The following is a 55,997-nucleotide window of genomic DNA, read 5'->3' on the forward strand; positions in this document are numbered from 1 at the left end:
GCAGCGTCGTGCCTCTGCGTACCGCCAGCGCTTCGAATGCGGCCGACAATGATGTGTTGCCGAAGCCGAGCCCGAGCGTGCCGGCGGGGATCGTCGCATAGATCGTGCGAAGATCGAGGTAGATGTTGGGGACATCGGGCTTTGCAGGCGCGTCGTCCTCATCGTCGGCAGCGAAGGCAGTGCCTGCCGAGATCGTCAGACAAAGCAGTCCCATCGCGACAGCACGCGAAGCCTGGCGATGCGATGGGCTGTGATGGGCCACGTGACAATCCGACGCGTGGCGATTTGATGACGGAACCGTTGTTGGATGGAACGTGATCGCTCGGGTGGTCAAGCGGTATCCGTAAGCGATGGACGGCACGGATGTGCGCGGCTACCCTGCCGTGATCGCACTGACAGACGCGCCGGCCGGAGTGCGGGCCGGACATTGGAAGGACACAGCCATGAACACGTCACGCCGCATCCTGCTCACTGGTCTGGCGGGCCTCGCTGTCGCTCCGACCGCGGCGGCGGCTAGCGTACCGTCGGCCGAGCCTGGCGACGTGACGGTCGCCGAAGAGCGATTCGCGCGCACGATTGCCGCCGCCCATGCCCCTGACGTCAGCTGCGCACGGCAGGCCGAACGCTATGCGGATGCGCATTGGCTGGAATATGTCGTGGCGGCGCGGGCCGTGCTCGGCGCGCGCGCGTGATGCTTTCTTCCCTTCTCCCCTTGCGGGAGAAGGTGGCGCGAAGCGCCGCTACGCGGCGATCCACCCTCTCCCACAGGGGGAGAGGGTAAGAAAGCGCCTCATTTCTCCACCGCCCGCCGAACCTGTTCGCCGATCTGCGACAGCACGAGCTGCGCCTGCGGCAGGATCGCGCCCATGGCATGGAAATTGTGGACCATGCCGTCATGGCAGACGTGCTCGACCGCGACGCCCGCGGCGAGCAGCTTGCGCGCATAGGCATTGCCCTCGTCGCGCATCGGATCGAATTCGGCGGTGTGGATGATCGCGGTCGGCAGGCCCGCAAGCCGCGTCGCGCGCAAGGGCGAGATACGAGGATCGGCGGTGTCGATGCCATCAGGCAGATAATCGGCGAGATCAGCTTCGATGGTGGCGCGATCGATCAGATGGCCTTCGGCGAATGCCTCGCGCGAAGGCGAGATCTCCTCGAAATCCAGCACCGGGCAGATCAGGCATTGCGCGACGATCGAGAGGCCGGCGGTCTGCATCGCTTCCTGGCACACGATCGCAGCGAGCGTGGCGCCGGCGGAATCGCCACCGACCACCAGACGTTCGGCGTCGATGCCCAACGACGAGGCTTGCCGCGCGACCCACTCCGTGGCCGCGATCGCATCAATGACCGCAGCAGGAAATTTGTGCTCGGGTGCGAGCCGGTAATCGACCGAGACGAGGCGACAGCCGGTCACATGCGCCAGCGCCGCCGCGATGCGGTCATGCGTCGCAATGCTGCCGGCCACGAGCCCGCCGCCATGAAAGAACACGAAGCCCGGCGCGCGGTCGCCGGCAGACGCGGGCGAATAAAGGCGATAGGGCAGCTCGCCGCCGGGACCCGGAAGCGTGCCGTCGGCGGTGGTCACATCCGGCGCATCAGTGCGCGCAAACTGCATCAGCTTGGCCAGCGACTGCCGCCGCGCCTCCACGCTCGGCCGGCTCCGCCCCTGCGGAACGGTCGCAGCCATCATGGTCAACAAACGCCTTGCAAGCGGATCGAGCGGCATGGATCCTTCCTCTTGTCGGAGAGGGTAACGCACCATATCCCAGCAGGGAATCATTTAGTGTCTGTTCCAAAACATGTTGAGTCGAATGAATTGAGCGGCCTGATTCGATGGGGACGCGCCGCCAATGTGGACTACCGAGAACCGTGCACGCTACGACCGCAGCCGCCTGCGCTATCCGAGCGACTTGACCGACGAGGAGTGGGCGCTGATCGCGCCTCGCATCCCGCCGGCCAAGCGCGGCGGCAACAAGCGTACGGTGGACCTGCGCGAGATTGCCAACGGGCTGATGTACATCCTGAGCACAGGTTGCCAGTGGCGCGCGATCCCCAAGGACCTGCCGCCGCGCTCGACGCTGTATGGCTACTTCGATCTGTGGAGCTGGAACGGCACGCTCGATAAAATTCATCACGCCCTCTATGTCGAATGTCGCGAAAGGGCCGAGCGCGAGGCTTCTCCCACCGCCGCCATCATCGATAGCCAGAGCGTGAAAAGCGCTGAAAAAGGGGGCCTCATGATCTCCATGGCTACGACGCGGGCAAGAAGATCAAGGGCAAGAAGCGGCACATTCTCGTCGACACGCAAGGCCTCTTGATGCACGCCATCGTGCATGCGGCGGACATCCAGGATCGCGACGGCGGCGTGCTCCTGATGGCAACGTTGTTCGGCCTCTATCCCTTTCTTCTGAAGCTCTACGCCGACGGCGGATATCAAGGGCCACATTTCCAGAAGGGGCTGCGTAGCGCTCTGAAGCGCGTGAACCTCGAAATCGTCAAACGCTCCGATCAGGCTCACCGTTTCGTCGTCTTGCCCAAACGCTGGATCGTCGAGCGTGCCTTTGCCTGGCTCGGGCGATGCCGAAGACTGTCCAAAGATTGGGAATGCTTCAATCACAGGGCGCTCGCCTTTCTCAAGCTGGCCTCCATCCGACTCATGCTGCGAAAGCTATGCAATCCAAGGTAATCTTTCCGGACAGACTCTTAGTCTTACTGCGTCACAAACGGTGGTCTGTGAAATGGGCGAACTTGATTGCACAACAAGGACATCTCGACAACGTTCGGACCAGCCCTTGTTCGAGTCGCCGTCGCATCGTCGTGATCGAATTTGGAATGTGACGTTGGGTCCGTAGCGGCAGAACCGCGGGGTCTGTAATCCGCGGAAACGCGAGCGAGCGGGATCGGCCGGGCGCGCCGAGCGCCTGAGGGGGGAAACGCCTCCCGCTCGGAGATCAGGAATCCGAAGGCTGCAATGCACATCGTTGCGTGATGATGAAAGCCGCGCCAGCCGCGTCCCTCGAAGTGGCCAAGCCCGACCTCCTGCTTGAGTTCCTGATAGTCGCGTTCGATGCGCCAGCGCAATTTAGCCGTCTCTACGAGAGTCCGGAATGCCACATCCTCCGGCAATGTCGAGAGCCAGTATTTGGTAGGCTGGTCCTCGCCTTTCGGCCATTCGATCAGCAACCATTCCTCCAACCGCTGGGTGGTTTGCCAATAATCACGGTGCGCGGCACGGACCCGCACGCGGGCAAAGCGCGAGCTCAGCTTTTCGTTCGTTCCTTGCCGCCACGTGATGGTGCGCCAAGCTTTGGCCGGCAGGCCGATCGCGAGCGCTTTAACGGCGGCCGGCCGACGCTGACGGTTGCGGCGCATCAGTTTCGGGGGACGGCCGCGGCCCGACCATGGCTTCGGCGGCAAGGGACCGGTGCCGGGCGCCCATACCGTTGTGCTCGACAGAAGACCCGCCACATAGGTCAATCCCAGCGCCGTGATCTCCGTGCGCAGATCGCTGTTGTTGCCATAGCCCGCGTCCATCAGCACGACACCACGCGGAAGGCCGGTCGCACAGGCCCACCGCAACTGCTCCAGCGCGATCTCCGGCTTGGTCCGGAAGCCGACTTCGGCAGGAATGCCCACCTTGCGCCGCCGATCGCAATCCTCAGTCCATTCCTTCGGAAGATAAAGGCGGTAGGCAACAGGCAGGCTGGCGTGGTGATTGGCAATCGATAATGACACCGCCACCTGGCAATTATCCTGCTTGCCGAGCTGCCCGCAATATTGCCGTGCAACTCCAACCGAATGTCGCCCCTGCTTGGGAAATCCGGTGTCATCGATGATCCAAGCTTCGATCGGGCCCTGGCGTTCGATCGCCGGCAGGACCATCTCTCGTACCTTGCCCAGCACCTTCTCATCCGACCAGGCGCCGCTGCCGACGAAATGCAGCAGCGATTGATGTTGGGCGGCCGTCCGTTCCGGAGCCGTCATCGCCGCCATTGGCTCCACGCTCTTACGACCGCCACAGGCCATGAGGCCGACGCAATAGTCGCGCAGCGGTGCCTTCCGATCAGCATGACCGATGACGCTGGCAAGCCCTTCCAAATACGTCGCAAATCGCATCTCACTGGTCTTGGTGCCACGCCCGCTCATGTAGCCTCCTCGGCTGATGGTCCATGCTTCAACCATCGCTGATTCCGGCCGGATAAAGCCTGCGGTTTTGTGACTCAGTCGTATTAGTGTCCGACCGAAAAATAAGTTGAGTGATATCAGCGAGTTCTGATTCCATCGGTGTTGCGAAGCATCAAAGGGATCGAGAATGTGGACTGATATCACCCGGGCACAGTTTGCCCGAGAGGAGCTGCGTTTGCCAAGCGACTTGACGGATGCGGAATGGGGCGTGCTGGAGAGGTTGCTTCCTGTGCGGGCCAAGCGCGGGCGGCGCCCGAAATGGAGCTATCGCGACATCGTCGAGGCAGTACTCTATCTGCTGCGCGGCGGATTGCCGTGGCGCATGCTGCCGCCCACTCTGTTTCCACCAATGACCACGGTGCAGTACTATTTCTACCAATGGCGCGACAGCGGATTGTGGCAATCGATCAACCACGCACTCCTGATGCTGGCGCGCGAGGCGATCGGCCGGGAGGCCTCGCCGACGGCCGGCGTGATCGACAGCCAATCGGTCAAGACCACGGAAAGTGGCGGCCCTCGCGGCTACGACGCGGGAAAGAAGATCAAGGGTCGAAAGCGCCACATCGTCACCGACACCCAAGGGCTCCTGGTCGGAGCGATCGTTCACGCTGCCGACGTCCAGGATCGTGACGGCACGCCAGATGTCCTGTGCAGCATTCGCTACCGCTTCCCCTGGCTGCGCCATATCTTCGCCGATGGCGGCTATGCCGGCGAAAAGCTCAAGGCGGTGCTGGAAAAGATCGGCCGGTGGACTGTCGAGATCATCAAGCGCTCCGATGCCGCACAGGGCTTCGAGGTGCTTCCGCGCCGCTGGGTGGTCGAACGAACCTTCGCCTGGCTCGGCCGCAACCGCAGATTGGCCAAGGACTTCGAGCGAACCATCGAAAGCGCAACTGCCTGGCTCTTCCTCGCCTCTGTCCAACTCATGACAAGGCGCATCGCAGCGATAAAAACAGCAATGCAATTTTGAGTCAGGCTCTTAGTGTCTGTTCCAAAACATGTTGAGTCGAATGAATCGGTTGTGATTCAAGGTGAGCGGCCTGATTCGATGGGGACGCGCCGCCAATGTGGACTACCGAGAACCGTGCACGCTACGACCGCAGCCGCCTGCGCTATCCGAGCGACTTGACCGACGAGGAGTGGGCGCTGATCGCGCCTCGCATCCCGCCGGCCAAGCGCGGCGGCAACAAGCGTACGGTGGACCTGCGCGAGATTGCCAACGGGCTGATGTACATCCTGAGCACAGGTTGCCAGTGGCGCGCGATCCCCAAGGACCTGCCGCCGCGCTCGACGCTGTATGGCTACTTCGATCTGTGGAGCTGGAACGGCACGCTCGATAAAATTCATCACGCCCTCTATGTCGAATGTCGCGAAAGGGCCGAGCGCGAGGCTTCTCCCACCGCCGCCATCATCGATAGCCAGAGCGTGAAAAGCGCTGAAAAAGGGGGCCTCATGATCTCCATGGCTACGACGCGGGCAAGAAGATCAAGGGCAAGAAGCGGCACATTCTCGTCGACACGCAAGGCCTCTTGATGCACGCCATCGTGCATGCGGCGGACATCCAGGATCGCGACGGCGGCGTGCTCCTGATGGCAACGTTGTTCGGCCTCTATCCCTTTCTTCTGAAGCTCTACGCCGACGGCGGATATCAAGGGCCACATTTCCAGAAGGGGCTGCGTAGCGCTCTGAAGCGCGTGAACCTCGAAATCGTCAAACGCTCCGATCAGGCTCACCGTTTCGTCGTCTTGCCCAAACGCTGGATCGTCGAGCGTACCTTTGCCTGGCTCGGGCGATGCCGAAGACTGTCCAAAGATTGGGAATGCTTCAATCACAGGGCGCTCGCCTTTCTCAAGCTGGCCTCCATCCGACTCATGCTGCGAAAGCTATGCAATCCAAGGTAATCGTTCCGGACAGACTCTTAGACATTGGGACAATAGTGCCCGGGTATGTCCAAGGGAGGCCGGTTATGGCCGAGATCAAGAAACCGATCGAATATTCGCCGAGCTGGACCTTCTTCGAGGGCAAATGGCACGACGGTAACGTGCCGATCATGGGCCCGCGCACGCATGCGGCCTGGCTCGGCTCGGTCGTGTTCGACGGTGCGCGCGCGTTCGAGGGCGTCGCGCCCGACCTCGACCGTCACGTCGCCCGCGCCAACCAGTCCGCGATCAATTTTGGCCTGAAGCCGGTGGTCGATACCGGCACCTGGCTTTCGCTCGCACACGAAGGCATCGCGCGCTTCGCCGCGAATGCCGAGCTGTACGTCCGCCCGATGTACTGGGCGCAGAACGGTTCGGGCGGCGGCGTGCTGTTCGACCCCGAGACGACCAATTGGTGCCTGTGCATCTACGAGGCGCCGATGCCGAAACCCGTCGGCAACGCCATCACGCTGTCGCCGTTCCGCAGGCCTACGGCCGAATGTGCGCCGGTCGAGGCCAAGGCCGCCTGTCTCTATCCGAACAATTCGCGGGCGCTCGCGGAAGCCGCCGGGCGCGGCTTCCAGAACGCGCTGATGCTCGACATGCTCGGCAATGTCGCGGAGTTCGGCAATTCCAACGTGTTCATGGCTAAGGACGGCGTGGTCTACACGCCGGTCCCGAACGGCACGTTCCTGAACGGCATCACGCGCCAGCGCGTCATCAGCCTGCTGCGCGGCGACGGCGTTACCGTGGTCGAGAAGACGCTGCGCTATGCCGACTTTCTCGCTGCCGACGAGATTTTCTCGACCGGCAATTTCGCCAAGGTCGCCCCCGTCATCCGCATCGACGATCGCGAGCTGAAGCCGGGCCCGCTCTACACCAAAGCGCGCAAGCTCTATTGGGACTTTGCGCATGCGGTGAAGCTGGCGGCTTGATCCGCGCTTTCCGGCGTCCTAGCCGCGTCGCTTAAACCGGCTGAACTGAAACGCCTGGGTCGACTTCCACGGCGTGTGATGCGTCTCGCTCCGCGTCTCGACCAGTTCGAACTCCGGCCCAAGCTCCGCAGCAAGGCTCGCGCTGTCGTGCCGCTGCACCGGCAGGCCGCTGCATTTCTCCGGGCCATCAAGCGCAAATGTCGCGATGACGACGTGGCCGCCGGGCGCAATTGCCGACCGCAGGCGCTCGACGTAAGCGGCCCTGTCGCGCGGATCGGTCAGGAAGTGAAATGCCGCGCGATCGTGCCAGAGGTTGTAGCTGCGCCCCGGCCGCCATGTCGTGGCGTCGGCAACGATCCAGTCGACTGCTGAAGCGGCGCGGCCGATTCGTTTCTTCGCTGCTTCAAGCGCGTTGGCGGAGAGATCGAGCACGGCGAGGTCGCGGTATCCGTCCCGCAGGAGAGCGTCCACCAGCCGCGAAGCACCGCCGCCGATGTCGATGATGGCGGCGCCATGGTCAGGACAGGCCGAGCCGATCATCTCCAGCGAGATCGCCGGGCTGTCCTGAAACCAGCTTACCTCGGCCTCGCCCTTGGTGGCGTAGACGTTGTCCCAGTGGGTGCTGCGGTCGGACATGGCGGCTCCGGCCTGGCCGGGACGACAGCGCGCAAGTCGCGCTGCTATGAACCGGCGGCCCGCGCGCCCGCCGCAGGTGGACGCGCCGGCGCGAACGAAATCCCTACTCGTCCTTCTTCGACATCCGCTCGAGGCGTTCCTGCATGTCCTTCATCTGCTGACGCAGGTCGTCGATGTTGCTGCTGTCCGTCGGCGCCGCGGCGCTTGCGTCGGCCTCCGGTTCGGGGCTGGTCGCCGGACGGCCCGCGTTGGGGGCAAACGGCTTGAACATCGAGAAGGTCTGCTGGAACAGCTCCATGTTGCGGCGGACCTGTTCTTCCAACGGAGCAAAAGGAGTGCCGGAGAGCGAGTTGGCGATCTGCTTGCGGAACTTCTCCTGCTCCTGGGTCAGCGTCGCGATCGACTGCTCCAGATATTTCGGCACCACCATCTGCATGCTGTCGCCGTAGAAGCGGATGAGCTGGCGCAGGAAGGTGGTCGGCAGCAGGTTCTGGCCGGCCTTGTTCTCCTGCTCGAAGATGATCTGGGCGAGCACGGAGCGGGTGATGTCGTCGCCGGTCTTGGCGTCGTAGACCAGGAAATCCTCTCCGTCCTTGACCATGGCGGCGAGGTCTTCGAGCGTCACGTAGGTGCTCGTTCCGGTGTTATAGAGCCGGCGGTTCGCGTATTTCTTGATGGTGGTGGGTTGGTCTGATTTCGCCATGGGCTCTCACTTGCAAGCGCGGAGAACGGGAACCCGGCGGATAATGCCGCAGGGCGGGAAGAGTACGCAACGCAACAAAATAAGCATTTTCAAAGGGGTCACGCTACCGTTTTGTGCGCCACGGTTAATCGGGCAGCAAAAACGTGCTTGCGAAAGCGCCAAGAACGCTATTTTGAATGCGTTGCGGCATGAATTCGGTCGCCGGCCGATTGACATGCCTCAACGACGTTAACAGGATGCCATTCGAGACTGGCGAGCCGTTTCCCCAGCCCCGCCTGCCCCCTTTCAACACCAGGAGATGCCCATGTCAGACGATGTCGTCATCGTCAGCGCCGCCCGCACCCCGGTCGGAAGCTTCAACGGAGCGTTCGCGACCCTTCCCGCCCATGACCTCGGCGCCATCGCCATCAAGGCCGCGCTGGAGCGTGGTGGCATCGAGCCTGGCCGGGTCTCCGAAGTCATCATGGGTCAGATCCTGACCGCGGCTCAGGGTCAGAACCCGGCCCGCCAGGCCTCGATTGCCGCCGGCATTCCGGTGGAGAGCCCGGCCTGGGGCGTCAACCAGCTTTGCGGCTCGGGCCTGCGCACCGTCGCGTTGGGCTACCAGGCGCTGCTCAACGGCGATTCCGAGATCGTGGTCGCCGGCGGCCAGGAATCCATGAGCATGGCTCCGCACGCCCAGTATCTGCGCGGCGGCGTCAAGATGGGCCCGGTCGAGTTCGTCGACACCATGATCAAGGACGGCCTGTGGGATGCCTTCAACGGCTATCACATGGGGAATACGGCCGAGAACGTCGCGCGCCAGTGGCAGATTACCCGCGCCCAGCAGGACGAGTTCGCGGTCCACTCGCAGCAGAAGGCCGAGGCGGCGCAGAAGGCCGGCAAGTTCAACGACGAGATCGTTCCCGTCACCATCAAAACCCGCAAGGGCGACATCGTCGTCAGCGCCGACGAATATCCGCGTCATGGCGCAACGCTCGACGGGATGGCGAAGCTCAAGCCCGCCTTCGAGAAGGAAGGCACGGTCACCGCGGGTTCGGCCTCCGGCATCAACGACGGCGCCGCTGCCGTTGTGCTGATGACCGCCAAGCAGGCGGCCAAGGAAGGCAAGAAGCCGCTCGCGCGCATCGTGTCCTGGGCGCAGGCCGGCGTCGATCCGAAGATCATGGGCTCGGGCCCGATCCCGGCCTCGCGCGCCGCGCTGAAGAAGGCCGGCTGGAGCGTCGGCGATCTCGACCTGATCGAGGCCAACGAGGCCTTCGCGGCGCAGGCCTGCGCCGTCAACAAGGACCTCGGCTGGGATACCTCCAGGGTCAACGTCAACGGCGGTGCGATCGCGATCGGCCATCCGGTCGGCGCTTCCGGCGCACGCGTGCTGGTGACGCTGCTGCACGAAATGCAGAAGCGCGACTCGAAGAAGGGTCTCGCCACGCTGTGCATCGGCGGCGGCATGGGTATCGCGATGTGCCTGGCGCGCGACTGAAGCTGACATCTAACTTACGTGTCACTAGCGCGTGCGCTGCACACATAGATGAGTGCATCGCACGCGACTAAAAAGGCGGCGGTTGCAAATCAAATATTCTTCGCAACAGCGCCAGCCTCGACTAAATACAAACGCCCGGCTCGACGCCGGGCGTTTTGTTCTTGATGTCCGTCAAACCAACCGCATAATCCGCATCTAAAACGATCACTCAGAAACGTCCGCAGAGTCCAAGGGAAGGAATACGATATGGCACGTGTTGCACTGGTGACGGGTGGTACGCGGGGCATCGGAGCTGCGATCAGCAAGGCGCTGAAGGCGGCCGGCTACAAGGTCGCGGCGAGCTATGCCGGCAATGATGCGGCGGCGGAGAAGTTCAAGGCCGAGACCGGCATCGCCGTCTACAAATGGGACGTCAGCAATTTCGATGCCTGCGCCGAAGGCGTGAAGAAGGTCGAGGCCGAGCTCGGCCCCGTCGACGTGCTCGTCAACAACGCCGGCATCACCCGGGACACCGCCTTCCACAAGATGACGCTTGAGCAGTGGAACGCCGTGATCAACACCAATCTTGGGTCGCTGTTCAACATGACGCGCCAGGTGATCGAAGGCATGCGGGCGCGCAAGTTCGGCCGCGTCATCTCGATCTCGTCGATCAACGGCCAGAAGGGGCAATTCGGCCAGGTCAACTATTCCGCAGCAAAGGCCGGCGACATCGGCTTCACCAAGGCGCTCGCGATCGAGAACGCCAAGGGCGGCATCACCGTCAACGCGATCGCACCGGGCTACATCAACACCGAGATGGTGCAGGCGGTGCCGAAGGACGTGCTGGAAAAGAACGTGATCCCGCAGATCCCGGTCAATCGTCTCGGCGAACCCGAGGAGATCGCGCGCGCGGTGGTGTTCCTCGCCGCCGACGAGGCCGGCTTCATCACCGGCTCGACGCTGACCATCAATGGCGGCCAGTATCACGCCTGATAGGGCGTCAAGCCTGTAGATTCAGGCGCGACAAGGCGATAGTGAAGACGAAATGCTCGGCCTCGTGCCGGGCATCATCGTCCTCAGGGCCTTTCGATCGATGACCCCGCGCACAGCCACACTGATCGGATTGACCGCGATCCTGATGTGGTCGCTGCTTTCCGTGATGACGGTGGCGACCGGAAAGATTCCGGCGTTCCAGCTCGCCGCCATGACGTTCGCGATCGGCGGTCTCGTCGGCCTCCTCACATGGGTCGGCCGCGGCGATGCGGCGAGGAGCTTGCGTCAGCCGCTGGTCGTATGGGTCGTCGGCGTCGGTGGCCTGTTCGGCTATCACGCACTGTATTTCCTGGCGCTGCGCTTTGCGCCGCCGGCCGAAGCCGGTCTTTTGAACTACATGTGGCCGCTCCTGATCGTGCTGTTCTCGTCGTTCCTGCCGGGCGAGCGGCTTGCCGTGCATCACATCATTGGTGCCGTGCTCGGCCTAGTCGGCACCGTGCTGCTGTTCGCCGGGAGCACCTCCGGCTTCGCGCCGGGCCAGCTGCCGGGATTGATTGCGGCGTTCATCGCGGCGTTCGTCTGGGCGGCCTATTCGGTGCTGTCGCGGCGATTGAAGGCGGTGCCGACCGATGCGGTCGCGGGCTTTTGCCTTGCCACCGCCGCGCTTGCCGCGCTGATGCATGGTCTGCTTGAAACCACGGTGTGGCCGGAGACGACGCTGCAATGGCTCTCCGTGGCCGCTCTCGGCATCGGCCCCGTCGGCGCTGCGTTCTACGCCTGGGACATCGGCATGAAGCGCGGCGACATCCGCGTACTCGGCGCCGCATCCTATGCGACGCCGCTGCTCTCGACCGGATTCCTCATCGCCGCCGGTTTTGCAAAGGCCAGCGCCAACATCGCTCTCGCCGCGATTCTGATCGCCGGCGGCGGCCTGATCGCGGCGAAGGATATGGTGCTGCGGAAGCGGTGACCGTCGTTCTCGGGTTCGCCGCCATGCGGCGCCCCGGAATGACAGTGCGCCTTACGGCTCCCAGCCCTTCGGCGCGAGCTCGAATTTTGCGAACTCGAATGCGGGCGCCACGCTGCAACCGACCAGCGTCCACTCCCCCATGCTCTCCGCCATCTGCCAGGCATTCGCCGGCACGATTCCCTGCGGCCGCTCGCCGCTCACAAGGTCCGTGCCGAGCCGGACCTCGTGTTGCGAGCAGCCTTCATGCGCGATGCGCAGCGTCAGCGGGCTGCCGGCGTAGTAGTGCCAGATCTCCACGGCGTCGATGCGATGCCAATGCGAACGTTCGCCGCGCGCGAGCAGGAAATAAATGAGGGTCGAGCGCGACCGGCCGTTAGGGTCCGTGGTCTGGTCGCGAAACGTCTCGCGGTAGTGGCCGCCTTCGGGATGCGGGCGGAGTTCGAGGCGTGCGATGATCTCGGCTGCGGTCGGCATCGATCCCCGTCAGGATTTCTTCTTCAGGATTTGTTCTTGCGCTCGCGCAATTCGCCAAACACCGCGGCAGCGTCCGCGCCCTTCATGTGTAGCCTGGTTGCGACCGACGGTTCATCAGCACGCAGGAACACGTTTGCTCGCTTCTCGTCACCAAGCAGTGATGGAATGGTTGGCCTATTCTCGGCCCGCAGCTTCGCCACTTCCGCCGCGCGTGCCTGGAGCGCCACATTGTCGGGGTCGATGGTGAGCGCGAACTTGACGTTGGACGCGGTGTATTCGTGCCCACAATAGAGCTTGAAGTCGTCAGGCAGCGCCCGCAGCTTCAGAAGCGAGTCCCACATCATCGGGTAGTCGCCTTCGAACACGCGGCCGCAGCCGATCGAGAACAGCGTGTCGGCCGCGAACAGCGTCTTCTCGTTGTCGAACACGTAGGAGATGTGGTCGAGCGTGTGGCCCGGCGTCTCCAGTACGCGCCCCAGCAAGCTGCCGACCTTGACGATGTCGGCATTAGCGACGCGCAGGTCGACGTTGGCGATCTTCGTCGTCTTGTCATGCGGCGCGACGACGCGGCAATTGTATTTCTGCTTGAGTTCGGCGACCCCGCCGACATGATCGCCATGATGATGGGTGATCAGGATGTCGGTGAGCTGCCAGCCCTCGCGCTCAAGCGCCTTCAGGATGGGGCCGGCCTCCGGCGCGTCGATCGACGCCGTCGCCTTGGTTTCCACATCGTGGATCAGATAACCGAAATTGTCGTTTAAACAGGTGAAAGTACGAATTTCGGCGGCCATGTCATCTCCATCGCGCTCAGCCCCGCAGACAAATATGGCGTTAACGTTGCGCAGGCAATGCAATATTCCGCGGGCGGGAGCCGCCTCGTGCATGTTACATTGCCGTCATGACCATTGATGTCGTCGACCTCCGCGAGTTCTACTCCCGTCGCCTCGGGATTGTGGCGCGGCAAATGATCAATCGCGGCATCAGGGAGCGCTGGCCGACCGCCGCGGGCCAGCGTGTGCTCGGCATCGGCTATCCCACGCCCTATCTCGGCCTGTTCCGCGAGGACGCGGAGCGCTGCATCGCCTTCATGCCGTCGGCGCAGGGCGTCTTGAAATGGCCGACGGGCCGGCCAGCGCTGGCCTCGCTGGTCGATGAATTCTCGCTGCCGCTTCCTGACGCCGCGGTCGACCGGATCCTGCTGGTTCATGCGCTGGAGATGTCGGACGACCCGGCCGCGCTCTTGCGCGAGGTGTGGCGGGTGCTGTCGCCCTCCGGCCGCGTGATCGCGGTGATCCCGAACCGGCGCGGGGTCTGGACCCGCACCGACAGCACGCCGTTCGGTCACGGCCGGCCCTATTCGCGTTCGCAGATCACCGACCTGTTGCGCCAGACCTGGTTCACGCCGACCGCCTGGGGCGAGGCGTTGTTCATGCCGCCCTATGCCGGCGGCTGGGTGCTGAAATCGGCGCAGGTGTGGGAGCGTGCGGGCGCGGCGCTGTCGTTGCCTTTTGCCGGCGTGCACATAGTCGAGGCGACCAAGCAGGTCTATCGCGCGATCCCCGCCAAGCGCGAGCGCGCGCGGCTGATTCCCTCGTTGAAGCCGGTGCTGGTGCCGTCCTCGACGGTGACGCGCACTTGAAAACAAATCGTCCCGGCGCGAGGCCGGGACGATTGCAGATCAGAAGAAGCTTACTCGCCGGAGGCGACTTCGTCGCTGGAGCCGGCCGGAGCCGCCTCGCGCTCGGGGCGCGGGCCGTGCGGCCGGCGGCGCCGCCGCGGAAAGCGTTCGCCGCCACCGCCGCCTTCCAGGCCGGCCTGACCGCCATTCGCGGCACTATTCACTTGCGGCTGTGCGCCGGTGATGAAGGAGGGCAGGCGATCGACGCTGCCGGCGTCGGCAACGACGGGCTGCGGCTGGTTCAGCGGCAGCGGCTGCGGCTGATATTGCGGCTGCGCACGATGGTCGCGTTCGCGATGTTCGCGGGGCTGCTGGTTGTCGCGCTGATAGGGCTGCTGGCCGTCACGCGGCTGATGATCACGCTGGTGATCGCGCTGGCCGTCGCGGTCGCGCATGAAGGGCTGTTGCTGCTGCGGCGGCTGCGGGACGAAGCCCGGCTCCTGGCCGAAATTCGAGAAATTCTCGCCGTCGTCCTCGCTGTCGTCGCCGCTGTTGCTTACGGGCTCGTCGCCGCGCGGCTGCTGGTTCTGGCGGAACTGTTCCTGGGCCGCGGCGATCAGGCGGAAATAATGCTCGGCGTGCTGGTAGTAGTTCTCGGCGGCGACCGGGTCGCCGGAAGAGCGCGCATCGCGCGCGAGCTGAAGATATTTTTCAGCGATGTGCGAAGCCGTGCCGCGGATCTTGATGTCGGGTCCGTTCGATTCGTAAACCCGGGTCATCGGGTTCTGGCCGCGCCGGTTGTTGTTGTTGTTGTTATTATTGTTATTGCGGTTGCGCATCCGCTGCTTGTTCTGACCGTTTCTCATGTCCTGCCTTTAATTCCAGCCCTAAAGGTTGCACGCATTACTGATTGCTCGGAGTGACCTGATGACAGCGGTTCACATCTCTCATGCGCACCGCGCGCAAGAGCGGCTTGAACCCTGCCGATGTCCGTCGACCGTCGCGTTCAACAAAGACGCGTTCCCCACCCGCCAGCATCCATTGCCAGCGAACCCATTCATATCGCCTGCCGAAACAAGCCCAGCTTTGTTGCGTAAGTCTTCAAGCGCAATATCAGGCTTTCGTTCACTTTGCGGTCGGAGAGCAGCGCAGCTCCAATGGCCATCGCGCTCAACAGGACCTGCGGCTTGGAACCTTTAAATCAGTAAAGCTCTCGCCCGAGAGCCCGGCTTTTGCCCGTAGGTCTACGGGGCCGGCACCGATGTGTTGACCGGAACGTAGTCGTTCCCAAGGGATATTCCAAGAGGTTTTTTGCAACCCAATCCGGCTTTTATGGGGGCATTTTTCGGGCCGAAACCGCCCGCGGGATGCCCGCCAAATCGGCCTTGGGCGGCCTGTCCACAGACAACGCGGCAGCCGTCATCAAGGTTTCAATATCGCGGGCCTGCCCTTGCCCCGCCTCGACGATCAACGCCCCGCCGGGGGCGAGCCGCTCGGCCGCCTGCGGGATCAGGGCGCGGTAGGCGTCATAGCCGTCATTGCCGCCGTCGAGCGCCAGATGCGGATCGTGCTCGCGCACGTCGAGGCTCAGTTTCGGAATTTCCCCTGAGGGAATATAGGGCGGATTCGACACGATGAGATCGAACGGGCCGCGCAGCGCCGCCGCATAGGAGCAGGCGACGAAGCCGGAACGGTCGGCGAGGCCCAGTGCTGCGGCATTGCTCCGCGCGGTGTCGAGCGCGGAGAGGCTGAGATCGGTTCCGACACCGAAGGCATCGGGAATTTCGTGCAGCAGCGCGAGCAGGATCGCGCCGGATCCAGTGCCGATATCCGCGATTCGCGGGCGCGGCCCCGATATCGCGGCCTCCCGAAAGATTTCCAGTGCCAGTTCGACCACGGTCTCGGTGTCCGGCCGCGGCACCAGCGTCGCTTCGGACAGTTGGAACGGCAGGCCCCAGAATTCGCGCGCGCCGAGAATGCGGGCGACCGGCTCATGCGCGAGCCGGCGCTGCGCATAGGCTTCGAGCCGCGCGGCCTCTTCGGGCGTGAGCTGGCGCGCCGCCTGCGTGACGATGCCGGTCAAATCAAGCCTCAGCGCGGCTCCGACGAGCAGGCGCGCGTCGAGGGCGGGCTCTTCGATGCCGGCCGATTGCAGCCGCGCCGCAAGCGCGCGCCGCGCACTCTCGATGCTGTGTCCGGAATCGAAACCTGTCGCCAATGGAGCCATCCTGCCTGGTATCGTGGATAGATCGGCGGCATTGCTTGCGTCAACGGAAAGGAGCGCGTCTGATCGCACCTCGCAGCGTGGGAGGGATCCATGGCGGCTTACGACGATCAGAACGTCTTCGCAAAGATCCTGCGCGGCGAGATTCCCTGCTTCGAGGTTTTCAGGGACGACCGCAGCCTCGCCTTCCTCGACATCATGCCGCGCTCGCCCGGACACACGCTGGTCATCCCCCGGGCGCCGGCGCGCGGCATCCTCGACATCGCGGATGACGATCTCGCCGCGGTCGCCCGAACCGGCAAACGGATCGCGATTGCGGCGATGAAGGCGTTCGACGCGGAGGGTATCATCCTGCAGCAGTTCAGTGAACCGGCGAGCGGGCAGGTGGTCTTCCACCTGCACATGCACGTCATGCCGGTCAGGGCCGGAATCGAGCTGCTGCCGGCGCAGACGCGCAAGGAAGACATGGCCGTGCTCGCCGATCACGCCAAGCGGATGATTGCGGCACTCGGCAGTTGATCGAAATAGCGCTGCAGCAAGACCGTAGGACGGGTAGAGCTGTTGCGAAACCCATCATCGAGACAAACTCGAAATCGACTGGCGCAGCTTCGCTCCACCGAAACTGCGAGCCAGCGATCTTTCATCGAACCTTCATCAGTTCCTGTTCAGCGGGCGGGGTCGAAGGGGAGAGCCAATCGGACATTCGAGCGCGGCACGATCCCAGCGTCCGACATCAGCTGCTGCCTGATAGGTGGTTTGCAGAAACGCCATGAGCGCGGCCTCTGGCTCGCTGGATTTTCGCACAAGGTCGTAGGGCAGGAGATATTCGCCGAGCTTCCGATCGAAGTATGCGCCTGCCGGCATGACCTGTCCGTCAGCAAAGCCATTCGGGGTGGGGTAGGCATAGGAGTAGAAGGCCGCAAAGTCTGTACCACCTCCGCCCGGCCAAAAGCCGGCGGACGAGACCTCATCGCTATAGGCCTCGCGCGTCACGACGTCCGGCAAACCCGGGACGCCACCCGGGTGAAGCGGAGCGGAACGCCCAGAGAAGCGCGTCACCGCGAGATCGAAGCTGCCCCAGAAGAGATGGACCGGACTGACCTTCCCGATGAATCCCGTCCGAAACCGATAAAACACTCCGTTGATCGCGACGAGGGCGCGGAAGAACCGCGTCACGGCGTCTGCGTCATAGGGCCTGATTTGGCGGTCCTCCGTGAACGGGATCGGATCCGGGACCTCGCTGGGCCGACCGTCAAATTCTGGTGTTCCGCCGAGATGTTCTACCAAATCACAGAACCGGGCGTGAAATTCGGCGACGGACATTCGCCCGAGCGGCATTTCCGCCCTGCGCCCATCAGCTGCTTCTCCGATCAGGACGTGACGGGAGAGATCGAAGACGATCTCGATACCTGATGCGTCTGGAATCAGCGAAGTCGTGAGCCCGCGTGCATTCACGTAGAAGGTCGCGTGCCAGGAATGGTTGACCCATGGCGTTCTCGCGAGCCGATACTTGCCGACAATCTGGCAATACAGATGAAGCGCGGAACAGGTTTCGCGCCATGCCTCGAAGGGAATCTCCGGCCAGATCGCGCTCATAGCGTCTCCCCCCTCAGGTTCGGTTCGGCTTGGCAAGACCTCACCTCGGCTAAAGGCGACCCTGTGTCCGCTTTGGGCGCAAGGAGACATTCCGGGGGCGAGGCGGCATGCTACCCCCTCGAAAGCAGATATCCCGGAGTTTAGGGGGACTCGAGCTAGACGCCAAGGTATCGCTGCAGCAGTTCCGGCTGGGCCTTGAGCTCTTGCGCCGGCCCCTCGTGCACGATGTGGCCGTTGTTGATGATGTAGATCCGCGTCGCCAGCGCCAGCGTCGCTGCCAGATTCTGCTCGACCAGCACGATGGTCTGGCCGGCGGCCGCGAGCTCGCGGCAGGCCTTGACCAGATCGTGGACGATGACGGGCGCGAGCCCCTCGAACGGCTCGTCCAGCAGCACGATCTTGGGATCGCGCACCAGCGCCCGGGCGATCGCGAGCATCTGCTGTTCGCCGCCGGAGAGCTCGGTGCCGCGGTTGTTGCGCCGCTCCTTCAGCCGCGGAAACATCTCGTAGATGCGCTCAAGCGGCCAGCGCTTCGGTGCGGTGATCCCGGCGAGGACGATGTTCTCCTCCACCGACAAGCTGCCGAAGATCCGGCGCTCTTCGTGCACGAGCTGCATGCCGGCCTGCGCGATTCTGTGACTCTTGCGTCCGGCGATATCGATGCCGTCGAACTTCACGCTGCCGCTGCGGGGCGTCACGACGCCCATCAGGCTCTTGAGCGTCGTGCTCTTGCCGGCGCCGTTCCTCCCGAGCAGCGCCACCACCTCGTGCCGCTCGACGCGCATGGCGACGTCGAACAGGATGTGGGAGTCCCCGTAATAGCTGTTCAGGCCATTGACCTCGATCAGGCTCATGTGGCGATCTCTCCGTGAACGCCGCCGAGATAGGCTTCCTGCACCGCGGCGTTGGTCCTGATTTCCTCCGGTGTGCCGTCCAGCAGCACCTTGCCCTCCTGGAGCACCGTCACGCGCTCGACCAGCTCGAACAGCGAATCCATGTCGTGGTCAATGATGATCATGGTGCGCCCGCGCGCGATCGATTTGAGCAGCTTGACGGTCTCGACCCGCTCGCGCGGGCTCATGCCCGCGAGCGGCTCGTCGAGCAGCAGCAGGCGCGGCGAGGTGGCGAGCGCAAGCCCGATCTCCAGCCGGCGCTTCTCGCCATAGGCGAGCTCGGATACCGGCGTGTCGGCGCGGCGGGTCAAATTGACCAGGGCAAGCGTGTGCGCCACCTGCTCCGTCAGGCCCTTCACGCCCGAGAGCTTGCGGAACAGGTCGAGCCGGAACTTGCCGCGCAGCTCGGCGAGCGCTGCGATCGTCAGGTTCTGTCGCACCGTCAGGCCCGTGAAGAGCTGGTTGACCTGGTAGCTCTTGGTGAGGCCGAGCTGGCAAACTTCGGTGACCTTCAATCCCGTGATGTCGCGGCCCTCGAACACGATCTGGCCGGAGGTCGGTGCGATCTCGCAGGTCAGCATCTTGAAGAAGGTCGATTTGCCGGCGCCGTTGGGGCCGATGATGCCGCGCAGCTCGCCCTGATTGACGCTGAAATCGATGTCGCTGTTGGCGACGAGACCGCCATAGCGCTTGGTCAGACCGGTGGCTTTCAGGATCGGCCCGGAATAGGCGGGATGCGCGACCTCCTTGCCCTGCATCGGCGCCGGCGGAGCTTGCTGTGGCGTCTCGATCTCGGCCTCCTCCTCCGTCTCCGCAGCCTTCCGCGCTCGCTTGCCGGACACGAGGCCGTAGAGATCGACAAGTCCGCCCACAATGCCGCCGCGCAGGAAGCAGACCAGCACCACGAACACGACGCCGAGCACCAGCTTCCAGGCCGCCCCGAGGCCCAGCGCGGACTGGAGGAAATCCTGAAGGAAGAGCCAAACTGTTGCGCCGACCAGCGGTCCGAACAACGTACCCCTGCCACCGATGGCAGTCTGCATCACGAGCTGGCCCGAGGTATCGAAGGTGAAGGCGTCGGGCGGCATGAATGCCTGGAGCACGCCGAGCAGGCCGCCGGCGAAGCCCGCATAGGCCGCAGCGATCACGAAGGCGGTCAGCTTGTAGCCGTGGATGTTGTGGCCGACGGCGGTGGCGCGCAGCGGATTGTCCCGGATCGCGCTGAAGATGGCGCCGACAGGCGAGCGGACGATCCTGAGCGCGATGATGACGCCGATGAAGTAGCACAGCGCGATGAACTGATAGAGCGACCAGCCATTGGTGAAGTGGATGGTGGTAAAGCCGAGATTGAAGCTCGGCGTCGGTACCCCCGGCAGGCCGTTCTCGCCGCCGGTGAAATCCGAGAGCGGATTGAACTCGACGAAGAAGAACACCTCTGCGATCGCCACGGTGATCATGGCGAAATAGATGCCGGTGCGGCGCAGCGCGATCAGGCCGATCAGGTAGCCGGTCGCCGCCGCTGCGATCATGCCGATGATCAGCGCGCCCAGCACGTTGCCGAAGCCCGCGCGGGTCAGGAGGTAGGCCGCGACAAAGCCGCCGGTGCCGTAGAAGGCGGACTGGCCGAACGACAGCAGGCCGGTGAATCCGAACAGGATGTCGAAGCCGAGACCGAACAGGCCCCAGACCAGGATCCGGTTCACGGTGTTCGGGGCGAAGCCGAGATGAGGCAGCACGAACGGGGCTGCGATCAAACCGATCGCGGTCAGGGCCTCGATCAGGAACGGGCGTTGCTTGAGCATCAGGAAATCGCTTACTCGCGGCCCTGGACGCCGAGCAGGCCATGCGGTCGCACCACGAGCACGAGCGTCATCGCCGCAAACAGCATCACATAGGCGTAGCCGGGGTTGAACATGGAGGTGACGCTGATGATCTCGCCGGCGATCAGGCCGCCGAGGATCGCGCCCGGAAACGAGCCGACGCCGCCGATCACCACCACCACGAAGGTCTGGACCAGGATGTCGTCGCCGATGCCAGGTGTCGGCGACACCACCGGCGCGTTGACGATGCCGGCAAATCCGGCGGCCATTGCGCCGATGCCGAACACGACCATGAAGACGCGGTAGACGTTGATGCCGAGCGAATCGACCATCACCGAATCCTCGATGCCGGCGCGCACGATCATGCCGAGCCGGGTCCGGTACAGGACGATGAACAGTGCGCCGAGGGCGACCGCGACGATGCCGACGACGACGAGGCGGTAGGTCGGATAGAACATGAAGCCGAGATTGGTGATGCCCTGGAACAAGGCCGGCGGCGGCACCAGCTGCGACTGGCTCGAGAAGATCAGGCGCACGAGCTCGACGAAACAGATGCCGAGCCCGAAGGTCACGAGCAGCTGATCCTCGTGCGGGCGATGATAGAAATGGCGGATGATGACGCGTTCCATCACGACGCCGAGCAGCATCACGAACAGCGAGCCCGCGATGACGGCGATGATGAAGGACTCCGTGTACTGGTAGGCGACGAAGCCGGCATAGCCGCCGATCATGAACATCGCGCCATGCGCGAGGTTGAGCACGCCGAGCGTGCCGTAGATGATGGTCAGGCCGGAGCTGATCAGCGCGAGCAGGGCGCCGAGCGCGAGCCCGTTGAAAAGCTGCGAGACGAGGTTGGGCCAACTGATCATGCGACAATCGCCGTTGCGACGCGCCATGGTGCGCGTCAGAAAAAGGTGACGCCGCAGGACCAGAGTGCAGCCCGCGGCGTCACAGGGGTTAGCGCGGCCTCAGCTGTAATCGCCGGGATGGCAGCCGAACGCGTCCGGCTTCTGCATCAGGCCTTCACCGGGGACGATCTCGACGACGTCGTACCAGTCTTCCTTGTTCTTCATGTCCTTCTGCTGCTTGCCCTTCACGATGATCACCGGGCGGACGCATTGGTGATCCTCGGGGCGGTAATGCACGTCGCCGACCAGGGAGGGGATCGTCTCGCCCTTCTCGTAGGCCTTGATCACGTCGGGCGGATTGAAGCTGCCGGCCTGCTCGCACATGTGGGCCCAGTGTGCGAAGCTGACATAGGCGTTCTCGGCGCCTCATTCGGGCTTGTAGCCGTACTTCTTCTCGAAGGCCTCGTTGAACATCTTGGCGAGCGGGAACTTGTCCTCGATCGTCCACCAATAGTCGGTTGCGGCGTAGACGCCCTGCATCAGGCCGCCGGTCTCGCGCGCGATGAAAGGCACCTGGTAGGGAACGACCAGCTTCATCTTGTCGAGCACGCCGAACTGCTTGGCCTGCTGGGTCGACAGCACCGCGTCGTGGCCCCAGTTGACATTGATGAGCACGTCGGCGCCGGAATTCGCGACGTTCAGCAGATATGAGGAATAGTCGGGCGCGCCGAGCGGTGCGACCTGGTTGGTCACCGTCGTCCAGCCCGCGGTCGCGAGGAAGTCCTGCATCGACTTGGTGACGGTGTGGCCGTAGGTGTAATCGGGCGTCAGGTAGGCGGCCTTCTTGTTCTTGCCGAACTCCCTCACCATCACCGGGCCGATCGCCGCGGCGGCGGTCTGGCCGAAGAAGTTCTGGCGGAAGCCGTAGCGAACGCAGTCCTTGCCGGTGGTGTCGTTCGAGCCGGAAATGCCGCACACGAACAGCACGTGTTCGCGCTGCGCGAGCTTGTTGAGCGCGACCGCAACGGCGCTCGACGTGCCGCCGGTGATCATGATCGCCTTGTTCTCGCTGATGAAGCGTTGCTGTGCCTGCACCGCCTCGTTCGGCTTGGCCGCGGAATCCGCGACGCCGAACTTCAGCTCCTTGCCGAGCACGCCCTTGCTGGTGTCTTCGGCGAGATCTTCTTGATCAGGTCGTGGCCGCTGTTGATGTGCTCGATCGCGAGCTGGTAGCCCTTGAGCTCGTCCTCGCCCTGCACGGCATAGGTGCCGGTGCGCGGGACCGAGATTCCGATGAAGGCGGTGGAACCCGAAACGCCGGCGGGATACGAGCCGATCGCCGGCTTGTCCTCGGCAAAGACCGGCATCGCGGGCAACATCGAGCCGCCGATGAGGCTGGCTGTGGTCTGGAGCAGCCCACGGCGCGAGAGGCCGCGGCGGATGAGATCGTCAGTCATGGTCGTTTCCTCCGAACATCGTTCTTGTTTGCGGGCGCAAGCACGGCCTGTCCGGCCAGCCGACCTCGCTGGCCTGCTGCGCCGGGCACGTCACATCCGCGTGTAGCTCTTGGCCCTAAGCATTGCTTGTGAAGCCCTTCTGTCAATTTCGTCTTTGGTCGAACGACGAAAATTATCACGTGAAAACATATCGGATCACGATATATATTAGTCTTTGTGAGTACGAGGCTGGCGGGTCCGGCGAGAGAAATGGTGCGGCAGACGACAGTGGCGGGTGCCCGAAAGCGACGATCCTGGCCGCAGGAGGCGGAGCGGCCGGAGGCTGCGTGGCCCGCGGGGGAGGGCAGTGACCAGCGCGCGGCGCCGCAGTCGGGCGATGCCTCCCGCGTGTCCGAGCCGCGCAGCCGGTCAGCCGGCCGGCGCGGACCCGTCGTCGGCTCCGTCCAGGTCAAGCGGGCCCCCGGCCCGATGCAGAAGCTGAGCGTGCGCGCGCAGAATGTTCTGAAGGAGCTTGCGGTGGAGCTCACCGGCGAACAGCCGCCGAAGGGGAATTGGTTGCCATCGCGCGAGTTGCTGCTCGCGCTGACGGCCGAGCGCCTTGCGACCGCGCGCAACTGCGGACCTCACACGATGCGGGAGATCGTGGATTGGGCGCAGGGCTGCGGCGCGACCATCAAGCCGGTGATCCCGCCCGGCGGCTCGCTGTCGCAGATGTGGGCGGAGTTGATTGCCAATGCGTCGGCCGGCGCCTTGACCAGCGCCGAGATCGCCAGCGCGCTCCAGCGCTCGATCAGGCGGAAGAGCGTTCGCATCCCGATCGCGTTTCAGGTCATCCTGGTGAAGATCCTGCTCTCCAGTTTCGAATAGGCCCCGATATTTGTGCATCCGCGGCGCCACTCGGTTGGTTCCGCCGGTCCTTCCTTGCTAGTCTCGGCAGCGGCCGCCGCTTCATCGGCGGGCTCGACGTCGCAGGCAGGAATGACTCAATCGAAGCGGAAGACGACGCGTCCCGCGTCCGCGGCGCCCTCAAAGGGCGGCGCGATGCGCGAGGCCGACTATGCGGCGCTCGCACAGTTCCGCTATCAGCTCCGGACCTTCCTGGCGTTCAGCGAAGCCGCGGCCCAGAGTGCCGGGTTGACGCCGCAGCAGCATCAGGCGCTGCTGGCGATCAAGGGGCTGGCCACCCCCGACGGCGCAAGCGTCGGCGACATCGCGCGCTTCCTCCTGATCCGGCACCATACCGCGGTAGAGCTGGTGGATCGCATGGCGAAGCTGAAGCTGATCGGACGGGAAGCCGATCCGCAGGACGCAAGACGCGTCCTGGTCAGGCTGACGGCCAAGGGCGAGCAGAAGCTGCGATCGCTCTCGCGCATTCACCTGGACGAGCTGGGTGCCGCCGCGCCCGCCCTGGCCAGGATACTGCGATCGTTCCGGGCCAAAGCGCGCTGAGGGCGGTTCAGGCGGCTGCGCCTTGCGCGGCGAGCTGTGCGGCCTGATGCTCGGTGGTCAGCGCGTCGGTCAATTCGCCGAGCGCTTCGCCGGCGATCACCTGCGGCAGCTTGTAGAGCGTCAGGTTGATGCGATGATCGGTGACGCGTCCTTGCGGGAAATTGTAGGTGCGGATGCGCTCGCTGCGGTCGCCGGAGCCGACCTTCTCCTTGCGTTCGGCCGAGCGTGCGGCGTCGAGGCGCTGCTGTTCGGCATCGTAGATGCGCGAGCGCAGGATGTTCATGGCGGAGGCGCGGTTCTTATGCTGTGAGCGGCTGTCCTGCATCATCACCACGATGCCGGTCGGGATGTGGGTGATGCGGATCGCCGATTCGGTCTTGTTGACGTGCTGGCCGCCGGCGCCCTGCGCCCGCATGGTCTCGATCCGCAGATCGTCGTTTTTGATGTCGACGTCGACCTCCTCGACCTCCGGCATCACGGCGACGGTAGCGGCGGAGGTGTGGATGCGTCCCTGCGTTTCGGTGTCCGGCACGCGCTGCACCCGGTGCACACCGGATTCGAATTTCAGCTTCGAGAACGCGCCGCGGCCCTGCACCTCCGCGATGATTTCCTTGTAGCCGCCGACAGTGCCTTCGCTGGCCGAGATCACCTCGACCTTCCAGCCCTGCAAGCTGGCGAAGCGCTCGTACATCCGGAACAGATCGCCGGCGAACAGCGAGGCCTCGTCGCCGCCGGTGCCGGCGCGGATTTCCAGCACCACGTTGCGGTCGTCCATGGCGTCCTTGGGCAGCAGCGCGACGCGAATCTTCTGGACCAGCTCTTCGATTTTAGGCGTCAGCTCATCGCGCTCGGCTTCAGCCATGCCGCGCATCTCGGAATCCGTCGCGGGATCGGCGATCAGCGCCTCGGTGTCGGCGAGTTCTTTGACCGCAGAACGATACGCCTTCACCGCCTCGATCAGCGGGGTGAGCTCGGCGAGCTCGCGGGTAATCTGCACGTAGCGTTCGGAGGCGAGCTGGCCGAGCGATTCGGCCTCGAGCGAGGCGTGATGCGCGAGCAGGACGTCCAGTTTGGCTTCGGGGAGTGACGACATCGGTTCAGTCTCAAATGGCGGAAAAAGGCGAGGCGGCGGGAAGGGGGCGACAGGCCCGCTACAACGCCAGGCCCTCGGCCTCGGCAAATTCCGTCAGCTTCTGCCGGATCGAGACGCTGCCGGAGGGCGCGTCCAGCAGCGGGCCGAGCATCGCTTCGGCCTTCTTCGCGTCGAGATCGATGACCATCGCCTTGACCGGACCGAGCGCCGTCGCCGAGAGCGACAGCGAGCGATAGCCCATCGCGATCAGCGCCAGCGCGCCGATCGGCTTGGAGGCCATCTCGCCGCATAGCGATAACGACTTCTTCGCATCGTTCGACTTCCGCGCGATCTCGCGCAGCACGCGCAGGATCGGCGCCGACATCGTGTCGAAGCGCTCGGAGACTTTCGCATTGCCGCGATCGACCGCGAACAGGAACTGGAACAGATCGTTGGAGCCGACCGAGATGAAGTCGACCTTCTTCAAGAGCTCGTCGAGCTGGTAGAGCAGGGCGGGCACCTCGACCATGGTGCCGATGTCGATGCGCTCCGGCAGGGTGTGGCCGTGCTGGCGCAGATAGGTCAGCTCGCGCTCGACCAGCGCTTTCGCCGAGTCGAATTCGGCGACCTCCGAGATCATCGGGAACATGATGCGCAGTGCGCGGCCGCCGCCGGCGCGCAGCAGCGCGCGGATCTGGCCGCGCAGCAGGCCGGGGCGATCGAGGCCGAGCCGGATCGCGCGCCAGCCGAGTGCGGGATTCTCCTCGATCACCGCTTCCATATAGGGCAGTGCCTTGTCGCCGCCGATGTCGAGGGTGCGGAAGGTGACGGGCTTGGTGCCGGCAGCATCCAGCACCGTGCGATAGAGCGCGAGCTGGTCGCTGGTGCGCGGCAGGCTCTGCCCCACCATGAATTGCAGCTCGGTGCGGAACAGGCCGATGCCGGCGCTGCCGGTGTCTTCGATATGCGGCAGGTCGATCGCAAGACCTGCGTTGATCATCAGCTCGACCTTCTGGCCGTCCTTGGTGACGCAGGGACGGTCGCGCAGCGCAAGATATTGCGCCTGGCGGCGGGCGCGGAAGCGCACGCGTTCGGCAAAGGCAGCTTCGACCTCCTGCGACGGGCGCACATAGATCGAGCCTGAGGTGCCGTCGACGATGATGGCGTCGCCGGGATCGGCGATGCCGGGCGCGTTCGGGACCTCGCCGACCGCGGGAATGCCGAGCGCGCGGGCCACGATCGAGACGTGGGAGTTGGCGGTACCTTCCTCCAGCACGATGCCGCGCAGGCGCTTGCGGTCGTAGTCGAGCAGCGCCGCAGGGCCCATCGCGCGCGCGATGACGATGGCATTGTCGGGCAATTGCTCGCGCGAGGGCGCGTGGTCCTGGCCGACCAGCTGCCGCATCAGGCGGTAGCCGAGATCCTCGAGATCGTGCAGCCGGTCGCGCAGATAGGGATCGGTGGAGCGCAGCATGCGCGCGCGGGTGTCGGACTGCACGCGTTCGACGGCGGCTTCCGCCGTGAGGCCGGTGGCGACCGCCTCATGCAGCTTGTGCGACCAGCCCTGGTCGTTGGCGAACATGCGATAGGCTTCCAGCACCTCGCGGTGCTCGCCGCCCTCGGCAACGTCGCCACGCTCCAGCATGCGGTCGAGATCGGCGCGTAGCTTGGCGAGCGCGGTGTCGAGCCGCTTGATCTCCTTCGGCAGATCCTCGGCGATGTAGTCCTTGATGACGACGCGCGGCTCGTGCAGCACGACATGGCCGAGCGCAATGCCTTCCGAGAGGATGGCGCCGACTTTCTGCGCCGAATGGCGCGCGGCCGGCTCCTGGCCCGGCTGGGCCAGCGCAGACAATTCGCCGGAGGCGATCAGCTCCGCCAGCACCATCGCGGTGGTCTGGAGCGCCTCGAGCTCCTCCTCGACATAATTGCGCTTGGCGCGGTTCTGCACCACCAGCACGCCGAGCGTGTTGCCGGCGCGCAGGATCGGCACGCCGAGGAAGGAGTGGTAGATTTCTTCGCCGGTCTCCGGGCGGAACGAGAAGGCCGGGTGGCTTTGCGCGTCGCTGAGGTTGAGCGGGGTCGCCTCGCTGGCGACGAGGCCGACCAGGCCCTCATGGGCGCTCAGCACGGTGTGGTGCACCGCCTCGCGGTTGAGGCCTTCGGTGGCGTAGAGTTCGAGCGTGTTGTCGATGCGCAGCACATAGACCGAGCACACCTCGGCCACCATATTGGCGGCGATCAGCACCACGATCTTGTCCAGCCGCTCCTGGGCCGAGACCTGCTCCGCCATGGTTTCGCGGAGCCGTCTCAACAAGACGCGGGGACCTCCCGACGCGCTCCGCATGAACCGTCAATCTCCTCCGTCTGCCTGGCCCGGCGGTATCGGCCGGCGGCTGGCCCAAAATTCCAGAAAAACAACCAAATTGTTCGTCCGGCGCAGGCACAAACACAAATCTATTCAAGATTTAGCGCTTGCACCGAATCAGCGCCGCCTGAACTGGGACACAGTCTGCGGCAGCCCACCCTGTTCGCCGTATAGCGAATTGAGGCTTGTTTTGCCAAGCAAAACGCCTGCCAAACGCGAAGGTGTGTACACCTTCGCGTTTGCTGCGACCGCTAAGTGTCCGACCGAAAAATAAGTTGAGTGATATCAGCGAGTTCTGATTCCATCGGTGTTGCGAAGCATCAAAGGGATCGAGAATGTGGACTGATATCACCCGGGCACAGTTTGCCCGAGAGGAGCTGCGTTTGCCAAGCGACTTGACGGATGCGGAATGGGGCGTGCTGGAGAGGTTGCTTCCTGTGCGGGCCAAGCGCGGGCGGCGCCCGAAATGGAGCTATCGCGACATCGTCGAGGCAGTACTCTATCTGCTGCGCGGCGGATTGCCGTGGCGCATGCTGCCGCCCACTCTGTTTCCACCAATGACCACGGTGCAGTACTATTTCTACCAATGGCGCGACAGCGGATTGTGGCAATCGATCAACCACGCACTCCTGATGCTGGCGCGCGAGGCGATCGGCCGGGAGGCCTCGCCGACGGCCGGCGTGATCGACAGCCAATCGGTCAAGACCACGGAAAGTGGCGGCCCTCGCGGCTACGACGCGGGAAAGAAGATCAAGGGTCGAAAGCGCCACATCGTCACCGACACCCAAGGGCTCCTGGTCGGAGCGATCGTTCACGCTGCCGACGTCCAGGATCGTGACGGCACGCCAGATGTCCTGTGCAGCATTCGCTACCGCTTCCCCTGGCTGCGCCATATCTTCGCCGATGGCGGCTATGCCGGCGAAAAGCTCAAGGCGGTGCTGGAAAAGATCGGCCGGTGGACTGTCGAGATCATCAAGCGCTCCGATGCCGCACAGGGCTTCGAGGTGCTTCCGCGCCGCTGGGTGGTCGAACGAACCTTCGCCTGGCTCGGCCGCAACCGCAGATTGGCCAAGGACTTCGAGCGAACCATCGAAAGCGCAACTGCCTGGCTCTTCCTCGCCTCTGTCCAACTCATGACAAGGCGCATCGCAGCGATAAAAACAGCAATGCAATTTTGAGTCAGGCTCTAATCTTACTGCGTCACAAACGGTGGTCTGTGAAATGGGCGAACTTGATTGCACAACAAGGACATCTCGACAACGTTCGGACCAGCCCTTGTTCGAGTCGCCGTCGCATCGTCGTGATCGAATTTGGAATGTGACGTTGGGTCCGTAGCGGCAGAACCGCGGGGTCTGTAATCCGCGGAAACGCGAGCGAGCGGGATCGGCCGGGCGCGCCGAGCGCCTGAGGGGGGAAACGCCTCCCGCTCGGAGATCAGGAATCCGAAGGCTGCAATGCACATCGTTGCGTGATGATGAAAGCCGCGCCAGCCGCGTCCCTCGAAGTGGCCAAGCCCGACCTCCTGCTTGAGTTCCTGATAGTCGCGTTCGATGCGCCAGCGCAATTTAGCCGTCTCTACGAGAGTCCGGAATGCCACATCCTCCGGCAATGTCGAGAGCCAGTATTTGGTAGGCTGGTCCTCGCCTTTCGGCCATTCGATCAGCAACCATTCCTCCAACCGCTGGGTGGTTTGCCAATAATCACGGTGCGCGGCACGGACCCGCACGCGGGCAAAGCGCGAGCTCAGCTTTTCGTTCGTTCCTTGCCGCCACGTGATGGTGCGCCAAGCTTTGGCCGGCAGGCCGATCGCGAGCGCTTTAACGGCGGCCGGCCGACGCTGACGGTTGCGGCGCATCAGTTTCGGGGGACGGCCGCGGCCCGACCATGGCTTCGGCGGCAAGGGACCGGTGCCGGGCGCCCATACCGTTGTGCTCGACAGAAGACCCGCCACATAGGTCAATCCCAGCGCCGTGATCTCCGTGCGCAGATCGCTGTTGTTGCCATAGCCCGCGTCCATCAGCACGACACCACGCGGAAGGCCGGTCGCACAGGCCCACCGCAACTGCTCCAGCGCGATCTCCGGCTTGGTCCGGAAGCCGACTTCGGCAGGAATGCCCACCTTGCGCCGCCGATCGCAATCCTCAGTCCATTCCTTCGGAAGATAAAGGCGGTAGGCAACAGGCAGGCTGGCGTGGTGATTGGCAATCGATAATGACACCGCCACCTGGCAATTATCCTGCTTGCCGAGCTGCCCGCAATATTGCCGTGCAACTCCAACCGAATGTCGCCCCTGCTTGGGAAATCCGGTGTCATCGATGATCCAAGCTTCGATCGGGCCCTGGCGTTCGATCGCCGGCAGGACCATCTCTCGTACCTTGCCCAGCACCTTCTCATCCGACCAGGCGCCGCTGCCGACGAAATGCAGCAGCGATTGATGTTGGGCGGCCGTCCGTTCCGGAGCCGTCATCGCCGCCATTGGCTCCACGCTCTTACGACCGCCACAGGCCATGAGGCCGACGCAATAGTCGCGCAGCGGTGCCTTCCGATCAGCATGACCGATGACGCTGGCAAGCCCTTCCAAATACGTCGCAAATCGCATCTCACTGGTCTTGGTGCCACGCCCGCTCATGTAGCCTCCTCGGCTGATGGTCCATGCTTCAACCATCGCTGATTCCGGCCGGATAAAGCCTGCGGTTTTGTGACTCAGTCGTACTAAGAGTCTGTCCGGAAAGATTACCTTGGATTGCATAGCTTTCGCAGCATGAGTCGGATGGAGGCCAGCTTGAGAAAGGCGAGCGCCCTGTGATTGAAGCATTCCCAATCTTTGGACAGTCTTCGGCATCGCCCGAGCCAGGCAAAGGTACGCTCGACGATCCAGCGTTTGGGCAAGACGACGAAACGGTGAGCCTGATCGGAGCGTTTGACGATTTCGAGGTTCACGCGCTTCAGAGCGCTACGCAGCCCCTTCTGGAAATGTGGCCCTTGATATCCGCCGTCGGCGTAGAGCTTCAGAAGAAAGGGATAGAGGCCGAACAACGTTGCCATCAGGAGCACGCCGCCGTCGCGATCCTGGATGTCCGCCGCATGCACGATGGCGTGCATCAAGAGGCCTTGCGTGTCGACGAGAATGTGCCGCTTCTTGCCCTTGATCTTCTTGCCCGCGTCGTAGCCATGGAGATCATGAGGCCCCCTTTTTCAGCGCTTTTCACGCTCTGGCTATCGATGATGGCGGCGGTGGGAGAAGCCTCGCGCTCGGCCCTTTCGCGACATTCGACATAGAGGGCGTGATGAATTTTATCGAGCGTGCCGTTCCAGCTCCACAGATCGAAGTAGCCATACAGCGTCGAGCGCGGCGGCAGGTCCTTGGGGATCGCGCGCCACTGGCAACCTGTGCTCAGGATGTACATCAGCCCGTTGGCAATCTCGCGCAGGTCCACCGTACGCTTGTTGCCGCCGCGCTTGGCCGGCGGGATGCGAGGCGCGATCAGCGCCCACTCCTCGTCGGTCAAGTCGCTCGGATAGCGCAGGCGGCTGCGGTCGTAGCGTGCACGGTTCTCGGTAGTCCACATTGGCGGCGCGTCCCCATCGAATCAGGCCGCTCACCTTGAATCACAACCGATTCATTCGACTCAACATGTTTTGGAACAGACACTAAGAGAAAATTCGTCTAGGCCTGATCGAGACCGTAGAGCGTGTGCAGGGTGCGCACCGCAAGCTCGGTATAGGCGGTGTCGATCAAAACCGAGAATTTGATCTCGGAGGTTGTGATGGCCCGGATGTTGATATTCCGTCCGGCGAGTGCCGAGAACGCCTGGGCGGCGACGCCGGCATGGCTGCGCATGCCGCTGCCGATTACCGATATCTTGGCGACGTCGGTGGCGGTATCGAGCCGGGCATAGCCGATCTTGCCCTTGGCGGCCGTGATCGTGTCCTTGGCGCGGGTGTAGTCGGCCGCCGGCACCGTGAAGGTGAGATCGGTGGTCTTTCCGTCCTCGGAGACGTTCTGCACGATCATGTCGACGTTGATGTTGGCATCCGCCAGCGGGCCGAAGATCGACGCTGCCACGCCGGGCTTGTCCTCGATCTGGCGTACCGAGATCTGGGCCTCGTCCTTCGAAAAGGCGATGCCGGTGACGACGTGGCTTTCCATGATCTCCTCCTCGCTGCAGATCAGCGTGCCGGGCGGCTGGTTGGCATGCGGGTCGATATCCTCGGGCTTGTCGAAGCTCGAGCGGACGAAGATCGGCATGTTGTGGACCATGCCGAGTTCCACCGAGCGGACCTGGAGCACTTTTGCGCCCTGGGAGGCCAGTTCCAGCATGTCTTCGAACGCGATCTTGTCGAGGCGGCGGGCCTTCGGCACGATTCGCGGGTCGGTGGTGTAGACGCCGTCGACATCGGTGTAGATGTCGCAGCGGTCGGCCTTGACGGCGGCGGCGATCGCCACTGCCGAGGTATCGGAGCCGCCGCGGCCGAGCGTGGTGATGCGATTGGTCTCGGGATTGATGCCCTGGAAGCCGGCGATGACCGCGACCTCCTTGCGCTCCCGGAAGCGCTTGATGATCTCGCTGCCGTCGATGTCCTCGATCCGGGCCGAGGCATGGGCGTCGCTGGTCTTGATCGGGATCTGCCAGCCCTGCCAGGAGCGGGCCTGGATGCCCATGCCCTGAAGCACGATGGCGAGCAGGCCCGACGTCACCTGTTCGCCGGAGGCGACAACGGCGTCGTATTCGCGCGCGTCGTGCATCGGCGAGGCCTCGGTGCACCAGGCCACCAGCTCGTTGGTTTTGCCGGACATCGCCGAGACGACCACGGCCACTTCATGGCCGGCGTCGACCTCACGCTTCACATGGCGTGCGACGTTGCGGATACGTTCGATATTGGCGACGGACGTGCCGCCGAATTTCATCACGAGGCGGCTCATGACGACGCGTGCATTCCCTCATAAGGATCAGTATGGTGACCCGCACCGGACGGGTGCCGGCGGACACCGACCGCGCGTATACATAGCGGCGGGGCCGGGGGCAAGCGGGTTCCTGCGGGGGCAGGGTAAGGTCTGACCTAAGGTCTGGCTTGGGGGTATGGGTTAACCGAGATCATGGCGCGTTATATCGACGAGATCCTGCAACCGGGCGAGCGGGTGCTGTATTCGACCAATGCGCACTGGATCTTCTATTTTCCGGCCATCGTGGCCTGGATCGTGGCTCTCGCCTTTCTCGTCCTGATGCCGCAGGCCACGGCCGATGGCCTCAGGGTGCTGTGCCTCATAGCCGCCGGCGTCGTGGCTTTGGCCGCCCTTTACTGGACCATCAAGGGCTGGTTCCATCGCTTCACGACCGAGACCGACGTCACCAACTTGCGGGTTGTGCACAAGACGGGGTTCATCAAGCGCCGGACCTTTGAAATGGCGCTGGACAAGGTCGAGAGTGTCGACGTCGACCAGTCGATTCTTGGACGTATTCTCAACTACGGCGACGTGACGATTCGCGGCGTTGGCGAGGGGATCGAAAAGATCACGACCGTCGACACGCCGCTCGCCTTCCGTAGTTCGATCACCACGCGGTAGGACCGCGCCTAACCATGAGCATGCAGCAAAATACTTCCGCAACCGCAAGCCCGCAGCCGGGCTCGACCGTCGACGCCGCCGAGATCGCGAAATTCTCGAAACTTTCGACCGAGTGGTGGGACCCCAACGGCAAGATGGCCCCGCTGCACCGGATCAACCCGCTGCGGCTCGGCTACATCCGCGACGCCGCCTGCCGCAAGTTCGAGCGTAATGTGCGCAGCCTCAACTGCCTCGGCGGCCTGCGCGTGCTCGACATCGGCTGCGGCGCCGGCCTGTTGTGCGAGCCGCTGTCGCGCCTCGGTGCCCAGGTCATCGGCGTCGATCCCTCGGTGAGCAACATCGCCGCCGCGAAGCTGCATGCCGACAAGAGCCATCTGTCGATCGATTACCGCTGCACCACGGTCGAGGAGATCGACCCGCGCGAGCGCTTCGACATCGTGCTGGCGATGGAAGTGGTCGAGCACGTCGTCGATGTCGGCGTCTTCCTCAAGCGCTGCGCGGCGATGCTGAAGCCGAACGGGCTGATGGTGGTCTCGACGCTGAACCGGAACTGGAAGAGCTTTGCGCTCGCCATCGTCGGCGCCGAATACGTCCTGCGCTGGCTGCCGCGCGGCACCCACGAATGGAACAAGTTCGTCACCCCTGACGAGCTGACCAAATATCTTCTGGACAACCGCCTCGTCATCACCGAGCAGACCGGCGTCGTCTACTCACCCTTCGCCGACAAATGGACCCTCTCCTCCGACATGGACGTGAACTACATGGTCGTGGCGGAAGGGATGGTGTGAGGACTGAATAGGGTGCGAGCTGTTTCTCCACAAACGGTGTCGTCCCTGCGAACGCAGGGACCCATAACCACAGGCGACAGTCGTTAGCCGAGACAGGCGCTCCGAGCATGTACTACGTCTACATCCTCGCCAGCCGACACCACGGAACGCTCTACATCGGCATCACCAACTCGCTCCAGAAGCGGTTAGAAGAGCACCGGACCGGCAAGGGCTCGAAATTCGTTAAGCGTTACGACGTGTACCGGCTTGTCTACACCGAGGCTTTCGAGCGAGCGGAAGAGGCGATTGCCCGCGAAAAGCAGCTGAAACGCTGGAAACGCGACTGGAAGATCGAACTGATCGAGCGGGAAAATCCCGAGTGGCGTGACCTGAGCGATTTGCTGGTTTGACGGTGTGATGTTGCCAAGCAAGTGCTGTCGTCCCTGCGAACGCAGGGACCTATACCGCGGAATCTGTCGGTAGCGGCGCGGTGGTGGACGTGCGGGTCGGCAGTCTTCGCCAAACTGCTCCCTGGGGGTATGGGTCCCTGCGTTCGCAGGGACGACACCGCATTTGTTGCGCGAGCATCGCACCCATGACGTGGGCGTGATTGACCTGCTTCGCCGCTAGCGGCAGGTTGGCCACGGCTTCCCCTCCTACCGCTCCACCCGCATGCTTACCATCGCCAGCCTCTGGATTCCCTTCACCGTCATTGCTGCGCTAGGCCAGGTCGCGCGCAATGCGATGCAGCGGTCGCTGACGAAGCCGCTGGGGACCTGGGGCGCGACCAATATCCGCTTCCTGTTCGGCTTCCCCTTCTCGCTGCTGTTTCTGGGCGTGGTGCTGGTCGCGACCGGTGATCACCTCGGCATGCCGCCGACCGTGTTCTGGCCCTGGCTGTTGCTCGGGGCGCTCAGCCAGATCGTTGCGACCGGGCTGATGCTGCTCGCGATGAACGATCGCTCCTTCGTGGTGACGACGGCGTACCTGAAGACCGAGGCGATCCAGACCGCAATTTTCGGCTTCGTCTTCCTCGGCGATCACCTGACCTGGCTGAAGGTGCTGGCGATCGTGATCGCGACCGTCGGCGTCGTCATCACCGCACTTCGGCCCGGCGGCGAGAAGAGCTTTGCGGAATTGAGGCCGACCATCACGGGCCTCGTTGCGGCCGCGGCGTTCGCGCTCTCAGCCGTTGGCTTCCGCGGCGCCATCATCAACGTGCCTGACGTCTCCTTCGTGATGGCAGCCTCGTTCACGCTGGTGCTCGGCCTGTTCGTGCAGACGCTGATCCTGACCATCTATCTGCTCTGGCGGGCGCCAAAGGTGCTCCAGTCGATCCTGGGATTGTGGAAGCCGTCGCTGCTCGCCGGCTTCATGGGCGCCTTCGCCTCGCAGTTCTGGTTCCTGGCATTCGCGCTGACGGCCGCCGCCAATGTCCGCACGCTCGCTTTGATCGAGGTGCTGTTCGCGCAAGGCGTGGCGTACTACTCGTTCAAGCAGCCGATCGCGCCGCGCGAGATTTTTGGTATCGCGCTGATCGTGGTCGGAGTCGCGTTGCTGGTGGGAGTCTGACGCGCTTCGCGCATCAGTTCCTATCTTCCGGGAGCGTCGGCAGCGGCGACACCTCGATGCCTTCGTCGATCAGCGACTTGGCCTCGTCGGGCGAAGCCTCGCCATAGATCGGGCGGTGCTCCTTGTTGCCGTAATGCATCGCGCGGGCTTCATTCGCAAAGCGCTCGCCGACATTGTCGGCGTGCTTGACGATGTGATCGCGCAGCTCCTTGAGCTTGGCGCGCAACTCGCGCTCCTGCGCCATCATCAGCGAGGTCGGTCCCGACGGCGCGGCCTCGGGCGCAGGCGTTGAGGCCGGCTCCGGCGGCGGCGTCGCCCGTCCGCGGCCCTTCTTGCCGATGATCCGCGGGGCCATGATCGCCTTTTCGACCTTGGCCGAGCCGCAGATCGGGCAAGTCACGAGCTTGCGCTTCACCTGCGAATCATAGGCCGACGAGCTCTGGAACCAGCTTTCGAATGCGTGGCTTTGGTCGCAGTGGAGCGCGTAGCGGATCATGCCGATCCCCGCACGAGGTGGAGATGGTCCGGCCCGGCCTTGGGATCGGCGACGCCGAAGCGGCGGCCGTGCTGGAGCGAGGGGATCGCGCGGCGGGCGGTCTCGACCTTGGCCGGGTCGATCTTGGCCATGATGATCCCGGGCTCGACGTCACCCTCGGCGAGGATCTCGCCCCAGGGGTCGATGATCAGCGAGTGGCCATAGGTCTCGCGCTTGTTCTCGTGCAGGCCGGCCTGCGCGGCCGCGAAGATGAAGCAGCCGGTCTCGATCGCGCGCGAGCGCAGCAGGATGTGCCAGTGCGCCTCACCGGTCTTGCGGGTGAAGGCCGAGGGCACGGTGATGAAATACGCGCCGCTCTCGGCCAGCGCGCGGTAGAGCGCGGGGAAGCGCACGTCGTAGCAGATCGTCAGCCCGACGCGGCCCCAGGGCAGGTCGGAGATCACGGCGGTCTCGCCCGGCTGGTAATTGGCGGATTCGCGATAGCTCTCGCCGTCCGGCAATTCGATGTCGAACATGTGGATCTTGTCGTAGCTCGCGAGCACACTGCCCTCGGGCCCGATCAGGAAAGAGCGGTTGACCGCTTTTTCGTCCGAGTAGCGCAGCGCCAGCGATCCGACATGAATGTGAATTCCGAGTTCCGCCGCGAGCGCGCGATAGGCCTTCAGCGAGGTGTCGTCCTCTTCGCTCTGGAGGTGCTCGAACAACGCCTTTCGGTTGAGCTGCATCATGTTGCTGACTTCGGGCGTCTGCACGTAGTCGGCGCCGTTGGCGGCAGCCTGCCGGATCAGCCCGGTGGCCTGCGCGAGGCTCGGCTCGGGCATCAGGCCGGTGCGCATCTGGATCATCGCGGCGGTGAAGGTGCGATCCTCGCTCATGACACCGCCTTTACGCTTTCGAGCAGGCCGTCGAGCTTGCCCTCGCGGTCGAGCGCATAGAGCTCGTCGCAACCGCCGACATGGGTTCCGCCGATCCAGATCTGCGGGAAAGTCGAGCCCCCGCCGGCGCGGTCGTACATCTCTTCGCGCCAGGACGGGTTCCTGGCGATGTCGAACTCCGTGAAGGTTGCCTTCTTGCGGGTCAGCAGCGATTTGGCGGCGGAACAATAGCCACAGCCCGGCCTGGTGTAGATTTCGACAGCGTCGGTCATGTCGTGTGGCGCTCTCATGTCATGAAGTCATTGAATTATATGGGACGGGGGCCGCTCTCGACAACCCGGGCGAACACCAGCACGTCCACCTGGGCCGCCTTGGCGCGGAGCAGGGCCCGCGCACAGGCGTCCAGCGTCGCCCCCGAGGTGAGGACATCGTCGATCAGGACGATGCGGCGGTCCTGGATTTCCGCCTGGCGGTCGGGGGATACCTGGAATGCGCCCTGCACATTGGTGGCGCGCTGGGTCCGCGACAGGCCGATCTGCTGCTCGGTCGCGCGCACCCGGCGCAGCACTTCGCCGCGCACCCTGACACCGCTCTGCCGCGCGATGATGAGCGCCAGCGCCCCGGACTGGTTGTAGCGGCGCCGCCACGCCCGGCGCCAATGCAGGGGCACCGGCACCAGCATGTCGGCTCCGGTGAGCAGTTCGGCGCCCGCGCGCGCCATCCAGCGGCCCATGGCCGGCGCCAGATCGGTACGGTCCTGGTATTTCAGCGCATGCACCAGCGTGCGCGCGACGTCGTCATAGCGCACCGCCGCGCGTGCACGCTGGTAAGCCGGCGGGCTGGCGATCGCCTCCATCGACAGCATCTCGGGGCCGGGATCATAGACGAAGGGAATGCCGAGGCGCGGGCAATAGGGCCGTTCGATGAACGACAGCCGCGCCCAGCAGGCCGCGCAGACGCCCTCGCCGTCGACCGGCTCGCGGCAGGACACGCACAGCGTCGGCAGCGCAATGTCGAGCGCGAGCCGTGCGGCGCGCGACAGCACGTCGCGGCCGGCCGTCCATGCGGCACGCAACGGCGCGGCGATGGAGCGGGTGGGGGCGGCGTCGGCTTCCATGGGGAGAGGCTAGCGTTCTGTTTACGGGGGCTCAAGCCACACTCTCGCGCCCCGGACGCAGCGCAGCGCTCCCGGCGATGCGAAGCATCGTCCGGTGCGCTGCAGAGCCGGGGCCCATCTCACCGCATCGTGCGGTGGTGCCTTCTGGGTCCCGGCTCTGCGCAGCAGCGCTAAGAGCGCCGCAGCGCGTCCGGGACACGAGAGAGGAGATTGCCATGGCGGTCGTGATCGGCGTAACCAGCGGCATGGCTCAGACCCCGCAAACCCCGCCCGCTCTGTTCGATCGCGCATTGCTGCATGCGCGGCAGCGGCGCGCACATGCGCAGGGCGGGGTGACATTCCTGCTCGATCGTGTTGCAGAGGACATGATCGACCGGCTGGCCGCCGTGATGCGGGAGTTTCACGCTGCGGCCGATCTCTGGACGCCCGGTGAGGGGCTCACGGGGCCGCGATCACTTCAGCGGATCGCGCTCGACGAAGCAGGCGCGGAAAAACTGCCCTTTGCCCCGGAAAGTCTCGACCTCGTTGTCTCGGCGCTGGCGCTGCAATTCGTCAATGACCTGCCGGGCGTGTTCGCGCAGATCCGCCGTGCGCTGAAGCCCGATGGTCTGCTGCTCGCCGCGATGATCGGCGGCGACAGTTTAACGGAGCTGCGGCAAGCCTTTGCGGCGGCCGAAGCCGAATGCGAGGGTGGCGTGTCGCCGCGCGTGGCCCCGTTCGCGGATTTGCGCGACATCGGCGCGCTGTTGCAGCGGGCGGGCTTTGCACTTCCGGTCACCGATGTTGACCGCGTGGTGGTGCGCTACGCCAATGCGTTTGCGCTGATGCAGGATCTCCGCCGCATGGGCGCGGCCAATGTGCTGATCGAGCGGCGGCGCACGCCGACGCCCCGCGCGACGCTGCTGCGGATGGCCGAAATCTACGCCGAACGCTTTGCGGATGCCGACGGCCGCATCCGCGCGACATTCGACATCATCTGGCTCTCCGGCTGGGCCCCGCATGCAAGCCAGCAGCAGCCGCTGAAGCCGGGGTCGGCGAAAGCGAGCCTTGCGGAGGCGGTGAAGAAGGCGGGGAAGGAGTGATCCTCATGGTGAGGAGGCGCGTAAGGCGCGCTTAGCGGACGATGCTTCGCATCGCCGCGAGAACCATGCAGGCCCGGCTCTTGCCGTGCGGCCATCCTTTGAGACGCGCGTGCCGCGCTCCTCAGGATGAGGTCCGTACTCACATCAGCAAATCGATCAGATGGGGGATCAGCGGGATGTCGGCGGGCGGCATCGGGTAGTCGCGCAGCTTGTTGGTGCGGACCCAGGCCAGGGTCTGGCCTTCGCGCGGGGTGACCAGTCCCTCCCAGCGCCGGCAGATGTAAAGCGGCATCAGCAGGTGAAAGGTCTCGTAGCCGTAGCTCGCAAAGGTCAGCGGGGCCAGGCACGGCTCGGCCACGGTGATGCCGAGCTCTTCATGCAGCTCGCGGATCAGGCTCTGCTCCGGCCGCTCGCCGGGCTCACACTTGCCGCCGGGGAATTCCCAGAGGCCAGCAAGCGTCTTTCCCGGGGGGCGCTGCGCGATCAGGACGCGCTTGTCGGCGTCGACGAGCGCGCAGGCCACCACCAATGTCAGTTTGAGATCGGCCATCGGCGTTCGGTTTAAGACCTGTAGTCCCCGTTGATCGCGACATATTCCTTGGTGAGGTCGCAGGTCAGCACGCGGTCGCGGCCCTTGCCGAGGCCGAGCGAGACCTTGATGGCGATCTCCGGGGCCTTCATCGCTTCCGACACCTGCGCCTCGTCGTAGTCGGGATCGCGCGCGCCGCTCTTGGCGACGCGGATGCCGTTGAAGGAGATCGAGAGCTTGTCGCGATCGGCCGGCTCGCCGGCCTTGCCGACCGCCATCACCACGCGGCCCCAATTGGCGTCCTCGCCGGCGATTGCGGTCTTGACCAGCGGCGAGTTCGCAATCGACATCGCGATCTTGCGCGCCGACGCCTTGGTCTTGGCGCCTTCCACGGTGATCTCGACCAGCTTGCGCGCGCCTTCGCCGTCGCGGGCGACCTGCTCGGAGAGATTGGCGAGCACCTGGTTGAAGGCTTTCACGAAGGCCTTCAGGCGGGGGTCGCTCGCGCGGCTGATCTTTGGTGCGCCGTGCTCGGCGGCGGCGCCGGTGGCGAAGGCCAGCAGCGTATCCGAGGTCGAGGTGTCGCCGTCGATCGTCACCGCGTTGAAGGTGTCCTCGACGCCGCTCTTGAGCAATGCTTGCAGGGCGGCGGGTGTGATCGGCGCGTCGGTGAAGATGAAGGACAGCATCGTCGCCATATCGGGCGCGATCATGCCGGCGCCCTTGGCCATGCCGTTGATGGTGACCTTGGCCTTGCCGAGCTTGACGGTCGCGGTCGCGACCTTCGGGAAGGTGTCGGTGGTCATGATGGCCTTGGCCGCGGCGAGATAGTCGCCGGACTCGGCAGTCTCGGCCAGCCGGCCGAGCACACCGTCGAACTTGGTCGCGTCCAGCGGCTCGCCGATCACGCCAGTCGAGGCCAGGAAGATCTCACCCTCGCTGCATCCGACCGCCTTGGCCGCGATCTTCGCGGTCAGCGCGGTGGAGCTGCGTCCGGTCTTGCCGGTGAAGGCATTGGCGTTGCCGGAATTCACCACCAGCGCGCGCGCCTTGCCGCCCTTCAGCTTGGCGCGGCACCATTCCACCGGCGCGGAGGGGCATTTCGACCTGGTGAAGACGCCCGCGACCGCGGTGCCCTTGTCCATCACCGCCAGCAGCACGTCGGTGCGGTTCTTGTAGCGGATGCCGGCTTCGGCCGTCGCAAGACGGACGCCCGCGATCACGGGCATGTCGGGGACAGTTTTGGGGGCGAGCGGGGAGACGGAGGAGGACATCGGGGCGCCTTGGTGAGGTCTGGATATGCAGATGGCCGGGCATTTGCCCGGCCATTGCGACGTTAGATACTATTGGCGTCCGCGAAGTGACAGCGAATTCTTACTTCTTCGCGGGGGGCGCCATCTTGCTGTCGGACGGCTTGGCAGGGTCGGCCGGCTTGGCATCCGGTTTGGCATCCGCTGCCGGCTGGTCCGTCCGCTCGACCTTGGCTTCCGCGCGGAGCTTGGCGACGTAGTCGGCCTGGGCCTTGCGGGTGACGTACTGCTCGATCTGGGCCTTGACCTGCTCGAAGTCCGGCGCCTTGCGGTTGCGCTTTTCCTCGACCTTGATGATGTGCCAGCCGAACTGCGACTTCACGGGATCGGAGATCTTGCCCGGCTCCAGCGTGAAGGCCACGGCCGAGAACTCCGGCACCATCTGCTCCTTGGTGAAGAAGCCGAGGTCGCCGCCATCGGCGGAGCCCGGATCCTTGGACTTCTTCTTGGCGAGCTCGGCGAAATCGGCGCCCTTGTCGAGCTCGGCCTTCACCGCCTTGGCCTCGTCCTCGGTCTCGACCAGGATGTGGCGGGCGCGCACCTCCTGCTCGCCGGTGATCTGCTTGGAGGCCTCCTCATAGACCTTCTTCATGGCGTCGGGGGTGGTGGCGGCCTTGCCCTCGTTGGCGAGCAGGCTGTCCATCAGCAGGCGGTTCCGGGCGAACGCCAGGCGCTTCTTGAACTCGTCGCCGTCGGCGACCTTCTTGTCCTCGGCAGCCTTGCTGACGATCTTCATGTCGATCAGGAAGGACAGCACGTTCTCGTCCTTGGTCGCCGGGTCCATCTGGGCGAGGCTCGCCCCGAGTTCCTCCTCGGCCATGGCAACGTCGCTCTTCTTGATTTCCGCGCCATTGACCTTCGCCAGCACCGGATCGTCGGCAGCCCGGCCGGGACCCGCGATCAGCGCCAACGCAAGGCAGCCCACGAGGGCGGTGGCGAGGCCGAAGCGCAGGCCGGTTTTGGTTACCGGGAACGAGGTGGTCATGGAAAATCCTTTTGTTGAAGCAGGGGGCTGCTCTAGCGGGGCGGACACTCGCCCAATTCAGGGGGGCTTGGCAACGCGAAAAGTCTGTCAAAATGATGAATTAGCCGCAATGCGCCCGCCGTTGACAAGGCCCTGACCGGGCCATATCTCTGCCCGGTCGCGACCATGGCGATGGCGTTTATTTTGCTGCGTTTTTGGCCGTTGAACCCAGACTTGCCCAATTCCCACCCATATGGCGGATGACCCCCCGCAGTCCGGGCTCTGTCGCCATCAGGCGTCACGGTGAGTTGATAGGCAGGGGGGTGACAACTTCTTGGCTGCAACGCGGTTGAATCGCGAACACAGGAACTAGGCATGATCGGCGCGCTCGCCCGCAAGTTTTTCGGCTCCGCCAACGACCGGCGGGTGAAGGGATACCAGTCCCGCGTCAACGCGATCAACGCGCTGGAGCCGGAGGTTTCGAAACTCTCCGACGAGGCACTGAAGGCCCGCACCGTCGAGTTCAAGAAACAGCTCGCCGAGGGCAAGACGCTCGACGATCTGCTGGTGCCGGCCTTCGCTACCGTGCGCGAAGCTGCCAAGCGCACGCTCGGCCAGCGCCATTTCGACGTGCAGCTGATCGGCGGCATCGTGCTGCACGAGGGCGACATCGCCGAGATGAAGACCGGCGAAGGCAAGACGCTGGTCGCAACGCTCGCGGTGTATCTCAACGCGCTCGCCGGCAAGGGCATTCACGTCGTCACCGTCAACGACTACCTCGCCCGCCGCGACTCCGGCTGGATGGGCCAGATCTACGGCTTCCTCGGCCTGACCACTGGCGTGATCGTGCACGGCCTGGACGATGCCGAACGCAAGGCGGCCTATGCCTGCGACATCACCTACGGCACCAACAACGAATACGGCTTCGACTATCTGCGCGACAACATGAAGTACCGGCTCGAGGACATGGTCCAGCGCCCGCACTTCTACGCCATCGTCGACGAAGTCGACTCGATCCTGATCGACGAAGCGCGCACGCCGCTGATCATCTCCGGCCCGCTCGACGACCGTTCCGATTTCTACAACACCATCGACGGCTTCCTGCCCAAGCTCGACAAGACCGATTACGAGGTCGACGAGAAGCAGCGTACGGTGACGCTGACCGAAGGTGGCATGGAGAAGATCGAGACGTTGCTGCGCGACGCCGGCCAGCTCAAGGGCGAGTCGCTCTACGACGTCGAGAACGTTTCCGTCGTGCACCACATCAACCAGGCGCTGCGCGCCCACACGCTGTTCACGCGCGACAAGGACTACATCGTCCGCGACGACGAGGTCGTCATCATCGACGAGTTCACGGGACGCATGATGGCCGGCCGACGTTATTCGGAAGGCCTGCATCAGGCGCTTGAAGCCAAGGAGCATGTCCAGGTTCAGCCGGAAAACCAGACGCTGGCCTCGATCACCTTCCAGAACTATTTCCGGATGTACGAAAAGCTCGCCGGCATGACCGGCACGGCGCTGACCGAAGCCGACGAACTCTTCGACATCTACAAGCTCGAAGTCGTGGAGATCCCGACCAACGTGCCGGTCGGCCGCCTCGACGAGGACGACGAGGTCTATCGTACCCAGAACGAGAAATACGCCGCGATCCTGGCCGAGATCGAGCGCGCCAATGCGCGGCTGCAGCCGGTGCTGGTCGGCACCGCCTCGATCGAAAAATCGGAAGTGATCGCCGAATACCTCAAGAAGCACGGCTACCGGCAGATCGATTTCGGCAACGAGAATTCGATGCAGAAGCTGTACGCCGCGGCCCGCGCCGGCAAGCCGGCAAAACTGTTCGCGGTGCTGAACGCGCGCTTCCACGAGCAGGAAGCCTATATCGTCGCGGAAGCCGGCGTGCCCGGCGCGATCACGATCGCCACCAACATGGCCGGCCGCGGTACCGACATCAAGCTCGGCGGCTCGCTCGAGATGCGGATCCAGCAGGAGACTGCCGGCATCGAGGACGAGGCGGAGAAGGCGAAGAAGATCGAGCAGATCAAGGCCGACATCGAGCACTTCCGCGACATCGTGCTGAAGGCCGAGGAAGAGGTCGAGATCGAGCCGGCGAAGGGCTCGAAGCCCGCCAAGACCGTGGAGAAGCCCGGCGGCCTCTACATCATGGGATCCGAGCGTCACGAATCCCGCCGCATCGACAACCAGCTGCGCGGCCGTTCCGGCCGTCAGGGCGACCCCGGCCGCTCGAAGTTCTTCCTGTCGCTGGAAGACGATCTGATGCGCATCTTCGGTTCGGATCGCCTCGACAGCATGCTGCAGCGTCTCGGCCTGAAGGAAGGCGAGGCGATCATCCATCCCTGGATCAACAAGGCGCTCGAGAAGGCGCAGCAGAAGGTCGAGGCGCGCAACTTCGATATCCGCAAGAATCTGCTCAAGTTCGACAACGTCCAGAACGACCAGCGCAAGGTGATCTTCGACCAGCGCGTCGACCTGATGAAGGACGACAGCGTCGCCGAGACCGTTACCGACATGCGCCACGCCTTCATCGACGACCTCGTCGCCAAGCACGTGCCCGAGCATGCCTATGCCGAGCAGTGGGATGTCGCCGGCCTGAAGGAAGAGCTGAAGCGCGTGCTCGATCTCGACCTGCCGGTCGACGACTGGGCCAAGGAAGAGGGCATCGCCGACGAGGAGCTGCTCACCCGCATCGAGACCAAAGCCGACGAGCACATGGCGGCCAAGGTCGGGCAATGGGGTCCCGACGTGATGCGTTACGTCGAGAAGACCATTCTGCTCCAGACGCTCGACCATCTCTGGCGCGAGCATCTGATCATGCTCGACCATCTGCGCCAGGTCATCGGCCTGCGTGGTTACGGCCAGCGCGATCCGTTGCAGGAGTACAAGACCGAGGCCTTCAATCTCTTCCAGGAGATGAGCGCGCATCTGCGCGAGGCCGTCACGGCGCAGCTGATGCGGGTCGAGATCGTCCCGCCGGAGCAGGAAGCTTCTGTCCTGCCGCCGATGGAAGCGCACAAGTTCGACCCCAATACCGGCGAGGACGAAATGGCGCTCGCCAGCGTCACGCTCGGTGCGCAGGCTTCCGACGCAGCTCTTCGCGATCCGAAGAACCCCGCAAGCTGGGGCAAGGTCGGCCGCAACGAGGATTGCCCCTGCGGCTCAGGCAAGAAGTACAAGCACTGCCACGGGCGGTACGCGTAGTCGCTAGCCGCGCTGCCATGCGCGCGTGAGACGCGATGTTCATGCCTCACGCTCCACTGTCGTCGCCCGGCTCGACCGGGCGACCCAGTACGCCGCGGCCTCTCGGTTGAATCACTAGCGTCTCTGGAATATTGGATCGCCCGCTTTCGCGCGCGATGACGGCTGAGTGTGTGTGGCGATTTGCGCCACGCCCTCACGAGATGAAGTGTTGCGAGAGCGCGCCAAGCCGCAGCTCAATTCGAGCTGTCGATCAAGCTCTCCAGCAGCCGCTTCAATTCGCTCGTCGACTTGTCGCCGTAGCTCTCCAGGATGTGCTCCTCCTGGTCGACCGCGAGCGAGTTGAGCTTCTTGCACAGCACCTTGCCGCGGTCGGAGATGAACATCAGCACCTTGCGGCGGTCGTTCGGGTCCTGCACGCGATAGACCAGCGTGTCGGAGACCATGCGATCGATCATCTTGGTCAGCGTCGGATGATTGAGCAGCACCGCGTCCGCGAGTTCGCCCATTGAGTGGCCATCGCCGTCCGACAACACCTTAAGGATGCGCCACTGCTCGACGGGAACGCCTTCCTTGCTCAGCCGCAGTTCCAGCTGCCGGTTGATCTCCCGGTTGGCTTGCGCGAGCAGGTAGGCGAGGTGTTCGGTGATCGGGGAGTTCGGTTTTGCCACGGCTAAGACTTCGTCTTGACCCAAATGAGTGAATGTCTTGCAATCAATGCTGCTTCTATATGCACTTCAATTGTTGAATATTCAATATTTTCAAAATAGGATGTTTGCCTAACAAAAGGGCGGATGCCGCGGCCGCCTGCTCATTGTGCTTTCAGGTCTGGTGCCAGACAGGAGTTGGCGTGCACGCGACGGTAAACTTCCCGGCTCACGGCAGTCCGGCGATGCCGCCGTCCTTGCTGCTGAGGAATCTGTCGTCGTCGGGAGCCGATAGCTCGCTGTCGCCGGGCGATCATGCTTTCCTGAGGCGGCGTGGCGCGAACAAGCTGCGCATCGGCGGCTTCATCTGCTGCACGGGATCGCCGGGTGTGTGGGGCCCCTGCGCGACCAACAGCGCGCAGCTCGCCGTTGCCGAGATCAACAAGCGCGGCGGCATTCTCGGCCGCGAGATCGAGCTGTCGATCTACGACGCCGGCGGGCCGCTCGACGAGGTGCTGAACCGCGCCGAGCAGGCGATCGCGTTCGACGAGGTCGATCTCATCGTCGGGCTGCACACCAGCGCGGTCCGCGTCGGCTTGCGCGACGTCACCACGCGTCATCGCATCCCCTACATCTATACGCCGGTCTATGAAGGCGGCGAGCGCACGCCCGGCGTGATGGCGATCGGCGAGACGCCGCGCTGGCAGAGCCGGCCGTCGATCCACTGGCTTGCCGACGTCAAGAAGGCGTCGCGCTGGTATCTGATCGGCAGCGATTACGTCTGGCCCTGGCAATCGCACCGCGCCGTGAAGAACTACATCAAGGAAACCGGAGGCCACGTCGTTGGCGAGGAGTTCGTCCCCCTCGGCGAGGACAATCACGAGCCGCATCTGGCGCGCATCCGTGCCGCGCGGCCCGATGTCGTGCTGATCTCGCTGATCGGCACCGACAGCGTCACCTTCAATCGTGCTTTCGGCGAATGCGGCCTCGGCGCCACGACGCTGCGGCTGGCGGGGGCCATGGACGAGACGGTGCTGCTCGGCATCGGCGCCGACAACAGCGAGAACATGTTCTGCGCATCCGGCTATTTCTCCGGCATCGGCTCGCGGGCCAATGACGACTTCCAGATCCGCTATCGCGCGATGTTCGGGCCGAATGCCCCGCCGATCGGCTCGCTTGGGCAGTCCAGCTATGAAGGCCTGCGTTTCCTCGAAGCCGTGGCGAAAAAGGCAGGTTCGCTGTCGATGGCGCCCATGCTCGCGGCGGGCCGCAACATCGTTTACGGCGGCGCGCGCGGCCCGGTCGTCGTTCGCAACGGCCACGCCCGCATGCAGATGTATCTCGCCGAGGCCGACGGTCTCGACTTCAAGCTGATCAAGCCGGTCTGAGCCTGCTGCGGCAATCCGGACAGCCCCATCTCAAAATAATACTTGAAAAGGAAAATATTTCCGCTTTGAATGTTTCAGCAGGGTCGCTGCGCGCTTCGCGCCAATCGCGGCCGCGCGCAGGGACCGTACCAAGAAACTTCAGGAGAGCGCCGTGACAGTTGTCCTTCCCACGCCTGCCCAACTTCTTGACGTCGCCAAGCAGTGCGGCCTTTCGCTGACCGATGCCGATGTCGCCTCGTTCCGCGGCCTGATGCAGGGCTCGATCGAGGCGTATAATCTCGTCGGCGCGATGCCGGACGAAGTGCCGGAGGTCAAATATCCCCGCACGCCGGGCTACCGGCCCTCGCCCGAGGAGAACCCGCGCAACGCCTGGTACCGCAAGTCGACCGTGAAGGGTGCGGCGAGCGGCAAGCTCAAGGGCAAGACCGTCGCGCTGAAGGACAACATCATGCTCGCCGGCGTGCCCATGATGAACGGCTCGGCGACGCTGGAAGGCTATGTCCCCGATTTCGACGCCACCATCGTCACGCGCATGCTCGACGCAGGCGCCGAGATCGCCGGCAAGGTGCATTGCGAATCCTTCTGCATGTCCGGCGGCAGCCACACCGGTGCGGTCGGTGCCGTGCACAATCCGCACAAGATGGGCTATTCGGCCGGCGGCTCGTCCTCCGGTTCCGGCGTCGTCGTCGCGCTCGGCGAGGTCGACATGGCGATCGGCGGCGACCAGGGCGGCTCGATCCGCATGCCATCCTCGTTCTGCGGCACCTACGGCATGAAGCCGACCTGGGGACTCGTCCCCTACACCGGCATCATGCCGATCGAGGTCTTCGTCGACCACACCGGTCCGATGACCGCGACCGTCGCCGACAATGCGCTGCTGCTCGAAGTGCTCGCCGGCGACGATGGCTACGATCCCCGCATCAAGGCGCCGAAGGTCGAGGAGTACACCAAGGCGCTCGGTCAGGGCGTCAAGGGCATGAAGATCGGTATCCTCAAGGAAGGTTTTGAGCAGGCGAACGCGGAGGCCGCGGTGAACGAAAGCGTGCGCGAGGCCGCAAAACGCTTCAAGGACCTCGGCGCCACGGTCGAGACCGTCTCGATCCCGATGCATCTTGTCGGTCCCGCGATCTGGACGCCGATCGGCACGGAGGGCATGACCCAGACCATGATGTATGGCGATGGCTATGGCCTCAGCCGCTCCGACCTCTACTCGACCTCGCTGATGGACTTCCATCGCGGCTGGCGCCGGCAGGCGGATTCGCTGTCGGAGACGACAAAACTGTTCCTGATGCTCGGGACCTACATCAACAACAGCTTCGGTCCCCGCTATTACGGCAAGGCACTCAACATCTCGCGTCGCCTGACCGCGGCCTATGACAAGGCGTTCGGCGAATACGACCTGCTGCTGCTGCCGACCACCCCGATGAAGGCGACGAAGCTGCCGGAGCCCACCGCAAGCCGCGAAGACTATGTCGCCCGTGCGCTCGAGATGATCTCCAACACAGCGCCGTTCGACATCACCCATCATCCCGCGATGTCGCTGCCCTGCGGCATGGTCGACGGCCTGCCGGTCGGCCTGATGCTGGTCGGCCGCATGTTCGAGGAATCCACCATCTACCGCGCCGCCCATGCCTTCGAGCAGATCGGTGACTGGAAGAAGATGTGAGAGGAGAATTAATGCAGACGGACGGAAGACCAGAGCGTTTTCGAGCGAAGCGGATACCGGTTCGCGTCAAGAAACCGCGTAAAAATAAGAATCTAGCGCATGGCTAACGCGTTCGTCGCGGCGTTCGAGATCCTGAGCTTCGGTGCGATCATCGTCCTGATCGTGCTGGGGCTCGGAATCATCGCCAGCATGATGGGCATCTTCAACTTCGCCCAGGGAGAGTTCGTCCTGCTCGGGGCCTACATCACCTATCTCGCCTACGCCAAGGGCCTGCCGATCTGGGCCGGCATGGTCGCGGCGCCCTTTGTGGTTGGTGCGCTCGGCTTCGTGCTGGAGGCGCTGATCATCCGCCGCTTCTACGCCGCGCCGATTGTGGCGATGCTCGGCACCTATGCGCTCGGCCTGATCATCCGCGAATCCGTGCGCGGCCTGATCGGCGGCTTCTATCTGACCGTGCCCGAGCCGATCGGCGGCTCGATCGATATCGGCGCCATGCATATCTCGGCCTGGCGCTTCACCATCATCATCATCACGCTGCTGGTGATGGCGGGCTGTTACCTCCTGCTGTCGCGCACGAGTTTTGGCCTCCGCATGCGCGCCACCCTGGAAAATCCCTCGCTGGCGCGGGCCTCAGGCATTTCCACGCCCCTGATGTACGGCGCCACGTTTGCGTTCGGCTCCGCGCTCGCCGGCCTTGCCGGTGCGCTGATCGTGCCGGTGTTCAGCCTGTACGCCGATCTCGGCCTGCGCTTCCTGATCCAGGGTTTTGTCGCGGTGATGGTCGGCGGCGTCGGCTCCTTCATCGGACCGGTGGCGGGCGCCGGCGTGATCGGCACCCTCAGCGCCGCGCTGCCATGGGTGATGGCGCCCGTCGTCGCCGACGTCCTCGTCTTCGTGCTCGCCATTGTCTTCATCAAATTTCGGCCACAGGGCCTCATCGCTGGAAAAGGGGTTTAGTCATGTTCGATCGTACTCAGCTTTCGCGTCGCCGCTTCCTCTCCAATCTTGCCTTTACCACCGGCGCGGTCGCGACCGGCGTCGGCAGCTGGGTGATCCCGGCGCCCTGGGCCAATGCGGCGGAAGGCCCGATCAAGGTCGGTATCGCGACCGATCTCACCGGCCCGATCGCCTATGCCGGCAATGCCGACGCCAATGTCGCCAAGATGGTGATCAAGGAGATCAATACGGCCGGTGGTCTGCTCGGCCGTCCGCTCGAGCTCTATATCGAGGACACTGCCTCGAACGAATCCGTCGCCGTCGGCAACGTCCGAAAACTGATCCAGCGCGACAAGGTCGACATGGTGCTGGGCGGCATCACCTCGTCGATGCGCAACGCGATCAAGGACCCGATCGTGGCGCGCGGCAAGACGCTCTACATCTATCCGCAGCTCTACGAAGGCAAGGAGTGCACACCCTATCTGTTCTGCACCGGGCCGACGCCGGCGCAGCAGTGTGACGAGTTCATCCCCTGGCTGATCAAGAACGGTGGCAAGAAGTTCGCGCTGCCGAGCGCCAACTATGTCTGGCCGCACACGCTCAACGTCTACGCCCGCAAGGTCATTGAGGCGAACGGCGGCGAGGTCGTGTTCGAGGAATATTACCCGCTCGACCAGATCGACTTCTCATCGACCGTCAACCGCATCATCTCCAACAAGGTCGACGTCGTCTTCAACACCGTCATTCCGCCGGGTGTCGGCCCGTTCTTCAAGCAGCTCTATGAAGCGGGCTTCCTCAAGAACGGCGGGCGCCTGGCCTGTGTCTACTATGACGAGAACACGCTCAACATCAACCAGGCCGCGGAGATCGAGGGGCTCGCAAGCTGTCTCGACTATTTCAAGGTGCTGACCAAGGAGAACCCGTTCGACGCAAAAATCCAGGCGGCGTATGAGAAGGACTTCCCCGGCAACTTCCTGTTCGCGGCCGGCAGTGCCGCGACCGGCACCTATCGCGGCCTCAAGCTGTGGGAAGCGGCCGTGAAGGAAGCCGGCAAGGTCGATCGCGACTCGGTTGCCGCCGCGCTCGATCACGCCAAGATCGCGGAAGGCCCGGGCGGGCCGGCCGAGATGGTGCCGGGCAAGCGGCACTGCAAGATGAAGATGTACACGGCCGTCGCCAAGGGCGGGAACTACGAGATCGTCGGACGCAGCGACGGGCTCGTCGATCCCAAGGAATGCTGAGGCGGAATGCCTAAGTCGATGACTGTGGTAAGAGAAGCCATCGCCGGCGACGAAGCGGACGGTGCGATGGCTGAACGCGTGGCCGCGGGACAGGCCAAGGAACAGGTCAAGGCAGGACGAAAGGTCCTGCCGATCGTGGAGGGCGTCGTGCTCGTCGCGGCGCTGCTCGCGCCGCTGGTGCTGCAGGACTACCTCACGGTGTTCGCGACCCGCGTGATCATCCTCGCGCTGTTCGCGTTGTCGTTCGATCTGGTCTGGGGCTATGCCGGCATCATGAGCTTTGGCCAGGCCCTGTTCTTCGGTTCGGCCGGCTATGGCGTCGCGCTGCTCGCGCGCGACCTCGACATCACCAACATCTTCCTCGTGCTCCCTGCCGGCACGATCATCGGCCTTACCTTCGCGCTGCTGCTCGGCGGCTTCCTGCTGCTCGGACGGCATCCCTCCAGCGTCATCTTCGTGTCGCTGGGCACGCTGACCGGCTCCTACGCCGCCGATCGCCTCGCACGCGGCTGGTACTATCTCGGCGGCCAGAACGGCATCCCCTCGATCGCGCCGATGTCGCTCGGCGGCTACGAATTTTCTGAAGGCCCGGCGTTCTACTATCTCGTGCTCGGCATCCTCGTCGTCGTCTACCTGCTCTGCCGCTTCCTGGTGCGCTCGCAATTCGGGCTGGCGCTCGCGGGCCTGCGCGAGAACGAGCAGCGCATCGCCTTCTTCGGCTACAAGGTACAGCACCTGAAGGCGATCATCTTCGCGATCGGCGGCGCCATCGCAGGTCTTGCCGGCAGCCTTTATGCCTTCCACGAAGGTTTCGTCTGGCCCAACATGGTCGGCGTCGTCGTCTCGACGCAGGTGGTGCTCTATGTGCTGTTCGGCGGCTCCGGCACGTTGATCGGCGCCGTCATCGGCACCGTGATCGTCGAGGGCGTCAGCTTCTGGCTCTCCGACAATTATCGCGAGATCTGGCCGATCATCCTCGGTCTGCTGCTGCTGCTCGTGATCCTGTTCCGGCCACTTGGCCTGATCAGTTTTGTGCTCGGCGAGCGCGAACGGGTCGGCAGCTTTGGTGCCAAGCCCAAGGAGACCGAGAAGCAGACTGAGAAGGAGAAGCGCAATGCCGCTCCTTGAAGCCGCCGATATTAAGAAGATCTTTGGCAAGCTCACCGCGCTCGACGGCGCCGCGCTGACCGTCGGCGAGAACGAGTTTCACGGCCTGATCGGACCGAACGGCTCTGGCAAGAGCACGCTGATGAAGTGCATTGCGGGGGCCGAAGTGCCGACCCAAGGCAAAGTGAGTTTCATCAACACCGACATCACCGCGTTCACGCCGACCGAACGGGCCCGGGCCGGCATGAGCCTGAAATTCCAGATCACCAGCGTGCTGCCGACGCTGACGCTCTACGACAACATCCTGCTCGCGCTGCAGGCGCAGTCCTCGCTGTTCGATCTCGTATTCTCGCGCACGCGGGGCGCGCTGCACGACCAGGTCATGACCATGCTGACGCAGTTCCGTCTCGCCGATCGCGCCTTCGACGCGGCGGCCGCATTGTCGCACGGCCAGCAGCAATGGCTGGAGATCGCGATGGCGCTCGCGGGCAAACCGAAGCTGCTGCTGCTGGACGAGCCGACCGGCGGCATGAGCCTGGAGGAGCGCCGCGTCACCGGTGAATTGCTTCAGCCGATCAAAAAACATTGCTCGCTCGTCATCGTCGAGCACGACCTCGATTTCATCCGCGACATTTGCGATCGGTTGACCGTGCTCGACCAGGGCAAGGTGCTGGCATCAGGCACCGTGTCGGAGATCCAGGCCAATAAATCCGTTCAGGAGATCTATCTGCGCCGTGCCTGAATTTTTGGACATCAAGCATCTCGACGCGGGCTATGGCCGCAGCCAGGTCCTGTTCGACGTCACCCTCGGCATTCCCTGGCGCGGCGGCGTCGCCGTGCTCGGCCGCAACGGTGCCGGCAAGACCACGCTGATGAAGACCATCGTCGGCGAGCTGCCGGCCTGGAAGGGCGAGGTCGCCTTCGACGGCCGCGACATCAGCCGCCGCGCGACCCAGGAGCGCGTGCGCGCCGGCATCGGCTACGTCCCGCAGGAGCATTCGGTATTCGCGCGCCTGTCGGTTCGCGACAATCTCGCGGTCGGCTCGCTCGCCAGCAAGAAGGCCGACGCGGTCGACCATGTGCTGACCATCTTCCCGAAACTCGGCCAGCGCCTCGACCAGCCCGCCGGCACCCTCTCCGGCGGCGAGCGCAAGATGCTCGCCATCGGCCGCGCGATGCTGGGCGATCCGAAGCTGTTGTTGCTGGACGAGCCGACCGAAGGCGTCTGGATCGGCGTGATTGAGGAGATCACCGAGCGCCTGATCGAGCTCGCGAAGAGCATCGCCGTCATCATCGTCGAGCAGCACCTCGATCTCGCGCTGCGCGTCGCGGATTATGCCTACGTGCTCGACCGCGGCAGGGTCGCTCTGCAAGGGCAGGCGAATGATGTGCGCGGCAATCCGGAGCTGATGCGGTATTTGGCGCCGTAGGTCGCGCTGCCCGTCTTTGAGTGAGGTGCAACGCTCTCACCGTACCTCATCAAGGGGAATGACGGCGTCAGGCTGAGATGGATCGGAGAGATTAAGCGGAGCGCCGGCCTTACTTCACCGCCCCAAAGCGGCTGTCGAACGAGTTCGACGACACCACCGGCGCGGCGCCCATGATCTGCGTCGCTTCACTCGCGCCATCCGACACCGACGGCTTCAGCGCCGGCCGCGTCGCGGCGAGCTGCGTGTCCGGCTTCACCGGTTCGGCGGGCTTGGCGGCGGCGACGGCCGGCTTCGGTGCGTCCTTGGACGTGTCGCGGCCGGGCACGAACCTCGTCACTGCGGCCTTCAGCCTCGACGTCGCGGTCGGTGGCGTTGCGGGCGCAGCGGCCGGAGCCACGGAGGCGGTCGCCTGCGGGGGAGGCGTGGTCGCCGTCGTGTCGGCGGTGCCGAGGCCCATCTTGCGGCCGAGGTTGGAGAAGAAGCCGCCTGACGATTTCTCTTGGGATTTCTCGCTAGCCGGCGCGGCCGCGGCGACGCGGGTGGTGGCGGCGGGCGCGCTGACGGCGACGACCGGCTCCTGGTTCACGGGAGCGGCGGCGACCGCATCGAGATTGGGCTTGGGCGGATTGACGTGTCCGGGGATCGTGCCCGGCGCCTTCGCCATCGCCAGCATCTCCAGGGTCGATCCTTCGGCGTTCTCCGAGAGTCCGGTCGATCCCTCCGGAATCTTCGAGGCAAAAATCTTGTTCATGCCGCCGTCGATGCCGGTGTTCATGCGCGCAATCGGCGTGCCCTTGGCGACGAGCTTGTTGTACTCGACCTGGTCGCGCGCATCCTTGTCGCGCACCGCGCTGGCGATGTTCTCGGGGATCACGTAGGCCGGGCACTTCGCGGACGCGTCGAACACCGGATCGCGCTTCGCGTCAGGCGTCTTCGTTGCGTCGAACACGTATTTGCGCTCGCAGAAATCGACCTTCGGCTCCTGCCGCGTCACCTCGAAATGATCATAGCCTTCCTTGATCATCTTCCAGAACGGCATGTTCGGGTTGTTCCGGTGCTTGGCCATGTTCACCGGCGTCATCTTGAACGGATAGGCCTGCAGCTGGAACGCCTTCTGGCCGCCGAAGAACGACTCGCGGCCAAGCGAATAGATCTCCGCGATCTGCTCGTCCGTCATCGCGTAGCAGCCGCGCGACGAACAATCGCCATGCACCATCAGCTGCGAGCCGGTGCGCCCCAGCGCCTTGTCGAACGCGTTCGGATAGCCCGTGTTGAACGAGAGATAGTAGGCCGACTGCGGATTCATCTGGCCCGGATTGATCGAGTAGAATCCCTCCGGCGCCTGGCGGTCGCCTTCGCGCACCTTGGGGCCGAGATCGCCCGACCAGCGGCAGATCGGATAGGTCTTGAGCAGCGCGAACTGGCCGTTGCGGGCCTGCTTCCAGACCTCGAGCTCGGCCTCCTGCTTGAACAGGCGCACCAGGATCGGCGATTGCAGGTCCATGTCCTTCTCGACCATCGCGGCGAGAAGCTTTGGCGGCACCGGCTGGTTGGCCTTGGCGTTGGTCGCGAGCGAAACCTGGTCGGTGTCGCAGCCGGCCAGCAAAACACTGGCCGTCAGCAGCGCAACCGAAGCCAAAAGCGCGCGAGCAAGCGAACGAGAAATCAAGATGGACCCCACACCGTGCCGGGCAGAGAGCGCGAACCCCAATCTCGAAGCATGATCCGACCGGAGATCCGGACCCGTCGTGACGGGCGTTTTCGAACCACGCTCCAGCGCTTGTGCCCTGAAGCCATTGATTAAAATTCTAACCTCTGGGTCATGTGGTCGCAACCCGAGCTGGGATCACGAGCCCGTTGGCCCAGTGGCATGGTCAACGAAGACTAAATGGACGCGACTTTGGGCCTTACTTGGGCTTTTCGGCCCAATCCGGACAGAGATCGCTGATTTGGGCAAAAAAAGGGTTAACGGGGAGTTACTGGAGGTCTCGTAGGGTGGGCAAAGCGAAGCGTGCCCACCATTCACTGCCGTCCGACCGGCTGGTGGGCACGGCGCTTCGCGCCTTTGCCCACCCTACGGCACCGAAAACGGCCGAATCAGCCCAGTTTCCGGCCGATATCGAGGAATTTCTGCCGCCGCTGCTTGCGGATGGTGTCGCCGTCCAGGCCGCGGAGCTCGTCAAAGGCCTTGGCGATGGCATCGCCCGTGGTGGCGATCATGGCGGTGGGGTCGCGGTGGGCGCCGCCGACCGGCTCCTTCAAGATGCTGTCGATCACCCCGAAGCGCAGCATGTCCTGTGCGGTGATCTTCATGTTGTTGGCGGCTTCCTGCGCCTTGGAGCCGTCGCGCCACAGGATTGAGGAGGCGGCCTCGGGCGAGATCACGCTGTAGATCGCGTGCTCGAGCATCAGGACCTTGTTGGCGGTGGTGATGGCGATGGCGCCGCCCGACATGCCCTCGCCGGTGAT

Annotated in this window: 51 protein-coding genes and 4 pseudogenes (2 of these 55 only partly in view); 26 read left to right on the forward strand and 29 right to left on the reverse strand. The window is 64.1% G+C overall.

Features of this window, described 5'->3' with window-relative positions; genetic code table 11:
* Positions 1 to 262, reverse strand: partial view of a hypothetical protein gene (locus HAP41_RS02415; protein ID WP_224580534.1) — the 5' portion only. Its footprint begins 35 nt before the window's first position; only the first 262 of its 297 coding nucleotides appear in the window; the start codon lies at positions 260 to 262; its stop codon lies beyond the left edge, outside the window.
* A gap of 181 nt (positions 263 to 443) precedes the next feature.
* On the opposite strand from HAP41_RS02415, the gene HAP41_RS02420 reads away from it, so the two are divergent.
* Positions 444 to 692 (forward strand): hypothetical protein, encoded by a 249-nt coding sequence (locus tag HAP41_RS02420; protein WP_063986016.1) that lies wholly within the window; start codon positions 444 to 446, stop codon positions 690 to 692.
* A gap of 98 nt (positions 693 to 790) precedes the next feature.
* Here the strand turns inward: HAP41_RS02420 and HAP41_RS02425 are convergent, their stop codons facing one another.
* A complete protein-coding gene (locus tag HAP41_RS02425; protein WP_166060807.1) occupies positions 791 to 1,726 on the reverse strand; it encodes an alpha/beta hydrolase in 936 nt (311 codons plus the stop codon).
* A gap of 124 nt (positions 1,727 to 1,850) precedes the next feature.
* Here HAP41_RS02425 and HAP41_RS02430 point away from each other — a divergent pair.
* Positions 1,851 to 2,686: pseudogene (locus tag HAP41_RS02430) on the forward strand (IS5 family transposase).
* Between the two features lie 23 nt (positions 2,687 to 2,709).
* Here HAP41_RS02430 and HAP41_RS02435 read toward each other — a convergent pair.
* Positions 2,710 to 4,146 carry an IS701 family transposase gene (locus tag HAP41_RS02435; protein ID WP_166105276.1) on the reverse strand — a complete coding sequence of 479 codons (1,437 nt, stop codon included), beginning with the start codon at positions 4,144 to 4,146 and terminating at the stop codon, positions 2,710 to 2,712.
* Positions 4,147 to 4,312: 166 nt separating this feature from the next.
* On the opposite strand from HAP41_RS02435, the gene HAP41_RS02440 reads away from it, so the two are divergent.
* The 3 genes and pseudogenes from HAP41_RS02440 to HAP41_RS02450 all read left to right on the forward strand — a co-directional run bounded on the left by HAP41_RS02440 (position 4,313) and on the right by HAP41_RS02450 (position 7,039).
* Complete coding sequence (locus tag HAP41_RS02440; protein ID WP_166060442.1) at positions 4,313 to 5,155, forward strand: IS5 family transposase; 843 nt, start codon at positions 4,313 to 4,315, stop codon at positions 5,153 to 5,155.
* 95 nt (positions 5,156 to 5,250) lie between these two features.
* Positions 5,251 to 6,086: pseudogene (locus tag HAP41_RS02445) on the forward strand (IS5 family transposase).
* Between the two features lie 65 nt (positions 6,087 to 6,151).
* Positions 6,152 to 7,039 (forward strand): branched-chain amino acid aminotransferase, encoded by an 888-nt coding sequence (locus HAP41_RS02450; RefSeq protein ID WP_028159599.1) that lies wholly within the window; start codon positions 6,152 to 6,154, stop codon positions 7,037 to 7,039.
* Between the two features lie 18 nt (positions 7,040 to 7,057).
* Here the strand turns inward: HAP41_RS02450 and HAP41_RS02455 are convergent, their stop codons facing one another.
* Together HAP41_RS02455 and phaR are read right to left on the reverse strand one after the other, a co-directional pair.
* Positions 7,058 to 7,675 (reverse strand): class I SAM-dependent methyltransferase, encoded by a 618-nt coding sequence (locus HAP41_RS02455; RefSeq protein WP_166060757.1) that lies wholly within the window; start codon positions 7,673 to 7,675, stop codon positions 7,058 to 7,060.
* 103 nt (positions 7,676 to 7,778) lie between these two features.
* Positions 7,779 to 8,378, reverse strand: coding sequence for a polyhydroxyalkanoate synthesis repressor PhaR (gene phaR, locus HAP41_RS02460; protein ID WP_063980558.1), 600 nt, complete (start codon positions 8,376 to 8,378; stop codon positions 7,779 to 7,781).
* Positions 8,379 to 8,682: 304 nt separating this feature from the next.
* On the opposite strand from phaR, the gene HAP41_RS02465 reads away from it, so the two are divergent.
* The 3 genes from HAP41_RS02465 (at position 8,683) to yddG (ending at position 11,803) form a co-directional block, all read left to right on the forward strand.
* Positions 8,683 to 9,861 (forward strand): acetyl-CoA C-acetyltransferase, encoded by a 1,179-nt coding sequence (locus tag HAP41_RS02465; protein ID WP_071908506.1) that lies wholly within the window; start codon positions 8,683 to 8,685, stop codon positions 9,859 to 9,861.
* Positions 9,862 to 10,107: 246 nt separating this feature from the next.
* On the forward strand, positions 10,108 to 10,833 hold the full coding sequence (gene phbB, locus HAP41_RS02470) for an acetoacetyl-CoA reductase (RefSeq protein WP_028149509.1): 726 nt from the start codon (positions 10,108 to 10,110) through the stop codon (positions 10,831 to 10,833).
* Positions 10,834 to 10,933: 100 nt separating this feature from the next.
* Complete coding sequence (yddG, locus tag HAP41_RS02475) at positions 10,934 to 11,803, forward strand: aromatic amino acid exporter YddG (protein WP_166105281.1); 870 nt, start codon at positions 10,934 to 10,936, stop codon at positions 11,801 to 11,803.
* Between the two features lie 51 nt (positions 11,804 to 11,854).
* Here the strand turns inward: yddG and HAP41_RS02480 are convergent, their stop codons facing one another.
* Positions 11,855 to 12,277: a cupin domain-containing protein gene (locus tag HAP41_RS02480; protein WP_166060720.1), complete on the reverse strand. Its 423-nt coding sequence runs from the start codon at positions 12,275 to 12,277 to the stop codon at positions 11,855 to 11,857.
* A 23-nt stretch (positions 12,278 to 12,300) separates the two neighbouring features.
* Entirely contained in the window at positions 12,301 to 13,068 is a 768-nt protein-coding gene (gloB, locus tag HAP41_RS02485) for a hydroxyacylglutathione hydrolase (protein ID WP_166060678.1), read from the reverse strand.
* A 107-nt stretch (positions 13,069 to 13,175) separates the two neighbouring features.
* Between gloB and HAP41_RS02490 the strand changes: the two genes are divergently transcribed.
* Positions 13,176 to 13,916, forward strand: coding sequence for a class I SAM-dependent methyltransferase (locus HAP41_RS02490; RefSeq protein ID WP_038943294.1), 741 nt, complete (start codon positions 13,176 to 13,178; stop codon positions 13,914 to 13,916).
* Positions 13,917 to 13,966: 50 nt separating this feature from the next.
* Here HAP41_RS02490 and HAP41_RS02495 read toward each other — a convergent pair whose 3' ends face one another.
* Together HAP41_RS02495 and prmC are read right to left on the reverse strand one after the other, a co-directional pair.
* Positions 13,967 to 14,761 (reverse strand): DUF4167 domain-containing protein, encoded by a 795-nt coding sequence (locus HAP41_RS02495; RefSeq protein WP_166060648.1) that lies wholly within the window; start codon positions 14,759 to 14,761, stop codon positions 13,967 to 13,969.
* Between the two features lie 464 nt (positions 14,762 to 15,225).
* Positions 15,226 to 16,122 (reverse strand): peptide chain release factor N(5)-glutamine methyltransferase, encoded by an 897-nt coding sequence (gene prmC / locus HAP41_RS02500; protein WP_175617952.1) that lies wholly within the window; start codon positions 16,120 to 16,122, stop codon positions 15,226 to 15,228.
* 90 nt (positions 16,123 to 16,212) lie between these two features.
* Here prmC and HAP41_RS02505 point away from each other — a divergent pair, with 90 nt between their 5' ends.
* Entirely contained in the window at positions 16,213 to 16,638 is a 426-nt protein-coding gene (locus HAP41_RS02505) for an HIT family protein (protein WP_166060617.1), read from the forward strand.
* Positions 16,639 to 16,773: 135 nt separating this feature from the next.
* On the opposite strand, the gene HAP41_RS02510 is transcribed toward HAP41_RS02505, so the two are convergent.
* From HAP41_RS02510 to HAP41_RS02530, 5 genes and pseudogenes are all read right to left on the reverse strand, one after another.
* Positions 16,774 to 17,715, reverse strand: a complete 942-nt coding sequence (locus HAP41_RS02510; RefSeq protein WP_166060599.1) for a DUF5996 family protein — start codon at positions 17,713 to 17,715, stop codon at positions 16,774 to 16,776.
* Between the two features lie 155 nt (positions 17,716 to 17,870).
* Positions 17,871 to 18,569 carry an ABC transporter ATP-binding protein gene (locus tag HAP41_RS02515; protein ID WP_028149500.1) on the reverse strand — a complete coding sequence of 233 codons (699 nt, stop codon included), beginning with the start codon at positions 18,567 to 18,569 and terminating at the stop codon, positions 17,871 to 17,873.
* On the reverse strand, positions 18,566 to 20,410 hold the full coding sequence (locus tag HAP41_RS02520; protein ID WP_166060567.1) for a branched-chain amino acid ABC transporter ATP-binding protein/permease: 1,845 nt from the start codon (positions 20,408 to 20,410) through the stop codon (positions 18,566 to 18,568). The genes HAP41_RS02515 and HAP41_RS02520 overlap by 4 nt, the downstream gene beginning before the upstream one ends.
* Positions 20,411 to 20,421: 11 nt before the next feature.
* Entirely contained in the window at positions 20,422 to 21,297 is an 876-nt protein-coding gene (locus tag HAP41_RS02525; RefSeq protein WP_166060527.1) for a branched-chain amino acid ABC transporter permease, read from the reverse strand.
* A 99-nt stretch (positions 21,298 to 21,396) separates the two neighbouring features.
* Positions 21,397 to 22,733: pseudogene (locus HAP41_RS02530) on the reverse strand (substrate-binding protein).
* 249 nt (positions 22,734 to 22,982) lie between these two features.
* Here HAP41_RS02530 and HAP41_RS02535 point away from each other — a divergent pair.
* A complete protein-coding gene (locus tag HAP41_RS02535; RefSeq protein WP_175617951.1) occupies positions 22,983 to 23,600 on the forward strand; it encodes a hypothetical protein in 618 nt (205 codons plus the stop codon).
* A 111-nt stretch (positions 23,601 to 23,711) separates the two neighbouring features.
* Positions 23,712 to 24,182, forward strand: coding sequence for a MarR family winged helix-turn-helix transcriptional regulator (locus tag HAP41_RS02540; RefSeq protein ID WP_166060487.1), 471 nt, complete (start codon positions 23,712 to 23,714; stop codon positions 24,180 to 24,182).
* Between the two features lie 7 nt (positions 24,183 to 24,189).
* Here HAP41_RS02540 and prfA read toward each other — a convergent pair whose 3' ends face one another.
* Positions 24,190 to 25,275, reverse strand: a complete 1,086-nt coding sequence (gene prfA / locus HAP41_RS02545; protein ID WP_166060453.1) for a peptide chain release factor 1 — start codon at positions 25,273 to 25,275, stop codon at positions 24,190 to 24,192.
* Positions 25,276 to 25,333: 58 nt separating this feature from the next.
* A complete protein-coding gene (ptsP, locus tag HAP41_RS02550; protein WP_063980570.1) occupies positions 25,334 to 27,601 on the reverse strand; it encodes a phosphoenolpyruvate--protein phosphotransferase in 2,268 nt (755 codons plus the stop codon).
* Positions 27,602 to 27,957: 356 nt separating this feature from the next.
* Between ptsP and HAP41_RS02555 the strand changes: the two genes are divergently transcribed.
* Positions 27,958 to 28,800 carry an IS5 family transposase gene (locus HAP41_RS02555; protein ID WP_166060442.1) on the forward strand — a complete coding sequence of 281 codons (843 nt, stop codon included), beginning with the start codon at positions 27,958 to 27,960 and terminating at the stop codon, positions 28,798 to 28,800.
* Positions 28,801 to 28,814: 14 nt separating this feature from the next.
* Here HAP41_RS02555 and HAP41_RS02560 read toward each other — a convergent pair whose 3' ends face one another.
* The 3 genes and pseudogenes from HAP41_RS02560 to HAP41_RS02570 form a co-directional block, all read right to left on the reverse strand.
* Entirely contained in the window at positions 28,815 to 30,251 is a 1,437-nt protein-coding gene (locus HAP41_RS02560) for an IS701 family transposase (RefSeq protein WP_166105276.1), read from the reverse strand.
* A 104-nt stretch (positions 30,252 to 30,355) separates the two neighbouring features.
* Positions 30,356 to 31,191: pseudogene (locus tag HAP41_RS02565) on the reverse strand (IS5 family transposase).
* A 98-nt stretch (positions 31,192 to 31,289) separates the two neighbouring features.
* Positions 31,290 to 32,546, reverse strand: a complete 1,257-nt coding sequence (locus HAP41_RS02570; RefSeq protein WP_063980571.1) for an aspartate kinase — start codon at positions 32,544 to 32,546, stop codon at positions 31,290 to 31,292.
* A gap of 174 nt (positions 32,547 to 32,720) precedes the next feature.
* On the opposite strand from HAP41_RS02570, the gene HAP41_RS02575 reads away from it, so the two are divergent.
* The 4 genes from HAP41_RS02575 to HAP41_RS02590 all read left to right on the forward strand — a co-directional run bounded on the left by HAP41_RS02575 (position 32,721) and on the right by HAP41_RS02590 (position 35,527).
* Positions 32,721 to 33,188: a PH domain-containing protein gene (locus HAP41_RS02575; protein WP_071908493.1), complete on the forward strand. Its 468-nt coding sequence runs from the start codon at positions 32,721 to 32,723 to the stop codon at positions 33,186 to 33,188.
* Positions 33,189 to 33,202: 14 nt separating this feature from the next.
* Entirely contained in the window at positions 33,203 to 33,976 is a 774-nt protein-coding gene (gene ubiG, locus HAP41_RS02580; RefSeq protein ID WP_166060421.1) for a bifunctional 2-polyprenyl-6-hydroxyphenol methylase/3-demethylubiquinol 3-O-methyltransferase UbiG, read from the forward strand.
* A 107-nt stretch (positions 33,977 to 34,083) separates the two neighbouring features.
* A complete protein-coding gene (locus HAP41_RS02585; protein ID WP_166060385.1) occupies positions 34,084 to 34,365 on the forward strand; it encodes a GIY-YIG nuclease family protein in 282 nt (93 codons plus the stop codon).
* 262 nt (positions 34,366 to 34,627) lie between these two features.
* A complete protein-coding gene (locus HAP41_RS02590) occupies positions 34,628 to 35,527 on the forward strand; it encodes an EamA family transporter (RefSeq protein WP_166060363.1) in 900 nt (299 codons plus the stop codon).
* 13 nt (positions 35,528 to 35,540) lie between these two features.
* Here HAP41_RS02590 and HAP41_RS02595 read toward each other — a convergent pair whose 3' ends face one another.
* From HAP41_RS02595 to HAP41_RS02610, 4 genes are read right to left on the reverse strand one after another with little or no spacing between them, the layout of a single operon-like run.
* On the reverse strand, positions 35,541 to 36,023 hold the full coding sequence (locus tag HAP41_RS02595) for a DUF1178 family protein (RefSeq protein ID WP_166060348.1): 483 nt from the start codon (positions 36,021 to 36,023) through the stop codon (positions 35,541 to 35,543).
* Entirely contained in the window at positions 36,020 to 36,898 is an 879-nt protein-coding gene (locus tag HAP41_RS02600) for a carbon-nitrogen hydrolase family protein (protein WP_166060340.1), read from the reverse strand. Before HAP41_RS02600 ends, HAP41_RS02595 begins: the two co-directional genes overlap by 4 nt.
* Positions 36,895 to 37,170: a glutaredoxin 3 gene (gene grxC / locus HAP41_RS02605; RefSeq protein ID WP_063980577.1), complete on the reverse strand. Its 276-nt coding sequence runs from the start codon at positions 37,168 to 37,170 to the stop codon at positions 36,895 to 36,897. The genes HAP41_RS02600 and grxC overlap by 4 nt, the downstream gene beginning before the upstream one ends.
* A gap of 35 nt (positions 37,171 to 37,205) precedes the next feature.
* A complete protein-coding gene (locus HAP41_RS02610) occupies positions 37,206 to 38,015 on the reverse strand; it encodes a ComF family protein (RefSeq protein WP_166060333.1) in 810 nt (269 codons plus the stop codon).
* 215 nt (positions 38,016 to 38,230) lie between these two features.
* On the opposite strand from HAP41_RS02610, the gene HAP41_RS02615 reads away from it, so the two are divergent.
* Positions 38,231 to 39,097 (forward strand): methyltransferase domain-containing protein, encoded by an 867-nt coding sequence (locus HAP41_RS02615; RefSeq protein ID WP_166060306.1) that lies wholly within the window; start codon positions 38,231 to 38,233, stop codon positions 39,095 to 39,097.
* 139 nt (positions 39,098 to 39,236) lie between these two features.
* Here the strand turns inward: HAP41_RS02615 and HAP41_RS02620 are convergent, their stop codons facing one another.
* The 3 genes from HAP41_RS02620 to HAP41_RS02630 form a co-directional block, all read right to left on the reverse strand.
* Entirely contained in the window at positions 39,237 to 39,647 is a 411-nt protein-coding gene (locus tag HAP41_RS02620; RefSeq protein WP_166060268.1) for a (deoxy)nucleoside triphosphate pyrophosphohydrolase, read from the reverse strand.
* A gap of 11 nt (positions 39,648 to 39,658) precedes the next feature.
* Positions 39,659 to 40,900 carry a bifunctional glutamate N-acetyltransferase/amino-acid acetyltransferase ArgJ gene (gene argJ / locus HAP41_RS02625; protein ID WP_166060253.1) on the reverse strand — a complete coding sequence of 414 codons (1,242 nt, stop codon included), beginning with the start codon at positions 40,898 to 40,900 and terminating at the stop codon, positions 39,659 to 39,661.
* A 100-nt stretch (positions 40,901 to 41,000) separates the two neighbouring features.
* Positions 41,001 to 41,921: a peptidylprolyl isomerase gene (locus HAP41_RS02630; RefSeq protein WP_063980581.1), complete on the reverse strand. Its 921-nt coding sequence runs from the start codon at positions 41,919 to 41,921 to the stop codon at positions 41,001 to 41,003.
* A 354-nt stretch (positions 41,922 to 42,275) separates the two neighbouring features.
* Here HAP41_RS02630 and secA point away from each other — a divergent pair, with 354 nt between their 5' ends.
* Positions 42,276 to 45,116 (forward strand): preprotein translocase subunit SecA, encoded by a 2,841-nt coding sequence (gene secA, locus HAP41_RS02635; RefSeq protein ID WP_166060168.1) that lies wholly within the window; start codon positions 42,276 to 42,278, stop codon positions 45,114 to 45,116.
* A 233-nt stretch (positions 45,117 to 45,349) separates the two neighbouring features.
* Here the strand turns inward: secA and HAP41_RS02640 are convergent, their stop codons facing one another.
* Positions 45,350 to 45,784, reverse strand: a complete 435-nt coding sequence (locus tag HAP41_RS02640) for a MarR family winged helix-turn-helix transcriptional regulator (protein WP_014490415.1) — start codon at positions 45,782 to 45,784, stop codon at positions 45,350 to 45,352.
* A gap of 179 nt (positions 45,785 to 45,963) precedes the next feature.
* Here HAP41_RS02640 and HAP41_RS02645 point away from each other — a divergent pair, with 179 nt between their 5' ends.
* The 7 genes from HAP41_RS02645 to HAP41_RS02675 all read left to right on the forward strand — a co-directional run bounded on the left by HAP41_RS02645 (position 45,964) and on the right by HAP41_RS02675 (position 53,528).
* Entirely contained in the window at positions 45,964 to 47,148 is a 1,185-nt protein-coding gene (locus tag HAP41_RS02645; RefSeq protein WP_063980616.1) for a substrate-binding domain-containing protein, read from the forward strand.
* Positions 47,149 to 47,299: 151 nt separating this feature from the next.
* Entirely contained in the window at positions 47,300 to 48,814 is a 1,515-nt protein-coding gene (locus tag HAP41_RS02650) for an amidase (protein ID WP_071908482.1), read from the forward strand.
* 99 nt (positions 48,815 to 48,913) lie between these two features.
* Entirely contained in the window at positions 48,914 to 49,771 is an 858-nt protein-coding gene (locus HAP41_RS02655) for a branched-chain amino acid ABC transporter permease (RefSeq protein WP_028149476.1), read from the forward strand.
* Positions 49,772 to 49,773: 2 nt separating this feature from the next.
* On the forward strand, positions 49,774 to 50,991 hold the full coding sequence (locus HAP41_RS02660; RefSeq protein WP_085403593.1) for a substrate-binding protein: 1,218 nt from the start codon (positions 49,774 to 49,776) through the stop codon (positions 50,989 to 50,991).
* Between the two features lie 6 nt (positions 50,992 to 50,997).
* A complete protein-coding gene (locus HAP41_RS02665) occupies positions 50,998 to 52,119 on the forward strand; it encodes a branched-chain amino acid ABC transporter permease (RefSeq protein WP_166060143.1) in 1,122 nt (373 codons plus the stop codon).
* Positions 52,106 to 52,840, forward strand: a complete 735-nt coding sequence (locus HAP41_RS02670) for an ABC transporter ATP-binding protein (protein WP_071908479.1) — start codon at positions 52,106 to 52,108, stop codon at positions 52,838 to 52,840. Before HAP41_RS02665 ends, HAP41_RS02670 begins: the two co-directional genes overlap by 14 nt.
* On the forward strand, positions 52,833 to 53,528 hold the full coding sequence (locus HAP41_RS02675; RefSeq protein WP_014490408.1) for a branched-chain amino acid ABC transporter ATP-binding protein: 696 nt from the start codon (positions 52,833 to 52,835) through the stop codon (positions 53,526 to 53,528). Before HAP41_RS02670 ends, HAP41_RS02675 begins: the two co-directional genes overlap by 8 nt.
* A gap of 109 nt (positions 53,529 to 53,637) precedes the next feature.
* Here HAP41_RS02675 and HAP41_RS02680 read toward each other — a convergent pair whose 3' ends face one another.
* Together HAP41_RS02680 and HAP41_RS02685 are read right to left on the reverse strand one after the other, a co-directional pair.
* A complete protein-coding gene (locus HAP41_RS02680) occupies positions 53,638 to 55,197 on the reverse strand; it encodes a L,D-transpeptidase family protein (protein ID WP_166060107.1) in 1,560 nt (519 codons plus the stop codon).
* Positions 55,198 to 55,625: 428 nt separating this feature from the next.
* On the reverse strand, positions 55,626 to 55,997 hold the end of the coding sequence (locus HAP41_RS02685) for an acetyl-CoA carboxylase carboxyltransferase subunit alpha (protein ID WP_166060093.1). The gene runs 591 nt beyond the window's last position; only the last 372 of its 963 coding nucleotides appear in the window; its start codon lies beyond the right edge, outside the window — the gene reads right to left on this strand; its stop codon occupies positions 55,626 to 55,628.

Origin of the sequence: Bradyrhizobium barranii subsp. apii, assembly GCF_011516635.5 — a bacterium.
GTDB lineage: Bacteria > Pseudomonadota > Alphaproteobacteria > Rhizobiales > Xanthobacteraceae > Bradyrhizobium > Bradyrhizobium barranii.

Excerpts from the sequence above, each read along its gene's own strand:
- HAP41_RS02480 (WP_166060720.1), bottom strand. The coding sequence starts at position 12,277 with ATGCCGACCGCAGCCGAGATCATCGCACGCCTCGAACTCCGCCCGCAT.
- HAP41_RS02465 (WP_071908506.1), top strand. The coding sequence starts at position 8,683 with ATGTCAGACGATGTCGTCATCGTCAGCGCCGCCCGCACCCCGGTCGGA.
- secA (WP_166060168.1), top strand. The coding sequence starts at position 42,276 with ATGATCGGCGCGCTCGCCCGCAAGTTTTTCGGCTCCGCCAACGACCGG.
- HAP41_RS02600 (WP_166060340.1), bottom strand. The coding sequence starts at position 36,898 with ATGAGCGAGGATCGCACCTTCACCGCCGCGATGATCCAGATGCGCACC.
- HAP41_RS02630 (WP_063980581.1), bottom strand. The coding sequence starts at position 41,921 with ATGACCACCTCGTTCCCGGTAACCAAAACCGGCCTGCGCTTCGGCCTC.
- HAP41_RS02450 (WP_028159599.1), top strand. The coding sequence starts at position 6,152 with ATGGCCGAGATCAAGAAACCGATCGAATATTCGCCGAGCTGGACCTTC.
- HAP41_RS02425 (WP_166060807.1), bottom strand. The coding sequence starts at position 1,726 with ATGCCGCTCGATCCGCTTGCAAGGCGTTTGTTGACCATGATGGCTGCG.
- prmC (WP_175617952.1), bottom strand. The coding sequence starts at position 16,122 with ATGGCTCCATTGGCGACAGGTTTCGATTCCGGACACAGCATCGAGAGT.
- ubiG (WP_166060421.1), top strand. The coding sequence starts at position 33,203 with ATGAGCATGCAGCAAAATACTTCCGCAACCGCAAGCCCGCAGCCGGGC.
- HAP41_RS02575 (WP_071908493.1), top strand. The coding sequence starts at position 32,721 with ATGGCGCGTTATATCGACGAGATCCTGCAACCGGGCGAGCGGGTGCTG.
- HAP41_RS02570 (WP_063980571.1), bottom strand. The coding sequence starts at position 32,546 with ATGAGCCGCCTCGTGATGAAATTCGGCGGCACGTCCGTCGCCAATATC.
- argJ (WP_166060253.1), bottom strand. The coding sequence starts at position 40,900 with ATGTCCTCCTCCGTCTCCCCGCTCGCCCCCAAAACTGTCCCCGACATG.
- HAP41_RS02665 (WP_166060143.1), top strand. The coding sequence starts at position 50,998 with ATGCCTAAGTCGATGACTGTGGTAAGAGAAGCCATCGCCGGCGACGAA.
- HAP41_RS02585 (WP_166060385.1), top strand. The coding sequence starts at position 34,084 with ATGTACTACGTCTACATCCTCGCCAGCCGACACCACGGAACGCTCTAC.
- HAP41_RS02515 (WP_028149500.1), bottom strand. The coding sequence starts at position 18,569 with ATGAGCCTGATCGAGGTCAATGGCCTGAACAGCTATTACGGGGACTCC.
- yddG (WP_166105281.1), top strand. The coding sequence starts at position 10,934 with ATGACCCCGCGCACAGCCACACTGATCGGATTGACCGCGATCCTGATG.
- HAP41_RS02615 (WP_166060306.1), top strand. The coding sequence starts at position 38,231 with ATGGCGGTCGTGATCGGCGTAACCAGCGGCATGGCTCAGACCCCGCAA.
- HAP41_RS02670 (WP_071908479.1), top strand. The coding sequence starts at position 52,106 with ATGCCGCTCCTTGAAGCCGCCGATATTAAGAAGATCTTTGGCAAGCTC.
- HAP41_RS02610 (WP_166060333.1), bottom strand. The coding sequence starts at position 38,015 with ATGGAAGCCGACGCCGCCCCCACCCGCTCCATCGCCGCGCCGTTGCGT.
- HAP41_RS02490 (WP_038943294.1), top strand. The coding sequence starts at position 13,176 with ATGACCATTGATGTCGTCGACCTCCGCGAGTTCTACTCCCGTCGCCTC.
- HAP41_RS02560 (WP_166105276.1), bottom strand. The coding sequence starts at position 30,251 with ATGAGCGGGCGTGGCACCAAGACCAGTGAGATGCGATTTGCGACGTAT.
- phaR (WP_063980558.1), bottom strand. The coding sequence starts at position 8,378 with ATGGCGAAATCAGACCAACCCACCACCATCAAGAAATACGCGAACCGC.
- HAP41_RS02495 (WP_166060648.1), bottom strand. The coding sequence starts at position 14,761 with ATGAGAAACGGTCAGAACAAGCAGCGGATGCGCAACCGCAATAACAAT.
- prfA (WP_166060453.1), bottom strand. The coding sequence starts at position 25,275 with ATGTCGTCACTCCCCGAAGCCAAACTGGACGTCCTGCTCGCGCATCAC.
- HAP41_RS02620 (WP_166060268.1), bottom strand. The coding sequence starts at position 39,647 with ATGGCCGATCTCAAACTGACATTGGTGGTGGCCTGCGCGCTCGTCGAC.
- HAP41_RS02555 (WP_166060442.1), top strand. The coding sequence starts at position 27,958 with ATGTGGACTGATATCACCCGGGCACAGTTTGCCCGAGAGGAGCTGCGT.
- HAP41_RS02540 (WP_166060487.1), top strand. The coding sequence starts at position 23,712 with ATGACTCAATCGAAGCGGAAGACGACGCGTCCCGCGTCCGCGGCGCCC.
- HAP41_RS02455 (WP_166060757.1), bottom strand. The coding sequence starts at position 7,675 with ATGTCCGACCGCAGCACCCACTGGGACAACGTCTACGCCACCAAGGGC.
- HAP41_RS02435 (WP_166105276.1), bottom strand. The coding sequence starts at position 4,146 with ATGAGCGGGCGTGGCACCAAGACCAGTGAGATGCGATTTGCGACGTAT.
- HAP41_RS02510 (WP_166060599.1), bottom strand. The coding sequence starts at position 17,715 with ATGAGCGCGATCTGGCCGGAGATTCCCTTCGAGGCATGGCGCGAAACC.
- HAP41_RS02660 (WP_085403593.1), top strand. The coding sequence starts at position 49,774 with ATGTTCGATCGTACTCAGCTTTCGCGTCGCCGCTTCCTCTCCAATCTT.
- HAP41_RS02505 (WP_166060617.1), top strand. The coding sequence starts at position 16,213 with ATGGCGGCTTACGACGATCAGAACGTCTTCGCAAAGATCCTGCGCGGC.
- HAP41_RS02590 (WP_166060363.1), top strand. The coding sequence starts at position 34,628 with ATGCTTACCATCGCCAGCCTCTGGATTCCCTTCACCGTCATTGCTGCG.
- phbB (WP_028149509.1), top strand. The coding sequence starts at position 10,108 with ATGGCACGTGTTGCACTGGTGACGGGTGGTACGCGGGGCATCGGAGCT.
- gloB (WP_166060678.1), bottom strand. The coding sequence starts at position 13,068 with ATGGCCGCCGAAATTCGTACTTTCACCTGTTTAAACGACAATTTCGGT.
- HAP41_RS02655 (WP_028149476.1), top strand. The coding sequence starts at position 48,914 with ATGGCTAACGCGTTCGTCGCGGCGTTCGAGATCCTGAGCTTCGGTGCG.
- HAP41_RS02535 (WP_175617951.1), top strand. The coding sequence starts at position 22,983 with ATGGTGCGGCAGACGACAGTGGCGGGTGCCCGAAAGCGACGATCCTGG.
- HAP41_RS02525 (WP_166060527.1), bottom strand. The coding sequence starts at position 21,297 with ATGATCAGTTGGCCCAACCTCGTCTCGCAGCTTTTCAACGGGCTCGCG.
- grxC (WP_063980577.1), bottom strand. The coding sequence starts at position 37,170 with ATGACCGACGCTGTCGAAATCTACACCAGGCCGGGCTGTGGCTATTGT.
- HAP41_RS02595 (WP_166060348.1), bottom strand. The coding sequence starts at position 36,023 with ATGATCCGCTACGCGCTCCACTGCGACCAAAGCCACGCATTCGAAAGC.
- HAP41_RS02420 (WP_063986016.1), top strand. The coding sequence starts at position 444 with ATGAACACGTCACGCCGCATCCTGCTCACTGGTCTGGCGGGCCTCGCT.
- HAP41_RS02520 (WP_166060567.1), bottom strand. The coding sequence starts at position 20,410 with ATGCTCAAGCAACGCCCGTTCCTGATCGAGGCCCTGACCGCGATCGGT.
- ptsP (WP_063980570.1), bottom strand. The coding sequence starts at position 27,601 with ATGCGGAGCGCGTCGGGAGGTCCCCGCGTCTTGTTGAGACGGCTCCGC.
- HAP41_RS02440 (WP_166060442.1), top strand. The coding sequence starts at position 4,313 with ATGTGGACTGATATCACCCGGGCACAGTTTGCCCGAGAGGAGCTGCGT.